Below are 55,585 nucleotides of genomic sequence, written 5' to 3' on the forward strand. Positions count from 1 at the left end.
CATCGCCCGGTGGCGCTGCGCTTACCGGGCCTACGAGGTATGAGCCTGTGAGAGGGAACTGTAGGCCGGGTAAGGCGTAGCCGCCACCCGGCACAAAATCGGCTCCGTGCCCGCAGTGCTTGCCCGGAGGCGCGGCGCTTTCCAGACCTACAGCTACGTGTATTTATTTGATATATAAGTGTTATCTGGTAAAGGTGAGTGTAGCGCCACCTGAAAAACACGTGGCGCAGCAGGTAGCCCGGATAAGGCGCAAGCCGCTATCCGGGGGAAGATTAACTGAACAGGGCGGTGATGGAGGCGCTGGCGAGGGAATGGAAATGGACGTTAAAGCCGACCATTGCGCCGCTGGCCTCGGCATCCACCTCAATTTTCTCAACGTCCAGGGCGTGGACGGTAAAGATATAGCGGTGGGTCTCGCCCTTCGGCGGCGCCGCGCCGCCGTATCCCGCCTTGCCAAAATCGGTACGGGTCTGAACGGCCTCTTCCGGCAGCTCCGCCTGACCGGAACCGGCCCCCTGCGGCAGGACACGCGTATCCGCAGGCAGGTTAGCCACCACCCAGTGCCACCAGCCGGAGCCGGTCGGTGCATCCGGATCGTAGCAGGTCACCACAAAGCTTTTGGTTCCTGCGGGCACATCATCCCACATCAGATGCGGCGAAATATTGTCGCCATCGTAGCCCATGCCGTTGAAGACGTGACGATTAGGCAGCTTACCGCCGTCCTGGAGATCGTGACTGATCAGTTTCATGCTTCATCCTCATTGATAATGCGCTGATTAACCAGGAAGTGTAGCCTGCACCACGACGCAATTCCGCTATTTATTCGCTAAAAAATGTTTCGTCCTGCACCGCCAGGTTAACGGCGCGGGTCAGGCGGGACAGCTGTTCAGGCGTGATGATATACGGCGGCATCAGGTAGATCAGGTGGCCAAACGGTCGGATCCACACCCCCTGCTCGACGAAAAAGCGCTGCAGGGCAGCCATATTGACCGGGCGACAGGTTTCAACCACGCCAATAGCGCCCAGCACGCGGACGTCGGCGACCAGGGCGGATCCCCGCGCCGGAGCCAGCTCGGTCTGCAGCTGGGCTTCAATCGCCGCCACCTGCCGCTGCCATTCGCCGCTCTCCAGCAGGCGCAGGCTTTCGCTGGCCACCGCGCAGGCCAGCGGGTTGCCCATAAAGGTTGGGCCGTGCATAAAGCAGCCGGCTTCACCGTTGCTGATGGTTTCCGCCACCTCGCGGGTGGTCAGCGCGGCGGAGAGGGTCATGGTGCCGCCGGTCAGCGCCTTGCCCAGACACAGAATATCGGCGGCGATACCGGCGTGCTCGCAGGCGAACAGCTTGCCGGTGCGGCCAAAGCCGGTGGCAATCTCATCGGCGATCAGCAGTATTCCTTCCCGGTCGCACATTTTACGCACCCGCTTCAGCCACTCCGGATGGTACATCCGCATCCCGCCCGCGCCCTGGACGATCGGTTCGAGGATCACCGCGGCGATGTCGTGACGGTGCGCGGCCATCAGGCGGGCAAAGGGCACCATATCCATTTCATCCCACTCGCCGTCAAAGCGGCTCTGCGGCGCGGGGGCGAACAGGTTATCCGGCAGATAGCCCTGCCACAGGCTGTGCATCGAGTTCTGCGGATCGCAGACTGACATCGCGCCGAAGGTATCGCCGTGATAGCCGTTGCGGAAGGTCATGAAACGACGACGCGGTTGGCCTTTCGCCTGCCAGTACTGCAGGGCCATTTTCATCGCCACCTCAACCGCTACCGAACCGGAGTCGGCGAGGAAAACGCACTCCAGCGATTGCGGGGTCATTGCCACCAGCTGACGACACAGCGCCACCGCCGAGGGGTGAGTGATCCCGCCGAACATCACGTGCGACATCTGGTCGATTTGCGCTTTCATCGCCGCATTAAGACGCGGGTGATTGTAGCCGTGGATCGCCGCCCACCAGGAGGACATACCGTCAATCAGCTGTTCGCCGCCGGCGAGGGACAGCTCGCAACCGTGGGCGGAAACCACCGGGTAGACCGGCAGGGGGGAAGTCATAGAGGTGTAGGGGTGCCAGATATGGCGCCGATCGAAGGCGAGATCGTCCAGGGTCATAAGCGACTTGTAAACCATTTTGAAAACATTTAGGTTTACAAGTCTACACTGAACTGACTTACAATGAAACGTACACAAAATATTTCGCGCAGCATCGAGGCGGCAAGCGAGAACATCCCCAGCAGCATAGTTCACTATCTGACAGGGGTGTGCGAGTGCAGCCAACAAAGAGGCTGTGTGAAACAGGTAGTGTACGACCTTTGGAGAGGAAAATGGCTCACCACCCCCGCTGGACAATGTCGCAAGTTACGGAATTATTTAATAAACCGCTGATCGACCTGCTATTCGAAGCGCAGCAAATCCATCGTCAACACTTTGATCCGCGCCAGGTGCAGGTCAGCACCCTGCTGTCGATCAAGACCGGCGCCTGCCCGGAAGATTGTAAATATTGTCCGCAGAGCGCGCGCTATAAAACGGGTCTCGAAACCGAGCGCCTGATGGAGGTCGAGCAGGTTCTGGAGTCCGCCCGTCAGGCAAAAAACGCCGGCTCCACGCGTTTTTGCATGGGAGCGGCGTGGAAAAACCCCCACGATCGCGATATGCCCTATCTGGAGCAGATGGTGAAAGGGGTGAAGGCTCTGGGGCTGGAGTCGTGCATGACGCTCGGCACTCTGACCGACAGCCAGGCGCAGCGCCTGGCCGAGGCGGGCCTCGATTACTACAACCACAACCTTGATACCTCGCCGGAATTTTACGGCAACATCATCACCACCCGCACCTACCAGGAGCGCCTGGATACCCTGGACAAAGTGCGTGACGCCGGGATCAAAGTCTGCTCCGGCGGTATCGTCGGGCTGGGGGAGACCGTGAAAGACCGCGCCGGCCTGCTGCTGCAGTTGGCCAACCTGCCCACGCCGCCGGAAAGCGTGCCCATCAACATGCTGGTAAAAGTCAAAGGTACGCCGCTGGCGGATAACGACGACGTCGACGCTTTCGATTTTATTCGCACTATCGCCATCGCGCGCATCATGATGCCCACCTCTTACGTGCGTCTCTCCGCCGGCCGCGAGCAGATGAACGAGCAGACCCAGGCGATGTGCTTTATGGCCGGGGCGAACTCCATTTTCTACGGCTGCAAGCTGTTGACCACGCCGAACCCGGAAGAGGACAACGATCTGCAGCTGTTCCGCAAGCTGGGGATCAACCCGCAACAGACGGCGGTGCTGGAAGGCGACAATGAGCAGCAGCAGCGTCTGGAGCAGGCCTTACTCACCCCGGACACTGAGGAATATTACAACGCGGCGGCGCTATGACCTGGCAGCAGCGAATCGATCGGGCGCTGGACGAGCGACGGGCGGCGGATGCCCTTCGCCGCCGCCTGCCGGTGACGCACGGCGCCGGGCGCTGGCTGGAGCGGGAAGGGGAGCGCTGGCTTAACTTCTCCAGTAATGACTATCTCGGCCTGAGCCAGCATCCGGCGATTATCGCCGCCTGGCAGCAGGGGGCGGAACGTTATGGCGTCGGTTCCGGGGGCTCGGGACACGTAAGCGGCTATAGCGAGGCCCACCGCGCGCTGGAAGAGGAACTTGCCGACTGGCTGGGCTACCCGCGCGCATTGCTGTTTATCTCCGGCTTTGCCGCCAATCAGGCGCTGATCGCCGCCCTGGCGGATAAAGAGGATCGGATTGTGGCCGACCGCCTGAGCCACGCCTCCCTGCTGGAGGCGGCCAGTCTGAGCCCGGCGCAGCTACGCCGTTTCGGCCACAACGATCCGCAACAGCTCGCTCAACTGCTGGCTAAGCCGCTGGCGGGCGAACAGTTGGCGGTCACCGAAGGCATTTTCAGCATGGACGGCGACAGCGCGCCGCTGGCGGCCATTTACGCCGCGGCGCAGGCCGCCGGGGCGCTATTGCTGGTGGATGATGCCCACGGCGTCGGCGTGGTCGGCGACGAAGGACGCGGGAGCTGCGCCGCGCAGGCGGTGCGCCCTGAGCTGCTGGTGGTTACCTTCGGCAAGGCGTTCGGCGTCAGCGGCGCGGCGGTGCTGTGCGATGACGCGCTGGCCGATTATCTGCTGCAGTTTGCCCGCCATCTGATCTACAGCACCGCGATGCCGCCCGCCCAGGCGGTGGCGCTGAGCGCCGCGCTGCAGGTGATACGCAGCGATGAAGGCCAGCGCCGTCGCGACACCCTGGCCGCCCGTATCCGTCAGTTCCGCGCGGGGATGGGCGAGACGTCGCTGGGTTTGACCGACTCCGTCAGCGCGATCCAGCCGCTGATCGTCGGCGATAACGGGCGGGCGCTGAGCCTGGCCAGCCGTCTGCGCGACGCGGGCTGCTGGGCAACGGCGATCCGTCCACCGACGGTGCCGGTCGGCAGCGCTCGTCTGCGCCTGACCCTGACCGCCGCCCATCAGGCTGAGGACATTAACCGTTTACTGGAGGTGCTGCATGGCCACGGTGAATAAGCAGGCGGTCGCCGCGGCGTTTGGCCGGGCGGCCAGCGGCTATTCGCAACATGATGAACTGCAGCGGCGCAGCGCGGAACTGCTGCTGCGCCAGCTGGCGCGTCGCGATTTTCCCCGGGTGCTGGATGCCGGCTGCGGCCCAGGCAGCATGAGCCGCCGCTGGCGTGAGGCGGGCAGCGTGGTGACCGCGCTGGATCTCTCCCCCGGGATGCTGGCCCAGGCGCAGCGTAACGACGCCGCCCAGCATTACCTGCTGGGCGACATTGAGGCGCTGCCGCTGCCCGACGCCTGCGTCGATCTGGCGTGGAGCAATCTGGCGGTGCAGTGGTGCGACGATCTGCGCGCAGCCCTTGGCGAGCTGTACCGGGTGGTACGTCCCGGCGGCAGCGTGGCGTTTAGCACGCTGCTGGCCGACTCGCTGCCGGAGCTCAATCAGGCGTGGCAGGCCATCGACGACCGGCCGCATGCCAACCGTTTTCTCAGCGAAGCGGCGGTGCGCGAGGCGCTGAGCGGCCTGCGGGCGTCCGGCGAGGTGCATCAGATTAGCCTGCCGTTCGTCGATGCGCTGAGCGCCATGCGATCGCTGAAGGGCATCGGCGCCACCCATTTGCACCAGGGGCGGGCATCGGCCCCGCTTAGCCGCGGCAAACTGCGCGAGCTACAGCTGGCCTGGCCGCAGCGGCAGGGCGTCTGCCCGCTGACGTATTCTCTTTTTACAGGAGTCATTGAGCGTGACTAAACGTTTTTTTGTCACCGGGACCGATACTGAAGTCGGGAAAACCATCGCCAGCAGCGCCCTGCTGCAGGCGGCGAATCAGCTGGGTTTTCACACCGCCGGCTACAAGCCGGTGGCTTCCGGCAGCGAGCTTACCGCCGCCGGGCTGCGTAATGAAGACGCGCTGGCGCTGCAGCGTCATAGTCGGGTCGCGCTGCGCTATGAGCAGGTTAACCCGTATACCTTCGCCGAGCCGACCTCACCGCATATCATCAGCGCCGACGAAGGACGGCCGATCGCCGCGGCGAGGCTCTCCAGCGGGCTGCGCGAGTTAGAACGCCTCGCCGACTGGGTGCTGGTGGAAGGGGCCGGCGGCTGGTTTACGCCGCTTTCGGAAACCCTGACCTTCGCCGACTGGGCGCAGGTGGAGCAGCTGCCGGTGATTCTGGTGGTGGGCGTCAAGCTCGGCTGCATCAACCACGCGATGCTTACCGCCCAGGCGGTACGCCAGGCGGGGCTGCCGCTCGCGGGGTGGATCGCCAATGACGTGCTGCCGCCGGGCAAGCGCCACGCCGAGTATCTGGCGACCCTGAAAAACCGGCTGGCCGCGCCGTTCCTCGGTGAAATACCGTGGCTTGCCGATATCGCGCAGCGCGACGATCTCGGCCAGTATCTGGACCTCAGGGCGCTGGATCCGGCGTCATCCACTGCGCCAGCAGCGGTTCATCCAGCGCCATAATATCGCCTTCGGCGACGTTACGGCCCCGGTGCAAAACACAGAAACGATCCGCCACCCGGCGGATAAAGGGCAGGTGCTGCTCGGCGAGCAGCACCGTCAGGCCGATATCGCGATTCAACCGCAGCAGCAGATCCGCCAGCTTTTGCAGACAGCGCGGCCCTCTGCCGCGCGAGGGTTCATCAAGGATCAGCAGCCGCGGCTGGACAATCAGCGCCCTGGCCAGCGCCAGCTGGTACTGATCGTCGTCGCTCAGCGAGGCGCCTTTGCGCTGCCGTAGGGCATAGAGTTCGGGAAAATGTTCATAGATTTCGCCGCCGCTGGCGTTAGCCCCGGGTTTCCCGGCCGCGAGGGCAATATGTAGATTCTCTTCCACGCTGAGCTGGGAGAAGATGCGTTTATCCTGCGGCACATAGCCGATACCGATGGCACTGCGCGACTGGGCCGACAGGGGGGTGAGATCCTGCGGCGGGGCGCCAATGTCATGCCAGGTCATCCGGCCGCTGGCCACCGGCAGATGCCCGGCAATGCAGTTAACCAGGGTGGTTTTTCCCATGCCCTCGCGTCCCAGTACGCCAATGCACTCCCCCGGGCGTAGTTCAAGATCGACATTCCACAGCGAATGCTGGTTGCCGTAAAAGTGATTTACTGCCTGTAAATTCAACATGGACGTTTTCTCCTTATCCTGGCGTCAGGGCGACAGAAAGATGCTGCAAAACTCTTGCCAGGAAAAAGAACGCTCGGAAAAAAACGCTAAACGCCGATACCATCAGGCACAGCCAGCGCCGGGGCTGCACTTTTCCGGTGCCCGACGCTAAAGGGTGGTGCAAAAAGCAGCAAAAATCGAGCGGCTTTAAGCGGATAGTTATCAAAAATAGTTCGATAAAAATTTTTCGCCGCGCGATTTAGGCCGCCAGACGATTTGCGCCGGGCGGCGGCGGTCTTGGGCTGCAGACAGTTATCCACTATTCCTGTGGATAACCTTGTGTATTAGAGTTAGAAAACCTGCGGTAAGCTAGAGCGTACGCGGCTTGCGGCTGAATTGGCGCGAAAGGCATCTTTTCTTTAAAAGCATTAAATATCAGCTTGTTAGATAAAATCAATGGGTGTAAGAAAAGCGTCATCTTCTGCCATAAAACTTTCACCCGTCCGCTTGACAAATGTTAAAAGGTAAAAATTTCTGGGGATAACCCTGACGGCCGGAGGATTATTCCGCCCGGCGCGCGTTTTATATCCCGGTTGCCGGCAAAAAAGGCCAAATCGTGGCGCTATCATAATCACGTACTGTTTAAATATCCAGTATATTTTGTTGGCAAAAAACGGCCCGAGGGGTAGAATTAAACACCGGCCGCTAAATCTTTTTCAGGTTCTGATTGATGAGTAAATCGTTTGTTCTGCATTCCGCGTTTCGCCCCTCCGGAGACCAACCGGAAGCCATCCGCCGCCTGGAAGAGGGGCTGGAGGATGGGCTCGCGCATCAAACGCTGCTGGGGGTCACCGGCTCCGGTAAAACCTTTACCATCGCCAACGTGATTGCCGATCTGCAGCGGCCGACGATGGTGCTGGCGCCAAACAAAACCCTGGCGGCCCAGCTCTACGGCGAGATGAAAGAATTTTTCCCCGAGAATGCCGTCGAGTATTTCGTCTCCTACTACGATTACTACCAGCCGGAAGCTTACGTCCCCAGCTCAGATACCTTCATTGAGAAGGACGCCTCGGTAAACGAACATATCGAGCAGATGCGCCTGTCGGCCACTAAAGCGCTGCTTGAGCGGCGCGATGTGGTGGTGGTGGCCTCGGTCTCGGCTATCTACGGCCTCGGCGACCCGGACCTGTATCTGAAAATGATGTTGCATCTGACGGTGGGGATGCTGATTGACCAGCGGGCGATCCTGCGCCGCCTGGCCGAGCTGCAGTATACCCGCAACGATCAGGCCTTCCAGCGCGGCACCTTCCGCGTGCGCGGCGAGGTGATCGACGTCTTCCCGGCGGAATCCGACGATATCGCCCTGCGCATTGAGCTGTTTGACGAAGAAGTTGAGCGCCTGTCGCTGTTCGACCCGCTTACCGGCCATGTGGAATCGACGGTGCCGCGCTACACCATTTATCCCAAGACGCACTACGTGACGCCGCGGGAACGCATCGTCCAGGCGATGGAAGAGATTAAGCTGGAGCTGGCGGAGCGGCGCAAGGTGCTGCTGGCCAACAACAAGCTGCTGGAAGAGCAGCGCTTAACCCAGCGCACCCAGTTCGACCTCGAAATGATGAACGAGCTGGGCTACTGCTCGGGCATTGAAAACTACTCGCGCTTCCTCTCCGGGCGCGGGCCAGGCGAGCCGCCGCCCACCCTGTTCGACTACCTGCCGGCAGACGGCCTGCTGGTGATCGACGAATCCCACGTCACGGTGCCGCAGATCGGCGGCATGTACCGCGGCGACCGGGCGCGCAAAGAGACGCTGGTGGAGTACGGCTTCCGCCTGCCGTCGGCGCTGGATAACCGGCCGATGAAGTTTGAAGAATTCGAAGCGCTGGCGCCGCAAACCATCTACGTGTCGGCGACCCCCGGCGCCTACGAGCTGGATAAATCCGGCGGCGAGGTGGTGGATCAGGTGGTGCGTCCGACCGGTCTGCTGGACCCGATCATCGAAGTGCGGCCGGTGGCCACCCAGGTCGACGACCTGCTGTCGGAGATCCGCCTGCGCACGGCCATCAACGAGCGCGTGCTGGTCACCACCCTCACCAAGCGGATGGCGGAAGACTTAACCGAGTACCTTGAGGAGCACGGCGAGCGGGTGCGCTATCTGCACTCGGATATCGACACCGTCGAACGTATGGAGATTATTCGCGACCTGCGTCTTGGCGAGTTTGACGTGCTGGTGGGGATCAACCTGCTGCGTGAGGGGCTGGATATGCCGGAGGTGTCGCTGGTGGCGATCCTCGATGCGGACAAAGAGGGCTTCCTGCGCTCCGAACGCTCGCTGATCCAGACCATCGGCCGCGCGGCGCGCAACGTCAACGGCAAGGCTATTCTGTACGGCGATAAGATCACTCCCTCGATGGCGAAAGCCATCGGCGAGACGGAGCGGCGACGGGAGAAACAGCAGCGCTACAACGAAGAGCATGGCATCGTGCCGCAGGGGCTGAACAAGAAAGTGGTGGATATCCTGCAGCTGGGCCAGAGCCTGGCGAAAACCAAAGCCAAAGGGCGCGGTAAAGCGAAGGCCGTCGAGCCTGCCGGGCTCAGCGGCGTGGATATGACGCCAAAAGCGCTGCAGCAGAAAATCCACGAGCTGGAAGGGCAGATGATGCAGCACGCGCAGAACCTCGAGTTCGAAGAGGCGGCGCAAATTCGCGACCAGCTGCATCAGCTGCGCGAACTGTTTATCGCCGCCTCCTGAGTGTTGGCGCATACCGCCGAACGGGGATAGGCGAGGGGGCAGTGAAGGTACGGCGCTGCGCTGACCGTTCCGCAGCCAGATAACCCACGGCGGAGAAGAAAAAAGGCCGCAAAGCGGCCTTCTTAATGTTTGCTTAATCTCGCCAGGCGACACTATCCTCAACCTGATGAGGATAGTGCCCATGCAAAAAATCAACTTCCGTGAATATCTGGCGGTCGCCACCGCCCTGGTCATTATTGTTGCCTTCTTCCATCAGTGGGTGCTGACGTTCTGACCCGCGCGCCGCGGGAATAACACCCACGCGCGGACCCCTGGCCCCGGCTGGCGGTTATGCAAAAAGAACTGGGCGTCATGCAGCTGAGCGATGCGCGTGACGATGCTCAGTCCGAGCCCTATGCCGCCGTAGCGACTGTCCATGCGTACAAAGGCCTTACTGAGTTCGCCGCTTTTCGCCTCATCAATTCCCGGTCCTTCATCTTCCACTGCCATCACCGGCATCAGACCCGCTTTCACCGACACGCGGATCGTCGACCCTTGCGGGCTGTAGCGATGGGCATTCTCCACCAGATTGCGCAGAATGACGCGGATGAGCGTCGCGTCGCCAGAGACGACGGCCTCGCTTTCGACATCCGTCAGCAGCAGCCGTTGCTGGCGCTCGGCCAGCATGGTCTCCAGCTCATCCTGCAGCGGTTTGACCACGTCATCCAGCAGCAGCACCTGCTGATAGCTGCCGGCGGAAAAGGACTGACCGACGCGCGCCAGCTGCAGCAGCTGCGAAATGCTGGTGGTCATCTGGTCGAGGCGCTGGATCAGCGGGTCGACGCCCATGCCATGCACTTTCGCCAGCAGCTCAAGGTGCAGCCGCAGCCCGGCCAGCGGGGTGCGCAACTCGTGCGCCACGTCGGCGGTAAACAGCCGTTCGCGGTCAAGGGTCAGATTGAGGCGGGAAACCAGCTGATTCAGGGCGGTGGTCACCGCCGTCACTTCGGGTACCGATTCGCTGAGCACGATGGGGGTGAGGTTGTCCGGCGTGCGACTCTCCAGCTCGCTTTGCAGACGTGAAAGCGGGCGGGTGATTTTGCGTACCGCCAGCATGCTGATGTACAGCGCCAGACCCACGATCAACAGGCTCGGCACCAGCAGGCTGGCGACCGCTTCCCTTACCTCATGCTCCACATGCTTCTGATTGTTGTGCCCTTCGATGGCGCTGGCCACCAGCAACTGGATCTGCTCTTTGCTCTCATGCCATAGCCAGAAGACGCTGATCAGCTGACAGACCACCAGAATGGCGCCGATGGTCAACAGCAGCCGGTGGCGCATGGTCCAGTTTTCGGTTGCAAACAGAGCCATGGTCTATTCCGTCTCGTTGTGGTTAGCCAGCATATAGCCGAAGCCCCTGACGGTGCGGATCCGCGATTTGCCAATCTTATCGCGCAGGTTGTGGATATGCACTTCCAGGGTATTGGTCGCTGGCTCATTGTCCCAGCTGTAGATATCGTTGTAGAGGATCTCGCGATGTACCGGGCTGCCGGCTTTCATCATTAGTCGCGATAGCAGGGCATACTCCTTCGGCGTCAGATCCAGCGCCGTCTCACCGAGCCACACCTGGCGACGGGTGACGTTGAGGCGCAGGTCGCCGACGCTGATTTCGTTATCGCCCTGATTATTATGCCGACGGAGCAGGGCGCGAATGCGCGCGTTCAGCTCTTCCAGGGCAAAGGGTTTCACCAGATAGTCATCCGCGCCGGTGTCGAGACCGCTAATGCGATCCTCAAGGGTATCGCGGGCGGTGAGGATCAGCACCGGCTGGGTCATTTTCTCCCGTCGCATGCGGGCGAGAAAATGCAGGCCGTCTTCGTCCGGCAGGCCAAGATCGAGCACGATCAGGCTATAGTGATTGCTGGCCAGCGACAGCGCCGCTTCGTGCGCTGTGGAGACGCCGTCGCACACGTATCCTTCACTTTGCATCGCCAGGATTAACCCCTGCAACAGCAGCGCATCGTCTTCAATGACTAAGATTTTCATCAACCAGCCTCTCTACATGGCGTTAAAATATCATCTGCCGCCTGGTACTCGTGGGTGCTGACGCCGAGCAGGCCGAGCAGGGTGGAGAACAGATTATCCTGCGAGTAATTCTCTTTTTTCGCTCGCTGCTGCAGACACTGCGCGGAAATGCCGTAGCGTTGCTGGTAGTCGGCAGAGAGCCACATCACCATCGGCACGTGTTTCTGCGTATCCGGCGCGATAGAGTACGGCAGACCATGCAAATAGACCCCATCTTCCCCTAACGACTCGCCGTGGTCGGAAAGATACACCAGGCTGGTAGTGAATTTGTCCTGTTTCGCCTGCAGGAGTTTTATCGCTTTATCCACCACGTGGTCGACGTACAGGATGGTGTTGTCATACGTGTTGGTCAACTGCTCCCGGGTACAGCCCTGGATCTCATTGGTGTCGCAGGTTGGGGTGAATTTTTTGAATTCAGCCGGATAGCGATTGTAGTACGTCGGCCCATGGCTGCCGATGGTATGCAGCACAATAATGCCATCCTGTTGCAGGTTATCGATATAGCTGTCGAGATGATGGAACAGCACGTCATCGTAGCACTCGCCGTCGATGCACTGCCCGGTTAGCTTCAGATCGGTCACGTTCTGGTGCGGTACCCGATCGCAGGCCCCCTTGCAGCCGCCATCGTTGTCGTTCCACAGCACCTGAATGCCGGCGCGCTGCAGAATATCCAGCACCCCTTCCTGATGGTGGGCCAGCTCTTCGTCATAGTGCGCGCGCGGCATATTGGAGAACATGCACGGCACCGAGACCGCCGTGGCGGTTCCGCAGGAGGTGGTGTGCGGGAAGTAGATCACCCCGTCCTGTTGCATCAGCGGGTTGGTGTCGCGCGGATATCCGCTCAGCGAGAAGTTGTCCGCCCGGGAAGTTTCGCCCAGCACCACAATCGTCAGGTTCTTACGGGGACCGTTATGCATCACCGGTTTCTGTTTGGCATCTTCGCCAATCTTCACCAGCGGCAGGTTGTCCATGCGATGGTGCGCATACCAGGAGTTCACCGCCACAATGCTGTTGGAGGGGCTCAGGGATTTCACCAGCTCCTTGTTGTTGCGAAACAGCGAGGCATAGTCTTTATAAAAGAGGACGGCAATCAGGACGATCAGCAGCGCGGAGGCCACCATATTCACCAGGCGCCAGGCCACGCCGCGCCATAGCGTGGCCGGTTTACGAATTTTAACCCACCAGGCGACCAGCACCGCCAGCACCCCGGAGAGTCCAAGGACAACGATCATTTCGCCGGAGAGCAGGGCAAAGCTCTCCGCTGGGGTGGTGTCGAGGATGTTGGTGATCATGCTGCGGTCGATCACCACGCCGAAGCTCCAGATGAAGTACTGCGCCGATGCGCTGAGCAGAATAAAAAGGCTAATCACCAGCCGGTCAAGCTTGAGGAACGAGGCGAGGGTGGTGAGGATATTCATCACGCTGAATGCCACCAGCGGCATACTCAGAAACACCAGCGCGGTGTGCAGGTTGTTCACCGGCAGCAGCGTATACGCCTGGCGGTAGAAGGCGAGGTTAAGAAAAAGCCCGATATAGACCGCGAAAATAATCAGATAAGTCGTGCGGCTGACGATCGGCCGACGCAGAGGCAATAACGACATAGTACATACCCACAGGAAGAGATAAGGGTATAGTGCCAGCTCTGTTTTAAGACAACCTTAAGATTTTAAGGTGCGCCGAAAGCCGAGCCTTCGGCGCGCAGGATCAGCCCGGCAGCTGGAGCGCTTTCTCCAGCGCCCCGCGAAGCAGCGCCCGGTCATGGCGATAGGGCACGTCGCTGGCTTCCAGCGGCGTCTGGATCACCAGCCGGTCGTCGATGCCGCTGATATCGGCTTTTGGGCCGGCGATGACTGCATCCACCACCCGCTTGCCCACGTAGCGCTCCATAATCGCGATGCGCTCCGCCAGCGACAGCCTCGCGGCCGGGCTGTGCTCTTTGCCGAGGTTATCAATAAACACCATCGGCGCCGGAGTGCGGCGCAGCGCCTGGGCCATCTCGTCAAGCAGCAGGATCGGCAGCAGGCTGGTATAGAAACTGCCCGGGCCGATGAGGATCAGATCGGCTTCGGCGATGGCCTCTACCGCCTCGCGGGTGGCCGGTACCGGCGGGGTGAGCATCAGCTCCTGCGGCACGCTATCCAGCTGATCGATATTCACTTCACCGTATACTTCATGGCCTTCATGATCGAGCGCCATCAAATCCACCGGTTGTTCCGACATCGGAATAAGAAAAGCGTCCACTTTGAGCAGGTTTCTGATCAAATTGATCGCTTCTAACGGCCGCACGCTGAGGTGATCCAGCGCCTTTAACATCAGATTTCCCAGGTTATGGCCGGAAAGCTCGCCATTGCCGCTAAAACGGTACTCAAACATCGCCGACGCCACGCTCGGCTCGGCGATTAACTGATTGATGCAGTTGCGCATATCGCCCCAGGCAATGCCGCCTTCCGAGCGGCGGATCCGCCCGGTGGATCCCCCGTTGTCGGTGGTGGTCACAATGCCGGTCAGCCGTGAGCCCAGCGAGGAGAGGGAGGACATCACCCGACCCAGACCATGCCCGCCGCCGAGCGCCACCACCCGATCCAGGTCAGCGAATGTACGATTGCGCATAGAAATTCCTTATTTCACATAAACGGCCACACACTACCCGATCTACCCCTAAAAGACGATGGGAGGAGCCCGACAAACTGACCGATATCAAGGCAAAAAGATGATTTATGGCTATTCTGTAACGAAAATGCACGAAGGTAGCGATATATACAAGAATATATAGCGAAATCGCAAATGGCGAAACCGCCTGGAACGCGCTACTATCGGCATAACCTGTTAACACTCTAGCCTCTTCGCCTGTGTCAAAAGATATGGCGGTTTGGCCGCGACGCCGCCGGTTGTCGCCAGGGCGTGGGAAGAAATGACCGCGTCTCCCGTATTTGGAAAGGTGTATATGGCCTCACAGCTTACCGATGCATTCGCGCGTAAGTTTTATTACCTGCGTCTGTCGATTACCGATGTGTGCAATTTCCGTTGCACCTACTGCCTGCCGGATGGTTACAAGCCCGGCGCCGTCAATAACAACGGCTTTCTCAGCGTAGACGAAGTGCGCCGGGTTACGCGCGCTTTCTCCGCGCTGGGCACTGAAAAAGTTCGCCTCACCGGTGGGGAACCCTCCCTGCGCCGTGACTTCACCGAGATCATCGCCGCCGTGCGTGAAAACCCGGCGATCCGTCAGATTGCCGTCACCACCAACGGTTACCGCCTGGCGCGCGATGTCGAACGCTGGCGCGATGCCGGGCTGACGGCGATCAACGTCAGCGTCGATAGCCTCGACGCCCGCCAGTTCCATGCCATCACGGGTCAGGACAAATTCCACCAGGTGATGGACGGGATTGACGCCGCTTTCGCCGCGGGCTTTGACAAGGTGAAGGTGAATACCGTGCTGATGCGCGATGTTAACCATCACCAGCTTGATACCTTCCTCGCATGGATCCAGCCGCGTCGAATTCAGCTGCGGTTTATTGAGCTGATGGAAACCGGCGAGGGCAGCGACCTGTTCCGCCGTCACCATCTCTCCGGCATGGTGCTGCGCGACGAGCTGCTGCGCCGCGGCTGGATCCACCAGATCCGCCAGCGCAGCGATGGTCCGGCGCAGGTCTTTTGTCATCCGGACTACGCCGGCGAGATCGGCCTCATCATGCCGTACGAAAAAGACTTCTGCGCCACCTGCAACCGTCTGCGCGTCTCCTCCGTCGGCAAACTGCACCTGTGCCTGTTTGGCGAAGGCGGCGTCGACCTGCGCGACCTGATGGCCGATGATCGGCAGCAGGCGGCGCTGGAAGCGCGGATCGCCGAAGCCTTAACCCACAAAAAGCAGACCCATTTCCTGCATCAGGGCAACACCGGCATTACGCAGAACCTGTCCTATATTGGCGGATAATCGTATTCGAAAGGAGCATTCAGATGAGCCAGGCTAGCGCTGAGTTTATTCCGACCCGTATTGCTATTCTTACCGTTTCCAGTCGTCGCGGCGAAGAGGACGACACTTCCGGCCACTGGCTGCGTGAGGCGGCGCAGGAGGCGGGGCACCATGTCGTCGATAAGGCGATAGTCAAAGAGAACCGCTACGCCATCCGCGCCCAGGTATCGGTGTGGATCGCCAGCGATGAGGTGCAGGTGGTGTTGATCACCGGCGGGACCGGGTTCACCGAAGGGGACCAGGCGCCGGAAGCGCTGCTGCCGCTGTTTGACCGTGAGGTGGAAGGTTTTGGCGAAGTGTTCCGCATGCTGTCGTTCGAAGAGATCGGTACCTCGACGCTGCAGTCCCGGGCGGTGGCCGGCGTCGCCAACCACACGCTGATCTTCGCCATGCCGGGCTCGACGAAAGCCTGCCGCACCGCGTGGGACAACATTATTGCCCCGCAGCTGGATGCCCGCACCCGTCCTTGTAATTTTATTCCTCACCTGAAGAAATAATTTATGTCACAACTGACCCATATTAACGCCGCGGGCGAAGCCCATATGGTGGATGTCTCCGGCAAAGCGGAAACGGTGCGCGAAGCGCGCGCTGAGGCTTATGTCGAGATGCAGGCGACGACCCTGGCGATGATTATCGACGGCAGCCACCATAAAGGCGACGTTTTCGCCACTGCGCGTATCGCCGGGATCCAGGCGGCCAAGCGCACCTGGGAGCTGATCCCGCTGTGCCATCCGCTGATGCTCAGCAAAGTGGAAGTCAATCTGCAGGCGCAGCCGGAACATAACCGGGTGCGCATCGAATCGCTCTGCCGCCTGACCGGCAAAACCGGCGTCGAGATGGAAGCCCTTACCGCCGCCTCGGTTGCCGCGCTGACCATTTACGATATGTGCAAAGCGGTGCAGAAGGATATGGTGATTGGCCCGGTGCGTCTGCTGGCGAAAAGCGGCGGCAAGTCCGGCGATTTTAAGGTGGACGAACGCCATGATTAAGGTTCTGTTTTTTGCCCAGGTGCGCGAGCTGGTGGGTACTGATTCGCTGACTCTCGACGCCAGCGACCTGGCCACCGTTGAGGCTGTGCGTCAGCAGCTTGCCGCTCGCGGCGATCGCTGGGCGCTGGCCCTGGAGGAGGGCAAACTGCTGGCGGCGGTTAACCAGACGCTGACCGCCTTTGACCATCCTGTCGCCAGCGGGGATGAAGTGGCGTTCTTCCCGCCGGTTACCGGAGGCTGACATGACGCAAACTCGTATCGTCGTTAGCCCAGCGCGCTTTAGCGTCGGCGAGGAGTATCCCTGGCTGGCCGAACGCGATGAAGACGGCGCGGTGGTCACCTTCACCGGCAAAGTGCGCAATCACAACCTCGGCGACAGCGTGAAAGCGCTGACCCTCGAGCACTATCCGGGGATGACCGAGAAATCGCTGGCGGAGATCGTCGACCAGGCGCGCGAGCGCTGGCCGCTGGGCCGGGTGACCATTATCCATCGCATCGGCGAAATGTGGCCGGGGGAAGAGATTGTGTTTGTCGGCGTCACCAGCGCCCACCGCGGCAGCGCCTTCGCCGCCGGCGAGTTTATGATGGACTACCTGAAAACCCGCGCGCCGTTCTGGAAACGCGAGGCGACGCCGGAGGGCGAGCGCTGGGTCGACGCCCGCGACAGCGATCGCCAGGCGGCAGAGCGCTGGTAGTGTGATACGCTTACAGAGTGAAACTTTGTTAATCAGGAGAGAGTCATGGACAGATATCCGCGTTCCGATTCAATAGTGCAGGGCCGCAGCGGCCTGCAGACTTATATGGCGCAGGTGTACGGCTGGATGACGGTTGGCCTGCTGCTGACGGCGTTTATCGCGTGGTTTGCGGCTAACACCCCGGCGGTGATGATGTTCGTCTTTTCGAGCAAAATCACCTTCTTCGGGCTGATCATCGCCCAGCTGGCGCTGGTGTTTGTGCTGTCGGGGATGGTACAGCGGCTGAGCGCCGGGATGGCGACCACCCTGTTTATGCTCTATTCGGCGCTCACCGGGCTGACGCTGTCGAGCATTTTTATCGCCTATACCTACTCCTCTATCGCCAGCACCTTTGTGGTCACTGGCGGGATGTTCGGGGCGATGAGCCTTTACGGCTACACCACTAAACGCGACCTGAGCGGCTTCGGCAGCATGCTGTTTATGGGGCTGATTGGCATCGTGCTGGCGTCGCTGGTAAACCTGTGGCTGAAGAGCGAGGCGCTGATGTGGGCCGTGACCTACATTGGGGTGGTGCTGTTTGTCGGCTTGACCGCCTACGACACCCAGAAGCTGAAAAATATCGGCGAGCAGATTGATATCCGCGACAGCGCCACGCTGCGTAAATACTCGATCCTCGGCGCCTTAACGCTGTATCTGGATTTCATCAACCTGTTCCTGATGCTGCTGCGTATTATGGGCAATCGCCGCTAACCTCTTTATATCAAGGGGTTGCATCTCAGAACGCCCGGCAAGCGTAACGCCGCCGGGCAAGCATTGATTACCTTCCAGGCAACCCTCTTGCGCCGTTTTTTTGCCGGGTGGCGGCTGCGCCTGACCCGGCCTACAGGGTTCGTGCGACCTGTCGTTGATTTACCCACTTGTGCGACTGAAACTGCCGGTGCTGACGGCCTCAAAATCGCTGAGACGTTCCCGGAAGGCCGGGGCAGCCCGCATGTTCAGGCCCATGCAAGCGCAGCGCCGCCGGGCGAGACGCCAGGCGCAGTACCCGTGAAGTTGCCGGATGACGGCTGTGCCTTACCCGGCCTGGAGGACCCTCTCACAGGCTCACACCTCGTAGGCCCGCGCAAGCGCAGCGCCGCCGGGCGATTTCACTCGCGGGCCAGCTTGCGCTGGTTCTTTTGCCGCAGCTTTTTCGCCCGACTCTCCAGCAGCAGATAGGCCACCGTCGCCAGCAGCAGCGGCAGGAAATAATAGAGCGCGCGCCAGGCGAGGAGGGCGGCGATGATCGCCCCCTTCGAAATCTCTTCCCCGGAGAGCATGGCGATAAACACCGCCTCCAGCACGCCAATCCCGGCCGGGATGTGGATAATCACCCCGGCGATACTGCTCACCAGCAGTACTCCCAATACCAGGAAATAGTTAATCTCGCTGCCCAACAGCAGCCAGATGATCGCCCCCATCGCCATCCAGTTCGCCGCCGAGACCCCCATCTGCAGCAGCGCGAATCGCCAGGAGGGCAGCACCAGCCGCTGGCCTTTGATCGTCAGGTGACGGCGTTTGGCGAACGCGCAGCCGAAGAGATAGCACAGCGTGAGAAATAGCATCGCTCCGCCGATAATCCGCAGGGTGGTCTGGCTGATGTACCAGTGCGACGGCAGCTTCACCAGATCCGCCGTAAAGATCACCCCACCGAGCAGGATATAGCCCAGCCAGTTGGTGGTGATGCTTAAGGAAAAAATACGGGTGATGGTGCTATTGTTCAGCCCCAGCCGGGAGTACAGTCGGTAGCGCATGCCGATGCCGCCGACCCAGGTGCTGAGGGTCAGGTTGAAGGCATAGCAGATAAACGACACCAGCATTACCTGGCGTTTCGCCAGCTTGTGTCCGCACCAGGCGCGGCCAAGCAGATCGTAGCAGCCGTAGATCAGATAGCTGACGATGACCAGCGCAATGGCGCTGAACAAGGCCAGCCGATCGTAGCCGCGGATCACCTTCCACACTTCCTGCCAGTCGACCTTCTGCGCGTAAATCACCAGCAGGACGATCACGGCGATAAAAAAGAGCACGGTCAGCACTCTTTTTGCCATCCGCCAGCGCGGGTGCGATTTGCTCATAGTGGATTATCCCTGGTAGGTGACTCGACGCGATCCTGCGTTTCAATTTCCGGTTGCACCGGCGGGCTAACCCTGGCCAGCCGCGGAGTATGGGCCGGCAGCCAGCCGACCCACGCCGGAAAGTGGCGCAGAAAGTGGAAGGCCATCACGCTCACCCCCAGCCGCCACCAGTTGCGTTTCGGCAGCATTGCTTTATCGATCCGCTGGCAATCCCGGGCGATAAGCCCGTTAAGGTTATCGCGCAGCGTCTGGTTAAACACCCTGTCGTGGATGATCAGATTGGCTTCCAGATTCAGCGACAGGCTGAGCGGGTCCAGGTTGCTCGACCCGACGGTGGCCCAGTGGTCGTCCGCCAGGGCGACTTTGCCATGCAGCGGACGGCGGCGATATTCGTAGATCTGCACGCCGCCTTTGACGAGGTAGTGATAGAGCAGGTGGGCGCCAAATTTCACAATTGGAATATCCGGTTCGCCCTGGACGATCAGCTTCACCCGCACCCCGCGCCGCGCGGCATTGCGCATCGCATGCAGCAGACGATAGCCGGGGAAAAAATAGGCGTTCGCGATTATCACCTCCCGGCGGGCGCTGGTCAGCATCTTCAGGTAGTGGCGTTCGATATCGTCGCGGTGATCCTGATTATCGCGCCAGACGAACAGCGCCTGCGCCTCGCCGGGGGTCTGGTTGATCTCCGGCTGATGGCGACGACGGCGCCACCAGCGGCGGGCGGTTTCGCTGTTGGGCAGATTCTCCAGTTCGAACTGCAGAATATCGAGCACCACCGGCCCCTCGACCTGCACCGTGTAATCCTGCTTCGCCTCCGGGCCATAGTCGCTCATATGTTCTGCGGAGTAGTTGATGCCGCCGACAAAGGCGGTGGTGTCGTCGATCACCACGATTTTACGGTGCATGCGACGGAACAGGTTAGTGCGCATTCCCATCAGCTTAGGGCGCGGGTCGTAATAGCGGAAAATCACCCCGGCGGCGGTCAGTTCACCGACAAACTCATCGCTAAGATCCGGCGAGCCGTAGCCGTCAAGCAGCACTTCCACCTGGATGCCGCGGCGGGCGGCCTTCAGCAGAACCGCGTGCAGCCGCCGGCCGACCTCATCTTCAAACCAGATAAAGGATTCGAGGATCACCCGCCGGCTGGCGCGACCGATGGCCGCAAACAGCGCCGGATAGTACTGGTCGCCGTTCTCCAGTAGCGTAATGCGGTTGCCTTCCTGCCAACGACATTTCACAAATGAATCTCCACGCTAAGGGGTGCATGATCGGACAGATGCCGCCACTGTTTGAGGGCCAGCGCCTTCGGGCGGCTGGCGTGGGCGTTCTTGACGTAAATGCGATCGAGGCGCAGCAGCGGAAAACTAACCGGAAAGGTGCGCGCCGGGCGTCCGCGGGCGCGGGTAAAAATCTCTTCCAGCCCCGCCTGGGCTTTTAACGGCTGGTTAGCCTGCTGACGCCAGTCGTTAAAATCCCCGGCCACCACCACCGGCTCGCCGGCGGGCAGGGTGTTGACCCATTCCGTCAGCATCCCCAGCTGCGCCTGCCGCTGGTCGGCACGCAGTCCGAGATGAACGCAAATGACGTGAATCGTGACGCCGCTCTGAGGCGGCACGATGCGGCAGTACAGCAGGCCGCGTTTCTCCCCGTTGCCGACCGAGATATCGCGATTCTCATAGTATTCAATCGGGAAGCGCGACAGCACGGCATTGCCATGGTGACCTTCCGGATAGACCGCGTTGCGCCCATAGGCGTAGTCGCTCCACATGGTGTCGGCGAGAAATTCGTAATGGGTCGTATCTGGCCAGTTTTCGATATGCAGCGGGTGAACTTCGTGAGCGCCCATCACTTCCTGCAGGCAAACTATGTCAGCGCTGACGCTGCGAACGGCTTCACGCAGCTCGGGCAAAATAAAACGCCGATTAAACGCCGTAAAGCCTTTATGGGTGTTAATTGTCAGCACGTTCAACGAAAATCCCGACGTTGGCTCAGCCATAATTCTCCAGTAAATGTCACTTTCCTGAATAAAATAGTGTAGTAGACGTCACAAAAAGATGCGGTGTTACGGAATTTTCCGTAAAGTGCGGTACTCTGAGTAGCAGAGAAAAATCCTTCAGGAGAGAAGCCATGAAGTGGCAACAACGTGTACGCGTCGCAACAGGTCTTAGTTGCTGGCAGATTATGTTGCATCTACTGGTCGTGGCAGTGCTGGTGATGGGATGGATGAGCGGCGCGCTGGTGCGCGTCGGATTAGGGCTGTGCGTCCTCTACAGCGTCACGCTGCTGGCGATGCTGTTTCTGCAGCGTCATCACGAGGCGCGCTGGCGCGATGTGGGAGACTTCCTTGAGGAGCTCACCACCACCTGGTACTTCGGCGCCGCCATGATAGCGCTGTGGCTGCTGTCGCGCGTGCTGCACAACAACCTGCTGCTGGCCCTCGCCGGGCTGGTGATACTGGCAGGCCCGGCGGTGGTCTCGCTGCTGGCGAAAGATAAAAAATTACGCAATCTTTCTTCGGAACATCGCATACGCCGCTGAGCCGGTGGTGGCCGCTATGACCAGTAGCGGCCACAAACTTCCCCACACAATCTCCAGACTCGCATCCTTCAGATAAATTTGCTTGGTGATATCGGTAAAGTGGCGGATCGGGTTTATCCACGTCAGATCCTGCAGCCACTGCGGCATGTTTTCCACCGGTGAAACGTAGCCGGAGAGAAGAATCGCCGGCATCATAAAGACGAACACGCCGATAAACGCCTGCTGCTGCGTGGCGCACAGCGATGAGATTAATAAGCCAAAGCCCACCAGCGATAGACCGTAAATCACCATGGTGAAATAGAACAGCAGCAGCGAGCCGGCAAACGGGATCTGATAGGCCCAGATACCAATCGCCAGCACGATAGTCGCCTGCAGGGTGGCGACGATCAGCGCCGGCACCGCTTTACCGACAAAGATTTGCCAGGTGGCGAGAGGCGAGACCAGCAGCTGATCGAGGGTGCCCTGCTCGCGCTCGCGGGCCACCGACAGCGAGGTGACGATCATCACCCCGATGGTGGTGATCATGGCGATGAGCGACGGCACCACGAACCACTTGTAGTCGAGATTCGGGTTATACCAGTTGCGCACCACCAGTTCGCTATTGTTCGGCTTCGCTTTGTCCTCCAGCAGTTCCTGCTGGTAATTTTTCACGACCTGCTGCAGATAGTTGGCGGCGATTTGCGCACTGTTGGAGTTGCGTCCGTCGAGCAGGAGCTGCAGCGGGGCGGTTTGATAGTTGTCGAGGTTGCGTGAGAAATCCGCCGGGAAGCGCACCACCAGCAGGGCTTTTTGTTCATCGATGGTCGGCTGGATCGCCTGCGGGCTTTTCAGCAGCAGGACGTGGGTAAAGGCTTTGGCGCGGGCAAAGCGCTGAGTGAGTTCCACCGCGTGGCGACCGCTGTCCTCGTTATAGATGGCGATGGTGGCGTTGGTCACCTCCAGCGTCGCGGCAAAGGGAAACAGCAGCACCTGAATCAGCACCGGCATGATTAAAATCGCCCGCGTCTGCGGTTCGCGCAGCAGCGACTGCAGCTCTTTGCGGATCAATGTCCATAAACGGTGAAACATAATAGCTCCTTTGGCCCATTCAACAACGCCGGGCGGCACTGCGTTTGCCCGGCCTACGGGTTCGGCGAACCGTATAATCGATGTTGGTTAAACCCTAGGCCCGGTCAGCGCAGCGCCACCGGGCAAAACCTAATCCAGACGCCGTTTGGTTTTCAGCCACGTCAGGCCGATAAACATCACCGCCGAAGCAATCAAAAACAGCACATTCACCAGCAGCACCACCGGAATATTGCCCGCCAGAAACAGGCTTTGCAGGGTGTTGACGAAATAGCGCGCCGGGATCACATAGGTCACCGCGCGGATCACCGCCGGCATGCTGTCTATCTGGAAAATAAACCCGGACAGCATTATCGACGGTAAAAAGGCGGCGTTCAGCGCCACCTGCGCGGCGTTAAACTGGTTGCGGGTGATCGTCGAGATCAGCAGTCCCATCCCCAGGGTGCTGAGCAAAAACAGACTGGTGATGACAAACAGGATCGGCAGCGAACCGCGATAGGGCACGCCGAGAATAAACACCGACACCAGCATACACAGCAGCATCGCCAGCATGCCGAGGAAGTAGTAGGGGATGAGCTTGCACAGCAGCAGTTCAGCGCGGGTGATCTCTGTCGACAGCAGCGCCTCCATGGTGCCGCGCTCCCATTCGCGGGCCACCACCAGCGAGGTCAATATGGCGCCGACCACGGTCATGATAATGGTGATCGCTCCGGGGATAATAAAGTGCTGGCTGATGGCCGCCGGGTTAAACCAGTAGCGCATCTGCACGTCGATCAGCGGTTCAAAGGTCTCGCCGCGGTCTTCCGCCCGCTGCTGCTGCCAGATCTGCCAGATACCCTCCACGTAGCCCTGGGCGAAGTTAGCGGTATTGGGCTCGCTGCCGTCGGTGATGAGCTGGAGCGGCGCAGTGGCGCCGGGGCGGGCCATCTGGCGGTCGAAGTCCACCGGAATGACCACCATCGCGCGGATGCGACCGGCCTGCATCAGCTCAATTAGCCGCTGGCGATTGTCACTGATGGTGGCGTCGATATAGGGCGAGCCGGTCATGGTATGGACGAAGTCCAGCGCCTCTTCGCTCTGCTGCTCCAGCAGAACCCCCACCCGCAGCTTGCTGGAGTCGAGGTTAATGCCGTAGCCGAAGATAAACAGCAGCAGCAGAGGGATCACCACCGCAATCAGCCAGCTGCTGGGATCGCGGACGATCTGCCGGGTCTCTTTGACGCACAGGGCGCGGACCCGCCGCCAGGAGAGGAGATTACTGCTCATGGCCATTCTCCTTATCCCAACGGTTAATCAGGGTAATAAACGCCTGCTCCATGGTCGGGTCCGTCTGGTTGTCATCCGCCGCCTGAGCCTTCAGCGCGTCCGGGGTGCCGCTGGCGATAAGCTTGCCGTGATAGACCAGCCCAATGCGGTCGCAATACTCCGCTTCATCCATAAAGTGAGTGGTGACCATCACCGTCACCCCTTTATCCACCATGCTATTGATATGCAGCCAGAACTCGCGACGGGTGAGGGGATCGACCCCGGAGGTGGGTTCGTCGAGAAAAAGAATGTCGGGTTCATGCATCAAGGAGCAGGCCAGCGCCAGCCGCTGCTTATAGCCGAGCGGCAGCTCGTCGGCGGCGTGGCGGGCGATGCTGTTCAGACCGAAGGCAGCGCTCATGCGGGCAATTTTGTCATTTTGCGCCCGGCCGCGCAGGCCGTAGACCCCGGAGAAAAAGCGCAGGTTCTGCTCGACGCTGAGGTTGCCGTACAGCGAAAATTTTTGCGCCATATAGCCCAGATGCTGACGCGCTTTGCCGGAGCTGACCTTGAGATCCATCCCCAGCACCAGTGCTTTGCCGGAGGTGGGCACCAGCAGGCCGCACATCATTTTGAAGGTGGTGGATTTCCCAGCGCCGTTGGGGCCGAGCAGGCCGAAGATCTCGCCGCGCTTGACCTGGAAATCGACGTGGTCGGTGGCGGCGAAATCGCCAAATTTTTTAGTCAGCGACTGCGCCTCAATCACCGTTTCGTCTTTGCTGCCGTCAACGCGATGGATAATCGCACCCAGCGGCGATTCGGCGGTCCCGGCGCCGCCGAGCAGGTCGATAAAGGCGTCTTCAAAGCGCGGCGCGGTGTCGGTCACCTGCAGCGACGGCATATCGTCATGTTGCTGAACCTCATCGATGCGCGCCTCCTTTTTCAGGATCAGACGCACCGATTTGCCCTGAATCACGCCGTCGCTAACCTGCGGCAGCTTCAGCGCCCGCTGCAGCAGGCGGCGGTTGTTCTCCTGCGGGCTGGAGACCAGAAAGCTGCGCCCGGCCATGGTTTGCGTCAGGGCCGTCGGCTCCCCTTGATAGAGCAGTTTGCCTTCGTTCATCAGCAGCACATCGCGACACTGCTCGGCTTCATCGAGATAAGAGGTGCTCCACAGGATCAGCATGCCGTCGCCGGCCAGCTCGTGCACCATCTGCCATAGCTCGCGGCGGGAGATCGGGTCGACGCCGACGCCGGGCTCATCCAGCAGCAGCACCTTCGGGTCACCCACCAGGGTACAGGCGAGCCCCAGCTTTTGCTTCATGCCCCCGGAGAGCTTGCCCGCCAGCCGCCCGGTGAACGGGCCAAGGGCGGTGAATTCCAGCAGGCGGTCGAAAATTTTTTTCCGCGCCTCGCCGGTGACGCTGCGCAGATCGGCGTACAGGGTGAGGTTTTCCATCACCGTCAGATCTTCATACAGGCCGAACTTCTGCGGCATATAGCCGAGCACCGCGTGCAGAGCGCTGTCATCTTTCAGCGGGTCAAAGCCAATCACACTGGCGCTGCCTTCATCAGGCTTGAGCAACCCGGCGAGCATCCGCATCAGAGTGGTTTTCCCTGCGCCGTCGGGGCCTACCAGTCCCGTGACGTAGCCGGCGCGGATCGTACAGGTCAGCGGGGCCACCGCTGGCCTGTCCATCCCGGGGAAACGGCGGCTCAGGCCGTTTAAGGCGATGACGGCCTCACTCATGTCCGTTCCCGTTGTCAAAGGAGACGGTCACCGGCATCCCCTGGCGCAGCGCGCCGTCGGCGTCGTTTACCACGATGCGCAGACGGTAGACCAGATCGGTGCGCAGGTCCGGCGTCTCGACAGTCTTCGGCGTGAACTCAGCGCTCGGCGAGACAAAGCCGATTTTGCCGTGATAGGGCTTATCCGGCCGGCTGTCGGTATAGAGCAGCACTGCTTGTCCCGGCTGCGCCTGGCCGAGGTTTTTCTCGTCAACGTAGGCGCGGACCCATACTGGATGGGTCAGGGAGAGGGTTAGCACGGTGCCGCCGGCGTTGAGCATGGTGCCGGGCTCGACGGCGCGGGTCATCAGCGTGCCGTCGGAAGGGGCGGTCAGCACGGTATCGTGCAGGTCCAGTTTAGCCTGGGCCAGCGCCGCCTGCGCCTGTTCGAGGCTGGCTTTGGCCTGGGCTATCTCCTGCGGACGATTGCCGGCGCGGTATTGACGCAGTTTATCCTGCGCTGACTTCAGCGTTGCCTGCGCCTGGTCGCGCGAGGAGCGGGCGTTCTCCAGATCGTTGGCGGAAATGGCGCTGCTGGCGCGTAAACCCAGCTGGCGCTGATAAAAGTTTTGCGCGTAGTCGTAAGCGGCCTGCGCCTGATTCACTGCCGCCGCGGCCTGGGCAATCTCTTCCGAGCGGTAGCCGGCCATCATCAGGTCATACTGTGCCTGGGCGGTGGAGACGTTGGCCTGCGCCTGCAGCAGGGCGTTTTCATAGGGGGCACGGTCAAGCTCGCCGAGGGTTTGCCCGGCGCGGATGCTGTCGCCTTCGTCGACGGTCAGCGAGGCCAGTCTGCCGCCGACGCGGAAACTCATATTGACGGTGCGGATATCGACATTGCCATACAGAGTCAGCGGCTGCTGCCGGCTGCTCTGGTACCACCACCAGCCGCCGCCCAGCGCGGCGAGAAGAATCACGATCAGCAGAATGACAACGACGGGTTTTTTCATCAGCCCAAACTCCTTTGCGATAACCCATGCAGGATGAAATCGATATGACAGGTAATGACCTCAAAAATCTGTTCGGTTTTTTGCGCGTCAAACTGCGTCCAGCCGGTGCGCAGCAGGATGGTTTCACGCCCGAGACGGAAAGCGAGCACCTCGCCCAGCAGGGCGTGGGTATGGAGGATCATTTGCGTATCACCGGCATCGCGACCCGTCCAGGCGGCGATCAGCCGGGTGAGATAGTGGTGCAGGGGGGCGATCACCTGCTGGTGGATCAGATGGTACGCGGCGGTGGGCGCCAGCTGTTCCCGGGAAATAAATTTGCTCAAGTTGACCGTATCATCCTGGGTCAGCAGCAGGATCATGTTATGGCAGGCGCTGAGGATGAGGGCGCGGATCGCCTGGCGATCCGGCGACTCTCCGGCGAGCAGGGCCTCCGCCGCTTCGGCGTGTGGGCGAAAATTGTCTCCGATAAAATCGGCGATCCACTGGCCGCAGGCGAGATACAGGTCGTCTTTCGAGCCAAAATAGTAGGTGATAGCCGCGATATTCTGCCCGGCCTGGGCGGCGATATCGCGGGTGGTGGCATGCTGGCCGTACTCGCCAAACTGGGCGATAGCGGCCGCGATAAGCTGGCTTTTTGCCTGTTCCCCTTTACTGGTCATCGCGCTCTGAAAAAATTAATCAATCGATTGATTAACTTTAGGCGCCGACTGGCGGTTTGTCCACCTGCCAGGACTAAATATGAAAACCGTCTTCCTGTAGCTCCCCGGCGACCCAGGCGAAGAAGCGCTGGACCTTTTCCTTCTGTTCATTGGCGTGGGGAAGGACGAAGTGGTGCGCGCCGACCGGCATACTCCGCTCGTCGGCAAACACCGGCGTCAGCTGCCCCTGACGCACGTGGCCGCCGGCCAGCAGATTGCTTTCCAGGATCACCCCCATCCCCATCCGGGCCGCCTCGATGCTCATGTACGACCGGTCGAAATTAAAGATAAAGTTTTTGTGCCAGCCGCGGACCTTGTGCCACGACAGCCAGTTGCTCCAGTTAATTAAGGTGCTGTCGGAATGGATCAGATCGCAGGCCAGCAGATCTTCCGGGGCGCGAACCGCCTGGCGGGCTAAATAAGAGGAGGCGCTGTAGGGCAGGACGCACTCATTTTTAATGGTCCTGACCAGCAGCGTCGGCCACTGCGACAGCCCGTGGCGAATATCGATATCAATATTATCCCGGGAGAACTGAATGCTTTCGTAAGAGCAGGTCAGGCTAATTTTTAGCTCCGGCCATGCCTGACGGAATTTATCCAGCCGCGGCATCAGCCACAGCAGGCCGAAGCTCGGCGCTGAGTGAATGCGTAAATAATCCTGATGAATATCGTTGATCACCTGGCTGGTGGCCTGGCCAATCATATTCAGCGCTCCGGAGACCTCTTTGAGATATTTTTCTCCCACTGCGGTTAACATCACGCCTTTGCTGCTGCGGGAGAACAGTTTTTTTCCCAGCAAGTGCTCCAGACTGGCTATCTGGTGGCTGACCGCCGAGGCGGTAATGTTGAGGTTCTCTGCGGCCAGGTTGAGGCTGCCGGTTGCGGCGACTTCAATAAAAGCCTGGATATTGCGTAAAGAGGGCATCGGCAGATTTTTATTGGGCAGCGGTTGACTCATGGCGGCATCCTGCGCGGGGCGCGAATAAAAGAAAATGGCGAACAGCGTGGCGCAGCCGTGATGAACAGCATAGGGAAAAGCGAAAATAACCTTTTAATTTGTGATGGGCTTAACAATTTATCTCGTTAAAATCGCCCCTCTCAGTAAACGCTAAAATTTGCGGGGAGTCACTAACTCAATTTTTCTCAATCATAATTGAGCTTTTTTGAATACCTTTTCATTTTTGGGTTGTTATATTCCCCTCACAGGCCTGATCACAAACTGCGATGCGCTTGGGTCGCAATAATAAAACACCTAACCACCTGTTTCGCTGTGCGAAAAGACATGTCTCTCTTGTTGCGCCAGGGCGCGTGAAACGCGGCGAACCCAGGCGGCAACCTACGGCGAAGTGGATGAGGTATAAGATGAGGAAACCCTATGTCACGTATAGATACGCTGGTCTGTACTGACGCCAGGAAAACAAAATATCGTTTTGTAGTTTTGACGATGATTTTCCTGGTGTATGCCATCAATTACGCCGACAGAACGAATATCGGCGCGGTACTGCCGTTTATCATTGATGAATTCCATATCAATAATTTTGAGGCCGGAGCGATTGCCAGTATGTTTTTCCTCGGCTATGCGGTCAGCCAGATCCCGGCCGGCTTTTTCATCGCCAGACGCGGCACTCGAGGGCTGGTTTCGCTATCTATTTTCGGCTTCTCCGCTTTTACCTGGCTGATGGGCACGGTGAGCTCCGTATTTGGCCTGAAGCTGGTGCGGCTGGGCTTGGGACTAAGCGAAGGTCCCTGCCCGGTGGGGCTGGCGTCGACGATAAACAACTGGTTTCCGCCGAAAGAGAAAGCCACGGCAACCGGCGTTTACATCGCGGCGACCATGTTTGCCCCGATTATCGTACCGCCGCTGGCGGTGTGGATTGCGGTGACCTGGGGGTGGCGGTGGGTCTTTTTCTCCTTTGCTATTCCCGGGATCGTAGCAGCGATAGCGTGGTACCTGTTGGTGAAGTCAAAGCCCGCGGAAAGCGGATTCGTATCTCCAAGCGAACTGGCAGAGATTAATGCCGGGCGGGACAGCCATCATAATGACGGTGTACGTGAAAATATATTAATCGCCGATCGCTTCACCTGGCTGGATAAAATTATCCGGGTGAAAAAAATGCCGCCTGTGGATACGGCGAAGGGATTATTCACCTCAAAAAATATTCTCGGAGACTGCCTCGCATATTTTATGATGGTCAGCGTGTTATATGGATTATTAACCTGGATCCCGCTGTATTTAGTGAAAGAGCGCGGTTTCGATGTGATGAGTATGGGGTTCGTGGCCAGTATGCCGTGCATCGGCGGCTTTATTGGCGCGATTGGCGGCGGATGGATTTCGGATAAATTATTAGGCCGCCGGCGTAAACCAACCATGATATTCACAGCGGTATCAACCGTAGTCATGATGTTAATTATGCTGAATATACCGGCAAGCACCCTGGCGGTCTGTATTGGTTTATTCTTTGTCGGTTTCTGTTTGAATATCGGCTGGCCGGCTTTTACCGCCTACGGTATGGCCGTTTCGGACAGCAAAACCTATCCGATCGCCTCTTCCATTATTAATAGCGGCGGCAACCTCGGCGGATTTGTGGCGCCGATGGTGGCCGGTTTCTTACTGGATAAAACGGGGAGCTTTAATTCTGTCTTTACCTATTTTGGTATCTGCGCCGCAATCGGTTTGGTGGTGATTCTTTTCCTCGATGAGCCACAATAACGAAAATAGATCCTGTTAATTAATATGACGTAATGTCATGGAGTGAAACTATGTTATTAAAAGATAAAGTCGCCATTATTACTGGCGCGGCCTCCGCACGCGGTTTGGGTTTTGCGACCGCGAAATTATTCGCCGAAAACGGCGCGAAAGTGGTCATTATCGATCTCAATGGCGAAGCCAGTAAAACCGCGGCGGCGGCGCTGGGCGAAGGCCATCTCGGCCTGGCGGCGAACGTCGCCGACGAAGTGCAGGTGCAGGCGGCCATCGAACAGATTCTGGCGAAATACGGCCGGGTCGATGTGCTGGTCAATAACGCCGGGATCACCCAGCCGCTGAAGCTAATGGACATCAAGCGCGCCAACTATGACGCGGTGCTCGATGTCAGCCTGCGCGGCACGCTGCTGATGTCACAGGCGGTGATCCCCACGATGCGGTCGCAAAAATCCGGCAGCATCGTCTGCATCTCGTCCGTTTCCGCCCAGCGCGGCGGCGGTATCTTCGGCGGTCCGCACTACAGCGCGGCAAAAGCCGGCGTGCTCGGCCTGGCGCGGGCGATGGCGCGCGAGCTTGGCCCGGACAACGTTCGCGTTAACTGCATCACCCCGGGGCTCATTCAGACCGACATTACCGCCGGCAAGCTGACGGACGACATGACGGCCAATATTCTTGCCGGCATTCCGATGAACCGCCTCGGCGACGCGGTGGACATCGCCCGCGCCGCGCTGTTCCTCGGCAGCGACCTCTCTTCCTACTCCACCGGGATCACCCTGGACGTTAACGGCGGCATGTTAATTCACTAAGCGAGGCACAGAGATGAACATCACCGAATCACAAAAAGTCGCCGCGGCGGCGTGGCGTATCCGCCGCTATGCCCTGCAAATGGGAGAAGTTCAGGGGCAGGGCTATATTGGCCAGGCGCTGGGGTATGCCGATGTGCTGGCTACCGCCTTCAGTTACGCCATGACCTATCGCCCGGAAGATCCTGAGTGGGAGGGGCGCGATCGCTTCCTGCTTTCTCATGGCCATTACGCTATCGCTTATTATGCCGCGTTGCTGGAGGCGGGCATTATTCCGGAAGCGGAACTGGAAACCTACGGCTCCGACGACAGCCGCCTGCCGATGTCCGGCATGGCGACCTACACCCCGGGGATGGAGATGTCCGGCGGCTCGCTGGGGCAGGGGCTGTCTATCGCCGTCGGCATGGTGCTCGGACTGCGGCAGAAACAGAGCAAGGCCTGGGTCTATAACTCGATGTCCGATGGGGAGCTGGATGAAGGTTCGACCTGGGAAGCGGCGATGTCGGCGACTCACTATGGCCTGACCAACCTGATTAACCTTGTCGACGTCAACAAACAGCAGGCCGACGGCGATTCACGCAAAATCCTCGGCTTTGAGCCGCTGCAGGATAAATGGGCCGCCTTCGGCTGGTACGTGCAGCGCGTGGACGGTAACGATCTGTCGGCGGTGATGGCCGCCTTTGACAACGCGAAAAGTTATTCCGGCAACCAGCCGCGGGTCATTTTATGCGACACGCTGATGGGCAAAGGGGTGCCGTTCCTCGAAACCCGCGATAAGAACCATTTTATTCGCGTCGATGCCGACGAATGGCAAAAAGCGATTGCGGTGCTGGACGCTAACAAACCGGAAGGAGTGCTGTAATGAGCCAGAGTAAACCTCGTTTAAAAACGTCGGCGATGATCGCCTCGATTGCCGATGAAGGCCAGGTCACCGTCTCTGCGCCCTTCGGCGTCGCGCTGTCGAAACTCGCGGCGGAGCGCCCGGCGATCGTCGGTATGACAGCGGACCTGTCAAAATATACTGACCTGCATATTTTCGCCCAGGCCTTCCCGGATCGCTTTTTCCAGATGGGAATGGCGGAGCAACTGCTGATGGCGGCGGCGGGAGGCATGGCGAAGGAGGGATTTATTCCCTTCGCCACCACCTATGCCGCCTTTGCGACCCGTCGCGCCTATGATTTTATTCATCAGGTGATCGCTGAAGAGCATCTGAACGTCAAGATTTGCGCGGCGCTACCGGGCCTGACGACCGGCTATGGCCCCAGTCATCAGGCCACCGAAGATCTGGCGATCATGCGTGGTATCCCCGGAATGGTCATCGTCGATCCCTGCGATGCGCTGGAGATTGAGCAGGCGGTACCGGCCATTGCCGATCACCATGGCCCGGTTTATATGCGCCTGCTGCGCGGGAAAGTGCCGCTGGTGCTGGATAAATACGACTATCAGTTCGAACTGGGCAAAGCGAAGCTGCTGGAGGACGGCAACGACGTGTTGATTATCTCCTCCGGGCTAATGACCATGCGCGCGCTGGAGGCGGTTGAAAGGCTGCGGGACGATAATATCAGCGTGGCGGTCCTGCACGTGCCGACCATCAAACCGCTGGATGAACAAGCGATTATTGAACAGGCGTCGAAGCCGGGTCGCCTGGTGGTCACCGCCGAAAACCACACCGCGGTCGGCGGGTTAGGAGAGGCGGTGGCCGCCCTGCTGATGCGCAAAGGGGTTCGCTGCGAGCTGGATACCGTAGGGCTGCCTGACGCGTTCCTGTTAGCCGGCGCGCTGCCGACCCTCCACGATCGCTACGGCATCTCCCCCGCGAAGATCGTTGAAAAAATTAAGTATCGTCTGCGTTAACCGCGCTGCGGCGACCCGCCTGGCCGCTGAGCGCCCTCAGCGGCCTTCTTCCTCCCGCCAGCCAGGGGCGGCATTCTTTTGCAGATTTTATGCGGCCTGTCACAAAATCTGCTAGACTGCGCCTCTTCATGGCATTGTGGTTTTTGCCATCTCTTATCGCAATAATCTCCCTGAAAACTACGCCCTTCACCGGGCCGGGGCGGTTCGGAGTTGTTATGTCTTTTGATTCCCTTGGCCTGAATCCCGATATCCTGCGCGCTGTCGCTGAGCAGGGCTACGTTGAGCCGACCCCTATCCAGCAGCAGGCGATCCCGGCGGTACTGCAGGGCCGCGACCTGATGGCCAGCGCCCAGACCGGCACCGGTAAAACGGCGGGCTTTACTCTGCCGCTGCTGCAGCGCCTGATCCAGAACGAGCCGCACGCGAAGGGTCGTCGCCCGGTGCGCGCGCTGATCCTGACCCCGACCCGCGAGCTGGCGGCGCAGGTGGGCGAGAACGTGCGGGATTACAGCAAATATCTGAATGTTCGCTCGCTGGTGGTGTTCGGCGGCGTGAGCATCAACCCGCAGATGATGAAGCTGCGCGGCGGCGTCGATATCCTCGTCGCCACCCCGGGCCGTCTGCTGGACCTGGAACACCAGAACGCCGTCAGCCTCGATAAAGTGGAAATCCTCGTACTGGATGAAGCGGACCGCATGCTGGATATGGGCTTTATCCATGACATCCGCCGCGTACTGGCTAAACTGCCGCCGCGTCGGCAGAACTTGCTGTTCTCGGCGACCTTCTCCGACGAGATCAAAGGCCTGGCTGAGAAACTGCTGCACAACCCGCTGGAAGTGGAAGTGGCGCGTCGCAACACGGCCTCCGAGCAGATCACCCAGCACGTCCATTTTGTTGACAAAAAACGTAAGCGCGAGCTGCTGTCGCAGCTTATCGGCGAAGGCAACTGGCAGCAGGTGCTGGTCTTTACCCGCACCAAGCATGGCGCCAACCACCTCGCGGAGCAGCTCAACAAAGACGGCATCCGCAGCGCGGCGATCCATGGCAACAAGAGCCAGGGGGCGCGTACCCGCGCGCTGGCCGACTTTAAATCCGGCGGCATTCGCGTGCTGGTGGCGACCGATATCGCCGCCCGCGGTCTGGATATCGAAGAGCTGCCGCACGTAGTGAACTACGAGCTGCCGAACGTGCCGGAAGATTATGTCCACCGTATCGGCCGTACCGGTCGCGCCGCGGCCACTGGCGAAGCCTTGTCGCTGGTGTGCGTGGATGAGCACAAGCTGCTGCGCGATATCGAGCGCCTGCTGAAGAAAGAGATCCCGCGCATCGCGATTGCCGGCTATGAGCCGGATCCGTCCATTAAAGCCGAACCTATCCAGAACGGTCGCCAGCAGCGCGGCGGCGGTCGTGGTCAGGGACGCGGCGGCCAGGGCCAGGGGCGCAGCGGACAGCCGCGCAGCCAGAGCAGCGCCCCGCGTCGTCAGGACGGCGAGGCGCCGAAAGCGCGCACTCAGGACGGCAAACCGCCGCGCCGCCGTCGCCCGCGTAAACCGGCTGGCGAATAACAGGCTGATGCCCGGACCGCGAGAATGCGGTTAAGCACGGCTCAGGCCCGTCTGTCCGCTACGCGGCGGCGGGCCTTTTTCTTTCCATTACACTATTTGTCGAGCACGCTTCCACACTGAGCAGAAAGCAATACCTCCGGGCGGGCAAAAATGGCACAATAGTGGCTGTTTATACAGTATTCAGGTTTTCTCATGGCTTTGACCGCTGCGCTGAAAGCGCAAATCGCCGCCTGGTATAAGGCGCTTCAGGAACAGATCCCGGACTTTATTCCCCGCCCCCCGCAGCGGCAGATGATCGCTGATGTGGCGAAAACCCTCGCCGGGGATGAGGGCCGGCATCTGGCTATCGAAGCGCCGACCGGCGTGGGTAAAACGCTGTCATATCTGATCCCCGGCATTGCCATCGCTCGTGAGGAACAAAAAACGCTGGTGGTCAGCACCGCCAACGTCGCCCTGCAGGATCAAATCTACAGTAAAGACCTGCCGCTGCTGCGCAAGATCATCCCCGACCTGCGCTTCACCGCCGCCTTCGGTCGCGGACGCTACGTCTGCCCGCGCAATCTGACGGCGCTGGCCAGCACCGAGCCGACGCAGCAGGATCTGCTGGCCTTCCTCGACGACGATCTCACCCCGAACAACCAGGCCGAGCAGAAGCTGTGCGCGACGCTGAAGCAGGATCTCGACAGCTACCGCTGGGACGGCCTGCGCGACCATACCGACAAAGCCATCGACGATGGGCTGTGGAGCCGGCTGAGCACCGATAAGGCCAGCTGCCTGAACCGCAACTGCCACTACTATCGGGAGTGTCCGTTCTTTGTGGCGCGGCGGGAAATTCAGGAGGCGGAAGTGGTGGTGGCCAACCATGCGCTGGTGATGGCGGCGATGGAGAGCGAGGCGGTGCTGCCGGAGCCGAAAAACCTGCTGCTGGTCCTCGATGAAGGCCATCATCTGCCGGACGTCGCCCGCGACGCGCTGGAGATGAGCGCCGAGATTACCGCCCCCTGGTTTCGCCTGCAGCTGGATCTGTTCTGCAAGCTGGTGGCTACCTGCATGGAGCAGTTCCGCCCGAAAACCACGCCGCCGCTGGCCAATGCGGAGCGGCTCGCCGGCCATTGCGAAGAGCTGTTCGAGCTGATTGCGTCGTTGAATAATATTCTCAATATCTATATGCCCGCCAGTCAGGACGCGGAGCATCGCTTCCCGATGGGCGAACTGCCGCAGGAGGTGATGGAGATCTGCCAGCGGCTGGCGAAGCTCACCGAGACGCTGCGCGGGCTGGCGGAGCTGTTCCTTAACGATCTCAGCGAAAAGACCGGCAGCCATGACGTGGTGCGCCTGCATCGGGTACTGCTGCAGATGAACCGCGCCCTCGGCATGTTTGAAAGCCAAAGCAAGCTGTGGCGTCTGGCGTCGCTGGCGCAGTCCTCTGGCGCGCCGGTGACCAAATGGGCGACGCGGGTGGTGCGGGACGGCCAGATCCACGTCTGGTTCCACTGCGTCGGCATCCGCGTCAGCGATCAGCTTGAACGACTGCTGTGGCGCAGCGTGCCGCATATCGTGGTGACGTCAGCGACGCTGCGCTCTCTAAACAGCTTCTCGCGCCTGCAGGAGATGAGCGGCCTGAAGGAGAAAGCGGGCGACCGCTTCGTGGCGCTGGATTCGCCGTTCAACCACGTAGAGCAGGGGAAAATTATTATTCCTCAAATGCGCTATGAACCGCTGATGGATAACGAAGAGCAGCACATCGCCGAGATGGCGGCCTATTTTCGCCAGCAGGTGGAGAGCAAGAAACATCTCGGGATGCTGGTGCTGTTCGCCAGCGGGCGAGCGATGAATCGCTTCCTGGAGCATGTGACCGATCTGCGCCTGATGCTGCTGGTGCAGGGCGACCAGCCGCGCTACCGGCTGGTGGAGCTGCATCGCAAACGGGTGGAAAGCGGCGAGCGCAGCGTGCTGGTGGGCCTGCAGTCCTTTGCCGAAGGTCTCGATTTAAAAGGCGATCTGTTAAGCCAGGTGCATATCCATAAAATCGCCTTTCCGCCCATCGACAGCCCGGTAGTGATCACCGAAGGCGAATGGCTGAAAAGCCTCAATCGTTATCCCTTCGAGGTACAGAGTTTGCCCAGCGCCTCCTTTAATCTTATTCAGCAGGTGGGGCGTCTGATCCGTAGCCATCACTGCTGGGGAGAGGTGGTGATTTACGATAAGCGTCTGTTGACCAAAAACTACGGCGCGCGTCTACTGAACGCGTTACCTGTTTTTCCCATAGAGCAGCCGGGCGTCCCGGAGGTTATAGTAAAACGTAAAGCAAAACAGACAGCAAAACAGACAGGCCGCAAACGTCGTTGACGCCGGCGCGTGACGCAACAGGGGGAGCCATGGAGTACAGCAAAATTATAAAAGAGGTGGGCCGCGGTAAGAATCATGCCCGCGACCTGGATGAAGAGACCGCCCGTGCGCTCTACGCGCGGATGCTGAACGGCGAGGTGCCGGAGCTGGAGCTGGGGGGAATATTAATCGCCCTGCGCATCAAAGGCGAAGGCGAAGCGGAGATGAAAGGCTTTTACGCCGCGATGCAGCAGCATACTCTGCGCCTGACCCCGCCGGCAGGCAAGCCGATGCCGATCGTTATCCCCAGCTACAACGGCGCGCGCAAGCAGGCGAACCTGACGCCGCTGCTGGCGATGCTCCTGCACAAGCTGGGGTTTCCGGTCGTGGTTCACGGCGTCAGTCACGATCCGACCCGGGTGCTGACCGAGACCATTTTTACCCTGCTGGACATTCCGGCTACCCGGCATGCCGGCCAGGCTCAGGCGCAGCTGGAGGGGCATGAACCGGTATATATCCCGGTGGGGGCCTTCTGCCCGCCGCTGGAGAAACAGCTGGCGATGCGCTGGCGGATGGGCGTGCGCAACAGCGCCCATACGTTGGCCAAACTGGCCACGCCGTTTGGCGAAGGGGAGGCGTTACGTCTCTCCAGCGTATCGCATCCGGAATATGTTCCCAGGGTGGCGAGCTTCTTTCGCGAGACCGGTGGCCGCGCGCTGCTGATGCACGGTACCGAAGGCGAAGTGTACGCCAACCCGCAGCGCTGCCCGCAGATCAGCCTGATCGATGACCAGGGCGTGCGGGCGCTGTGCGATCGTCAGACCGAGGCCGCGGCGGAGGAAGTCATTCTGCCGGCCTCGAAAGATCCCGAAGTGACCGCGCGCTGGATCGAGCGCTGCGTCGCCGGCGTCGAACCGGTACCCCACTCGCTGAAGATCCAGCTTGCCTGCTGTCTGCTGGCCTGCGGGGAGGTCTCAACCCTGGAGCAGGGGCTCAGCCGCGTCAACGACTGCTGGTGATTGGCTCGGCAGAATAAAAAAAAGCCCGTCCGGTGGCTCGGACGGGCAAGGCAAGGGTATTAAAGGTCTTTTCAGGGTTAATTCAGTGGCTTACAGGGTTGAGCTGCGATTATTTATAGATAACCGCGGTACCGCTCAGTTTGTTGTTGGTGTTAGCGGAAGTGATGCTATAGCCGGTTGCGCCAGCGGCTTCGGCTTTAGCAGCCAGTTTCGCTTCCAGACCATCTAACGTGGTTGCGCCTTGCGCAGACACCACGCCGATCTTATTCATGCTTTCAGCCTGAGCGGGGGTAACCGGCTCGGCGGCAAAGGCGCCGAAGGAAAGGGCGGTCAAAGCGATGGCAGCGGCAGCATATTTGATGTTTTTCATAGTTAATCTCTCGCAGGTTGTTCTGTTCAGGGGACGATGTTCCGTCGATGTGATAAGTATCACGCTTTTTTGCGGGAGATAAAATCGAAGGAAATTCACAGTCTTCATCTAATTTTTTGAATGATTAATAATTTACTGATTATTAATAAATTATTTCTCATTCTTTTTGTCTGATGGCGGAGCGAGGGAGACCGGCACGCTTAAGGGCACATATTGCGACATTTATCGCCAAAAAGTGTGCGCGAAAAGATAATGCGAAAGGCTGTCATGAACGGTAAAGGAAAGTCAGCGTAGCTGGCTATCCTTAGAACCGCGACGATTATATCCTGAAAATGTATTGTTATGTAAATCTTTATCCTGCTGGCACTTCACGCAGTATCTCACCCCGGGTATCGCCTGTCGGCGCGCCTCCGGAATCGGCTCTCCGCATTCATCACAAAATTTGTTGCTTTCGCCGTGCGGAAGCTCGCGGCGGGCGCGAGCCACCGCATCGTCAATGGTGCTGTCGATCTGATCCTGTACGGCGCCGTCGCCTGCCCAACCTGATGCCATTGTCTGCCTCCTGTAAAAAGGTTATTGATAAATTATAGCTGAACCGTACAGCCGGTTACCGCTGCTGGCGGCATTGACCCGCCAGGCTATCGCCCCACGACGGTGGGCCTTATCCGCGAGGGCGGCCACCAGGTCGTCAAGGGTGCGGGCCCCGGAGGCGGAGACGGTGCCGACAGGACGCAGCGGCCCGTCATAGGGCAGTACGGGGGGCGGCGGCAGGGAAGAGGCCGCGTCGGCCTGAGCGGCAAGCGCAGCGGCGAACAGCAGCGAGGTGATTTTCATCAGCATATCCTCATAAACAGCATGGGACATAGCTTAAGTGTAGGCCTTTCCAGCCCGCGCGGTAGGGAATTTTTTATGCAAAAACAAGGCGTTTCGCCCGCAACCGGCGCAGGGTAGCGGTCCCCGCGCCAGGGATATTATTTAGCGGGCATCCGGGCGGATCATGTCAAAACGCAGGCTGTCATCAATACTGTAATAGGCGCTCGGCCCCCCGGCACGCAGGATCGGCTGAGCGCGGGCGGTTTGATAGATGCCGTTCTCCAGCAGTGATTCATCGATATGCACGGCGACCACTTCGCCGAGCACCAGCCATGTATCGACAAGGTTGCCGTCGGCGGTGGTGAGCTGAATACATTGCGACAGGCGGCACTCAAAGTTCACCGGGCTCTCCGCCACCCGGGGGGCCTTGACCAGGCGGCTGGCGGCGGCGGTGAGTCCGGCGCGCACGAATTCATCCTCATGGTGCGGGATCGAGGCGGAGGTTTCGTTCATCGCGGCGGCCAGCGGGCGCGTCGCCAGGTTCCAGACGAACTCCTTCGTTTCGACGATATTTCGCACGCTGTCTTTCCAGCCGCTGCTGGCGAAACCAATGATCGGCGGGCGATAGTTAAAGCAGTTAAAAAAGCTGTATGGCGCCAGATTACGCTGGCCCTCGGCGTCCTGCGAGGCGATCCAGCCTATCGGGCGAGGCCCGATTATTGCGTTGAGCGGGTCATGCGGCAGGCCGTGGCCCTGCGAAGGTTGATAAAAGTACATGCTGCACCTGTCACGGATAAAGGAGATATCCAGACTCCCTTATTTACCGAGCGGCCGTCAACGGGTATCTTACGCGGCTGTTCAAAGGAGATTGTCATGAAAGCCCAGAAACCGGGGTTACACCCGCGTAACCGCCACCATCAACGCTACGACCTGCCCGCGCTCTGCCAGGCGCATCCTGACCTGCAGGCATACATTACGCTCAATCCGCTGGGTGAGCAGACCATTGATTTTGCCAATCCGCAGGCGGTAAAGGCGTTGAATAAAGCGCTGCTGGCGCATTTCTACGCGGTCAAACACTGGGACATTCCTGATGGTTTTCTCTGTCCGCCGGTGCCCGGGCGGGCCGATTATATTCATCATCTGGCGGATCTGCTGGCCGGGGACAGCGGCGAAGTGCCGAAGCAAGCCACGATCCTTGATATTGGCACCGGCGCCAACCTCATTTATCCCCTGATCGGCGTTCACGAGTACGGCTGGCGCTTTACCGGCAGCGAAATCAGTCCGGAAGCCTTCGCCAGCGCGCAGGCGATTGTCAATGGCAACCCGGGGTTGACCCGGCAGATCCGTCTGCGTCGGCAAAAAGAGCGCCAGGCTATCTTCCACGGCGTGATCCACAAAAACGAGACCTATGACGCCACGCTGTGTAATCCGCCGTTCCATGACTCCGCAGAGAGCGCCCGGGCGGGCGGTGAGCGCAAGCGCCGCAATCTCGGACTCGGCGCCGACAGCGGGCTTAACTTTGGCGGTCAGCAGCAGGAGCTGTGGTGCGAAGGGGGCGAAGTGGCCTTTATCTCGCAGATGATCCGCGAAAGTCAGGCCTTCGCCCGCCAGGTGAAATGGTTTACCTCGCTGGTGTCGCGCGGCGACAATCTGCCGCCGCTCTACCGCTTGCTGACCGAGGTCGGGGCAGTGAAAGTGGTGAAAAAAGAGATGGCCCAGGGGCAAAAGCAGAGCCGCTTTATTGCCTGGAGCTTTATGGACGACGCCAAACGCCGCCGTCCGTTCTAACTACTCCGCGGCCGGGCTGTCGGCGCCCGGCATCGGCAGCTGCTGCCAGGTTTGTACCGGGGCGCGAACCCCGGCGCGGTCGAAGTGCTTTTTCACCTGGGTGTCGAGGGCAAAACGCACCGTCCACTGCTTCAGCGGCAGGGTGGTGAAGCTGACGCGTAGCGTAAAGGCGGTATTGCTCAGCCCCACCAGCCCGGCGAACGACGGTTCGCCAATGATCAGGCCGCGGATCTCCTCCTGGGCCAGCAGATCGTCCACCGCCGCCTTCAGCGCCTGACTGGCTTTATCCAGATCCTCATGGCGGTCGACGTCATAGTTGGCCACCACCGAGCCAATGCCGCGCACGAAGTTGGCAAAGGTGGTGATCGAGGACCAGGGGATAATGTGATAAGCGCCGGTATCCTGGCGCACCCCCACTGAGCGAATCGACATCCGTTCCACCGTGCCGGTCAAGGGACCGATGGTGACCAGATCGCCGGTATTCATCCCGTTCTCAAACTGGATAAAAATGCCGGTGATAATGTCTTTGACCAGGGTTTGCGCGCCAAACGAGATGGCCAGCCCCAACGCCCCGGCGCCGGCCAGCAGCGGCGCGATATTGACCCCAATCTCCGAGAGCAAAATCATCACCGTGATGGTGCTGATCACCACCGCCAGCGCGTTGCGAAACAGCGTCAGCAGCGTCCTGGCCCGCGCGCTGGGCAGCGGGCGGCCATGGATATCCGAGGCCAGCCGGTTTTCGATCAGGCTGGCCAGCACCGTCCAGCCGATAGCGGAGAAGAAGAGGATAAGGGCGATACGGATCAGCACATCCACCGTTTTTTGCCCGGCATCGTTGTGCAGCCATTCGCGGAAGTCAAACAGCCCCCAGGCGCTCAGGAGCAGCATGATGGCGACGCAGACGGTGAGAATACGCGCTGCCTTCAGCGACGCGGAGATCCAGCCGTTCAACCGCTTTTGCAGCTCAGGATAGTTGCGCTGAGTGGCAGGGGAGAGGGTGATGGTTTTGGCTATCCAGCGCGACAGAATGCCGGACACCAGCGCCGCGCCGCCGATAATCGCCAGGCTGCGCAGGGTGGCGCCCATCATAAATTTCAGGCTGTTGCCTGGGTCGAACAGGGAAAAGAAAAAGAGCACCACAAAGTAGGCGCAGGCCAGCCAGTGCCAGATCAGGGCGAAGGCGCGGATAAACAGGCTAAAGAAGGAGAGCGAGCGGTCAGCCAGATGGATCAGCCCCTGCGTAATCACCGCTTTGTTATGGAAAATCAGATACAGCGCCCACAGCGTAATGCACAGCATGATGACGACGTTAGCCAGCGCGCCGACCTGAACATTCACCTGGTTGGAGATAATCGGCACCGCGACGATCAGGCCGTAGCCGATCAGGCTGCTGAGGGCGCTCAGGCGCAGGCTCCAGTAGGAGGCGGCCTCGTCGCTGAGGTTAAAGGGCCTGAGCGCCGGGATGCGCGGGCAGAAAATGAGCCGCAGGATGGCTTTAAAGAATTCGATCAGCGCGAAGGCGTTGAGGAAAAGGCTCTGCTGGAAGGCGATAGTAGGGTTGTCGCCATTCAGGCGATCGCTCAACAGCTGACCGACAAACAGGGTCAGCGCCAGCAGCAGCAGATCGATGATAAACGCCCCGGCGATGGTCAACGGCAGCTGGAGCCAGTTTCCGCGATCGCGGTTTTTATGCCGTCCCCATTCGCCCATTTTACGATACAGCGGCAGCGCCGCGAGGCGTACCAGCCACCAGAAGGCAAACACCAGCCCGGCCAGCAGTAAAAAATGCCAGGCGGCGTTGGTAAAGGTTTGCGGATTAAAGGGCTTATGCGGCGAGCCGGTAATATTGCGCCACAGCTGGGAGAAGCGCGATGAGAGCGCATCGCCATATTCCCGGCTGATCTGCGTGACGTTCTCCAGCACCGTGGTCTCTTCTTTCACCGCCGGCGGCGTTAGCGTCGGGGTGCTGTCGGGCGGCGGCGTGGCGGCCGCTTTACGCAGCTGGTCAATGAGCTCCTGGCGGGCGGAGTCGTTGGCCAGCACGTCGGCCAGCGCGGCATAGGCCGCTCTTTTCTGTTCTACATCGGGTTCGCTGGCGCTGGTTTTATCGGCATTAGCGGTCGGCACGCCGGGCAGGGCGGCGGCGGAAAGCGGGGGAATAAACAGCGCAGCGAGCAAAAGCAGGATCCACGGCATGGGCACCTCCGTTGCAACGTAAACGGGTAAGTATAGAAGCCGATGGCGGAAGAGGAGGGAAGAGGAATCTGGAAAGCGGCTCTCTCCGCGACGGAGAGAGCCGTTGTGGGTCAGGCGACGTGCTGCAGGAATTCCCGCAGACGCGGGCTTGGCGGGTTGTTCACCAGCTCCTGTGGGTTGCCGTCTTCGGCAATTCGTCCCTTGTCGATAAAGATCAGGCGCGAGGCCACTTTTTCGGCAAAGCCGATTTCGTGGGTCACAATCACCATCGTCATGCCCTCTTCCGCCAGATCCTGCATCACCTTGAGCACTTCATGACGCAGTTCCGGGTCGAGCGCGGAGGTGGGCTCATCAAACAGCATCATCTTCGGCTTCACCGCCAGCGCGCGGGCGATGGCCACACGCTGCTGCTGGCCACCGGAGAGTTCAGACGGATAGTGATGCGCGCGCTCTGCCAGACCGACTTTCGCCAGCAGATCTTTCGCCAGCTTCTCCGCCGCCTGCTTGCTGGCGCCGCGTACCCGTAGCGGGCCAAACATCACGTTTTCCAGCGCTGTGAGGTGCGGGAACAGGTAAAACTGCTGGAACACCATCCCGGCTTCCTGACGAATCAGACGTTCGTCCACCTTCGGATCGTTGACCTTCAGGCCATCGACAATCAGATCGCCGCTGGTGATCTCTTCCAGTTTATTGATGCAGCGCAGCATCGTCGATTTACCGGAGCCGGACGGGCCGATAATGACCACCACTTCACCCTGATTGATTTTCAGAGAGATATCGTGCAGCACCTGGGTCGGGCCAAAGTGCTTGGAGACGTTTTTAAATTCAATCACAGGATTTTCATCCTTCTTTCAAGACGACGCAGAATAAAGCTCAGGACCAGGGTGATGATCAGGTAGATCACGGCAACGGCGCTCCAGATTTCCAGCGCGCGGAAGTTGCCGGCGATGATCTCCTGTCCCTGACGGGTCAGTTCGGCGACGCCGATGACGATGAACAGCGAGGTGTCCTTGATGCTGATGATCCACTGGTTGCCCAGCGGCGGCAGCATGCGGCGCAGCGCCAGCGGCAGGATCACGTGGCGAATGGTTTCGCGACGCGACAGGCCCAGCGCCAGGCCCGCTTCGCGGAAGCCTTTATGAATGGAGAGCACCGCGCCGCGGGTAATTTCCGCGATATAGGCGCCCGAGTTAATCATGATGGTCACTACCGCTGCGGAGAAGGGGTCGATGCGCAGGTCGCTAAAGGCCATCGGCAGCGCAAAGTAGATGAACATAACCTGCACCACAATCGGGGTGCCGCGAATGATTTCAATAAACACCAGCGCGATGTGGTTGGCGATCCAGCCGCCGAAACAGCGGGCGAAACCGGCCACCAGACCGATGATCAGGCCGCCGGCCAGGCCGAGGACGGAAATCCACAGCGTCATTTTGGCGCCTTCCAACAAAATCGGAATGGCGGGCCAGATGGCACTCCAGTCAAACTGCATAATACGTTCCTGTTACCGTGTCGAGAGCAGAGGAAAGCCTCCGCCAAAATACTGTCTCCCGCAACGTCTGTGCCGGAAGACCGTTGTGAAGTCGCCGGGACTGCGCCCGGCGATGTACGTTTTTATTATTTTGGTTCAGTGCCGAACCATTTTTTATAAATTTCGTTGTAGGTGCCGTTCTCGCGCAGCGTTTTCAGCGCACCGTTCACTTTCTCACGCAGCTCGTCGCTGCCTTTCGGGAAGGCGATACCGTAGTTTTGCGCTTCCAGTGATTCACCTACCGCTTTGAATTTGCCGTTGCCCGCGGTTTTGATGAAGTAGAGGATGTTCGGCGTATCGTGCAGGACGGCATCCGCGCGGCCGGTACCCAGCTCCATGTAGGCGTTATCGATATTCGGGAACTGACGCAGATCTTTGGTTTTGATATTGGCTTTCGCGTAGTCAACGGAGCCGGTGCCGCTCTTCACCGCGACCACTTTGCCGTTCAGATCTTTCACATCTTTGATGTCGTTATTATTGGCGTTGACCATCACCAGCAGGCCGCTCTTGTAGTAGCCGTCAGAGAAGTCGATGGCTTTTTTACGCTCGTCGGTAATGGTGATCCCCGCCAGCGCCAGATCGATATTTTTGGTTTGCAGCGCCGGGATAATGCCGCTGAAGTCCATTGGCTTCAGGGTGTAGTCGAGCTTCAGCTCTTTGGCGATGGCCGCCCACAGGTCAACGTCAAAACCCACATACTTATCGCCTTGCTTAAATTCGAACGGGACGAACGCCGTATCGGTGGCGACAACCAGGGTCTTATTGGCGGCATGGGAAGAAACCGCAAAAGCCAGGGTCAGTGCAGCCAGTGAAACTTTAAATACAGACTTCATAGCATTTCCTTTTATATCCACGGGACGATCCCCTGCGAGAACGACTAGCCTAATGAAAAAATCGTGCCACTTTTACAAGCTGTTGTTTTTCAACAAACGAAGCGGTAGCCGTTGCACAATATCGATCGTTTCAGGCAAAGAGTGCACCATAACGGGGCGTTATTTTGGTGCATCCTGAGGTCGCTGAATTACGAGCCCATTTTTAGCGCAAACCCTGATGGGAAAACAATCTCGCCGTAACGATTGTGTGAGGTGATTATTACAATTGTTTTACTTTTGTGCGCATTTTCATCAATTTGACGCCCTGAAATGGTGCAAGGCCAGCGGGTGAGGGAAAAAGGAGGAGGGGAAAACAACAAGGGCTGGGTAGAAAAAGCAAAGGCGCCGTCGACCGCGCTGCGGCCGACGGCAAAGCCTTACTCGATATTCGCTTCAATAAACCACAGGAATTTATCCAGGTCGCGGGAAGCGGCGGTGAAGATATCTGCAGTATCTTCGTCTTTAGCTTCGCCGATCGCTTTGCGCACATCGTTAGCCACTACCGCGTAGCGGTCAGCCAGCGCTTTCAGGTGATCCTGAACATGATGGATATCCAGTGGGTAGCTCTGCAGCGGGGTTTTGCTGTTGATCACCTGAGTGGTGCCCAGGGCGACGCCGCCCAGCTGCACGGCGCGCTCCGCCATGGTATCCAGATGCTCAGTGAGCGCAGTACGGAAACCGTCCAGCATTTCGTGCACGGCGATAAAGTTCGCACCGCGCATATTCCAGTGTGCCTGCTTGGTGATAAGGGACAGGTCAATGAACTGGATCACCTGGCGATTCAACAGCTCAATGGTCGCTTTCTTTTCGCTGTCAGCGACATCGTTGCGGGTATAGACCAGATTAGATGCTTTTGATTTAACCAGTTTAGCGGTACTCATCGTTTCATATCCTCTTGATATTGATGCTCGTCACACTTCAAAACTGAATGATGTGGAGCGTTGTCCCAGGTAACTTCGGGACTAAGTATAGCAAGGGTTTTAAAGTATGAGGCATCGGCAGGCCATATCACTCCGATAGCGCAAAATGGTTGGCTATTTGAAAAAACAAGTCCAATCAGAAGGTTAGCGAAGGCTGGCAGACCCGCAACTGGCGCGGGCCGCCGCCGTAACAGAATGTTAATTGATATCGACTTGCTTGATTTTGCTCTGCCGCTGCATGGTCAGCGTGGCGCCCATTGAGGCGATGATAATGGCGCCCAGCGCCAGGGTCTGGGAGAGGTTCAGGGTTTCGCCAAGGAAGATCATACCGGACAGGGCGGCTAGCGCCGGCTCGAGGCTCATCAGCGTACCGAAGGTGCGCGTCGGCAGGCGCGTCAGGGCCATCATCTCCAGGGAGTAGGGGAGAGCGGTGGAGAGAATGGCAATCCCCAACCCCAGGGGCAGCAGCGACCATTGCCACAGCGTATCGGTGGCTTGCGCCATACCTAACGGGACAAAGACCAGCGAGGCGATAAGCGACCCCATCGCCACCGTGGCTGGACCATGCTCCTCGCCCGCGCGCTGGCCGGTCAGAATATAGACCGCCCAACAGGCCCCGGCGCCGAGAGCGAACAGCGCGCCGGTTAAATCCACCTGCGCCACGTTCTGCCCCAGCGGCAGGAGATACCACAGCCCGAGGATCGCCAGCGCCACCCAGACAAAATCCAGGGGGCGGCGCGAGCCGAAAAGCGCCACCGCCAGCGGGCCGGTAAACTCGAGGGCCACCGCCACGCCGAGCGGAATACGCTGCAGGGATAAATAAAACAGATAGTTCATCGCCCCGAGCGCCAGGCCGTACAGCAGCAGCGGCACGCGCTGCGCCGGAGAGAAACGTAGCCGCCAGGGCTTGAACACCACCACCAGGATCAGCGTCCCGAGCGCCAGGCGCAGGGCGGTAACCCCCGGGGCGCCGACCACCGGGAACAGCGATTTGGCGAGCGATGCGCCGCTCTGAATCGAGGTCATAGCGATTAAAATCACCACTATCGGCAACCATGCCGCCGCTTTTCGGGATGGACCGGGCATCCTTTCTCCTGTCAATTTTTGTCAAAAGGGGTAAAAGTTCCAGTGTACTGGAATTAGCTGCTGGCGGTTGAGCTAATGTTGAAAAAAACAGGGGCAAAAACAGTACAATGGCGAAAGTTGCTGAGAAATTCACCAGGTGATTAGGATTAATCTGGATGCTTGCGAATTTCTTAATGAGCGTTAAACTGTAAGTTAACGCCAAAAACTCTTGTTTTCCATATTGTTATAGAAATATGGAAACTTTTGGTTACATGAAAAAGTATGTTAGACAATGTAAACTCCAAAGAGTTTCCCAAAAGTTTTTGATATATTTAAGGCTTAGGACTTATTAGAAACACATTTGAGGTGGTTATGAATAAAATTGCACGTCTTTCAGCACTGGCCGTTGTTCTGGCTGCATCCGTAGGTACTACTGCATTTGCTGCAACTTCTACCGTAACCGGCGGTTACGCGCAGAGCGACATGCAGGGTAAAGCGAACAAAGCTGGCGGTTTCAACCTGAAATACCGTTACGAGCAAGATAACAACCCGCTGGGCGTTATCGGTTCCTTCACCTACACCGAAAAGGATAATAACAGCAACGGTACTTACAACAAAGGTCAGTACTACGGCATCACCGCTGGTCCGGCTTACCGTCTGAACGACTGGGCAAGCATCTACGGCGTAGTGGGTGTTGGTTACGGTAAATTCCAGAACAACAACTTCCCTAATAAATCCGATATGAGCGACTACGGTTTCTCCTACGGTGCTGGTCTGCAGTTCAACCCGATCGAAAACGTTGCCCTGGACTTCTCCTACGAGCAGTCTCGTATTCGTAACGTTGACGTCGGCACCTGGATCGCTGGCGTGGGTTACCGCTTCTAATCACTCCGGTGATATAAAAAATCCGCCTCCTGGGGCGGATTTTTTTTGCCTGCTGACCGCCAGCCCGGCCGGTTGGCCGGCGCTGACCGCGTCGTTTTAGTTGATGGTGAACTCATCGCTGCCGAGGTGTGAATAGTCCACCTTCTGCAGCTGGAAGTTGGTGATATACACCGGGCCGGCCTTCTGCTCAGAGATAAACCGATAGCGCGGGGCGATTTCCGCCGCCTTGATGCCGGTCCATTGCGAGAAGAAGCTGAGGAAATCATTCGCCGAGCGCTGCGCCTTAATGACTTTATGCGCTTTGTCATCGCTGGAGAGCACCATAAACGGCACCTGGAAGTTCTGCTGGAACTTATCGTCGTGCGCCAGATACTGCACCTCTTTGCCTCGCTCCTTGAACGCCAGACCATGATCGGAAAAGTAGGTCAGGGAAAAGGTGTCGCCGGAATTTTGCAACTGGCTGTAGAGCTTAGCCAGCAGGGTATCGGTTTGCGTCATGCTGTAGAGATAGCAGGAGGTCTCTTTCGACTGGACGAACACCGTATATTTGCCTTTGGTCCGGTCGCAGGCCTGCGGGTGCGAGCCCATCAGATGCAGAACAATCAGCTGCGGCTGGGTGCGCTGGGTGGAGAGCACCTGCTCGGTCAGCTTCAGTAACTGCTCGTCCTGGGTGTTTTTATTGGCTTCGAAATCGCCGTTTTTCAGGAACTGCACTTCATCCGCCCGTTTGGCGATACTGGCGATAGCGGTGTCGTACTCGCCGATCTGCCCCTGGTTGGAGAACCACCAGGTCTGGAAACCGGCGCGGTTGGCGAGGGTGACAAAGTTATCCTGAAACTGCGGTTTGCCATCGACCACCCGGTTAAGGGTCAGGCCGAGGGATTTTTGCGTCGAGCCGCTGGCGGCGACGTAGTTGTTAAACAGATACCCGTTCACCGAGCTGGCAAACGGCGTGTTGTCCCAGTGGCCACCGAAGGCGCCGAGGGCGTCGCGGCGGGCGCTTTCACCGATCACCACCACATAGAGATGGTACTTCGGCTTCACCGCCAGCACGTGCCAGCTATCTTTCATGCCGGCCAGCTGCGCCATCCGCGCCTGCTCGTCCAGCACCTCGTTATTATTCACCACCACGTCTTTGACAAAACGGAAGGCCGGGTAACCAGTATCGATTACCTTGAATACACCGCCCCAGGCGAGATTTTGCACCGGCTGGAGAAAAAAGATCCCGATGCTGAACAGCAGGCCCAGGGTCTCCATTTTTCCCCAGCGGGTCTGCTCGACGATCCTGCGGCGGACCGCGATGATCCCCAGCGCGAAGATAAATACCGCCAGCAGATAGTTGTACCACGGGAAAATGGTGAGGATTTCCGTGGACTCTTCCACGTTGGTGGCGTGCAGCGCCAGCAAGGTATTGAAGTTGGGCGCGCCGTAAGCCTGGCCAAACGGGTAGTAGAGGGCCGCCAGCAGAGAATAAGCGCCGACCACTCCTTTCTGCACGCGCGGAAAGGCACGCCACAGAAGATGTAACACGCAGGTAAATGCCACGGTATAGAGCAGGCTAAATTCATAGCCCAGCGCCAGGTTAATCAACAGCGATTGTAAAAAGTAGAATCCTGTCCATGGGTTCAGTGCCAGTCGGCGGGCGACCAGCGTATCTTTCAGGGTGGTGACATTCATAGTAAACAATCAAAAAGAGGCCATGCGCATCCCCTGGCTTCAAGGGGTAAAACCTGCTGGACAGTGCGTGAAGAGGGTCTCTGCGAGCCGCGAATGTGGCAGGGCTGTGCAAAGATAGGGCTTGTAAATGGTAAGGTCAACCAGACATAACAGATTGTTTTGCGAGGACGCTTACAAAACTTGAAAAAAGGTTGGGGAAACGGGATAAACCGGTCAGTTTAGCGGCAGATGATGACGGAAAAATGAAGCGGCGTACCGCGACGCCGGCTTAGCGATGGGGTTTGTCCTGCTGCGGTTTACCGTTGATCATCTCGCACAGCATACCGAGCAGCATTAAGCGTACTTTAAAGGGTGAATGGCTGAACACGTTTAAGCACCTCTTGAATTCGTTCATCTGCTCTCCTCCTGCCTGTTCGCTCCATCACTCCCTGATGGATGTTTGCATTATATACAGATATAGCACAGGCTATATTTTATAGCTATGGCTAAAACGTTAAATTTTTGTGCTCTTGGCGCAATCCATTACAATGTGGATCTTTTTATATGATGCTTGACGCGTCACACGAATGAGGAAGCACAATGAACCGTCGCGCAGGTAAGCCAATAACAAAAAAAGTGACGCAGTTAGTAAATGTTGAAGAGCACGTTGAAGGGTTCCGCCAGGTGCGGGAAGCGCATCGGCGCGAGCTGATTGACGACTATGTTGAACTGATTTCCGACCTCATCCGCGAGGTGGGCGAGGCGCGTCAGGTGGATATGGCCGCGCGGCTGGGGGTCTCGCAGCCCACCGTCGCCAAGATGCTCAAACGGCTGGCCAGCGTCGGCCTTATCGAACAGATCCCGTGGCGCGGCATATTCTTAACCGCGGAGGGTGAGAAGCTGGCCCAGGAGAGCCGCGAGCGCCATCAAATCGTGGAGAACTTCCTGCTGGCGATCGGCGTCAGTCCGGAGATCGCCCGTCGTGATGCCGAAGGGATGGAGCATCACGTGAGCGAAGAGACGCTGGCGATGTTCCTGAAATTTACCCAAACACAGGGATCTCAGGAAGCATGACTCTTCCCTTCGTCCAGTCGCTGCTGCGCGATCGTTTTCTCCATCTGCTGCTGATTATCGCCTGCGTGCTCAGCGTGATGGTGCCGTTTGTCCCGGCAAGCTGGCCGGCGGCCATTGACTGGCATACCATCATCACCCTCAGCGGCCTGATGCTGTTGACCAAGGGGATTGAACTGAGCGGCTATTTTGACGTGCTGGGGCGTAAAATGGCCCGCCGCTTTGTCACCGAGCGTCAGCTGGCTATGTTTATGGTGCTGGCGGCGGCGCTGCTGTCCACCTTCCTCACCAACGACGTCGCGCTGTTTATTGTGGTGCCCCTGACCCTGACCCTGAAGAAGTGGTGCGCCATCCCGGTAAACCGGCTGATTATTTTCGAAGCGCTGGCGGTGAACGCCGGGTCGCTGCTGACGCCGATCGGCAACCCGCAGAACATCTTGCTGTGGGGACGCTCCGGTCTCTCTTTCCCTGGGTTTATCGGCCAGATGCTGCCCCTGGCGGCGGCAATGATGCTGACCCTGCTGGCGCTGTGCTGGTTTTGTTTCCCGGCAAAGCGGCTTACCTACCAGAGCAGCGATATGGCGCCATCGTGGCAGCCTAAGCTCGTCTGGAGCTGTCTGGGGCTCTATCTGGTGTTCCTGACGGCGCTGGAGATGGATCAGGCGCTGTGGGGACTGGCGCTGGTGCTGCTGGGCTTTCTGGCGCTGGCCCGGGCGGTGATCGTCCATGTTGACTGGTCGCTGCTGCTGGTGTTTATGGTGATGTTTATCGACGTCCATCTGCTGACCCAGCTTCCGGCGCTGCACCAGGTGCTGAGCGGGGTCGGGACGCTCTCCGGCGGTGGGCTGTGGCTGACCGCCATCGGCCTGTCGCAGGTGATCAGCAATGTGCCCTCGACTATTCTGCTGCTCAACTATGTCCCACCGTCGATCCTGCTCGCCTGGGCGGTTAACGTGGGGGGCTTTGGTCTGCTGCCTGGCTCGCTGGCCAATATCATCGCCCTGCGCATGGCTGGCGATCGGCGGATCTGGTGGCGTTTCCACCTCTACTCCATTCCCATGCTGCTGTGGGCGGCCCTCACCGGCTATTGGCTCTTCAAACTCTGCGCCTGATTTCCGCCGCAGTCCGCCGCCCTCCACGTCGTTCGACAGGATCGCCCCCCGGGGCGATCTTTTTTTTGCCCGGCTCACAGAAAACGATCCCTGGCTTTGCGCATCCGTTCGCTTTTCGATATATGACTAGTCATGAAATTTAAATGACTAGTCATATATCGAGGCGCAGGATGAACAACAGACTACCGGCAGATTTCTTATGGGGTAATTCCGTCTCCAGCATGCAGACGGAGGGGGCGTGGAACGAGGGCGGCAAGGGGATGTCGGTGTACGATATCCGGCAACCGGTAGAATTCGCTTCCGACTGGAAGGTGGCGACCGACTCCTATCATCGCTTTAGGGAAGATTTCGATCTGATGCAGGATCTGGGCATGAACTGCTACCGTTTTCAGATCGCCTGGAGCCGGGTGTGCCCTGAGGGAGACGGCGAGTTCAATGAAGAGGGTATCGCCTTCTACCATCAGTTTATTGATGAACTGATCGCCCGCGGCATCGAGCCGATGATCTGCCTGTACCACTTCGATATGCCGCTCTCGCTGGCGGAGCGCTACAACGGATTTACCGACCGCCGGGTGATGGACGCCTTTATTCGCTATGGCCAGAAGATGATCGCCTGCTATGGCGACAAGGTGAAATACTGGCTCACCTTTAATGAACAGAATCTGTACCATTCGCCGGAAGCGTTTCTGATTTCCGGCTACCTGCAGGGGGAGAAGACCCTGCGCGAGCTGTACCTGATCCAGCATCATGTGATGATGGCGCACGTCCATCTGACCGATCACCTGCATCAGACGAAGCCGCAGTGTCTGATGGGCGGGATGCTGGCCCACGCCCTGGTTTATCCGGCGACCTGCAAACCACGCGATATCCTGTGCGCCCAGCAGCTGGACGAGTTTTTAAACCAGAACCTGCTGCGGGCTTACGCCGGGGAGGGCTACAGCCCGGAAGTGATGCATTTTGTCGCCACCGAAGGGTTCGATGATATCTATCGTCCGGAGGATCTCGCGCTGATGGCGACGGTGAAGGTCGATTATCTGGCGTTCAGCTATTACGCCAGCCGGACGCTGAACAGCGACGCGATCCCGCCGGGAACGGCGGTCAACAACTATATGCTGTTTGGCAATCAGGATAACCCGTTCCTGAACGCGACAGAATGGAACTGGCAGATCGATCCGCTGGGCTTCCGGACCATCATCACCCGCTATTATAACGACTGGCGCCTGCCGGTTTTCCCGATTGAAAACGGCATCGGGGTGATTGAGTCGTGGGACGGTGAACATCCGGTTGCCGACGATTACCGCATCGCCTACCATCGCGACCATATCAACGCCATGAAAGCGGCCATGTTTGAGGATGGGGCGCAGGTGATCGGCTATCTCGGCTGGGGATTAATCGACATCCTCAGCTCACAGGGCGATATGCGTAAGCGCTACGGCGTGGTCTACGTCAATCGCGAGAACCATGATCTCAAGGATCTGCGGCGGGTGCCGAAGAAGAGCTATGCGTGGCTGAAGCAGGTGATCCACAGCAATGGCGACGTGATGTAATGGTGTTCTGGCGGTCAGGCTGTGGATCCTGCCCGCCAGCCACTCACTGAATGTATAAGGACCGGGGAATGACGGCGAAGTATCTGCAAATCGCGCGGGAAATAAAAAAACGGATCATCAGCCAGCAGTATCCTGCCAGCGCGCCGTTACCTGACCAGTTTGCGCTGGCGGCAGAGTTCAGCACCAGCCGGATGACCATCCAGCAGGCGATGCGCCAGTTAATCGTCGAAGGGCTGATCTATACCCGCAAAGGGCAGGGCACCTTTGTGCGGAAAAATTTCCTTCAGCTGTCGCAGTGGGAGCTGCCCGGCAGCGACTATTTCGGCGCCACCAAAACCTGGGAGCATCTTGGCGAGGTACAAAGCGAAGTGGTGCGCTTTGAGGTGCGTTTTCCCACTGACAAGGAGCAGAGTTCGCTGCTGATCGACGCTGATGCCCCGGTGTATGACTTTGTTCGCCTGCGGTTGCTCAACGGGGAACCGGTGTCGCTGGATCTGACGGTCATGCCGGTGGGGCTGGTGCCGGGGCTCAATAAAAGCCATCTGGAAAGCTCGGTGTTTCGCTATATCCAGGAGACGCTGGGGCTGAAGCTGATGGGATCTTACCGCGTGGTGCGGGCGATGAAGCCGGATGAACTGGATAAACAGCATCTTCACTGCGAGCCCACCGATCCGGTGCTGGAGGTGGAGCAGGTTATCTATCTGGAAGACGGCACGCCGCTGGAGTACGCCCACTGCCACTATCGCTACGACCACGGCGGGATTATTCTGGTGAATAACGGCTAGACCGGGGGCCCCGGTTGGCGCAGCGCTTAGCAGGGCCAGGGTGTTGTCAGGTTCAGTCGCCAGGCAAGGCGTCAGCCGCAGCCCGGCACAACACCGATAAAAAAACGGCGGGCATCAGGCCCGCCGTTTTTCTTGTCATGCAGAACTTAGTTCAGACGCACCGGCATACCGGAGCGGTTCTGGATAGCCTGCTCGACCACGTTCTGATCGACATCAGACTGGCTGGTGATCGCCTGTACCGGCTGAGTCAGGGTGATCGGCACGATCTCGCCGCCCTGGAACTGCGCTTCGGTGGTCGACAGCGGGTTGTGAACCTCGATGTAACGGCTGCCGTCCGGCTCGGTGGTGGCTTTTACCGGCTCATCGATAAACTGCACGCGGGTGCCGACCGGCACGTTCTCAAACAGGAATTTGATGTCATCGTTGCGCAGACGTACGCAGCCATGGCTCACGCGCAGGCCGATACCGAAGTTAGCGTTGGTACCGTGGATGGCGTACAGACGGCCGATATACAGCGCGTACAGGCCCATCGGGTTATCCGGACCGGCCGGTACGACGGCTGGCAGCGGGTTGCCGGCGGCAGCGTATTCCGCATGCATCTTGGCGGTCGGCGTCCAGGTCGGGCCAGCCTTCTTACGTTCGACTTTGGTGGTCCAGTTGATTGGCGTGTCTTTGCCTAACTGGCCGATACCGATCGGCAGAACAATCACGGTGTTAGTGCCTTTCGGGTAGTAGTACAGACGCATTTCGGCGCTGTTGATGATGATCCCTTCATGGACGGTATCCGGCAGGATCAGCTGCTGAGGGATGTTCAGGACGCTACCGCCCTTCGGCAGATAGGTATCCACCCCCGGGTTGGCTTCCAGCATGTTGGAAAGCCCCATCTGATATTTCGCCGCGAAGTATTCCAGCGGCTGCTTGTTATCATCCGGAATGGTGATGACCTGGTTCTGACCAACCAAACGGCTGCCATCGGTTGGCAAAGGATAGGTGACAGCAGACGCTGTATTGCAAAAGCCTACGATGGCGAAGGCTGCCGCTAAGAGTGTAGATAATTTCATAGTTTTTAATGTCGTGTGCGAAATCAACGCCACACAGGCCTTTGTTAATGATTGAGACAGTAGATGGGAGCGCATTATATGTGCATTCCGCTGAACAGGTAAATCAGATGTGTACGAAATCACATTTTTTTCCCTGTCGCCTCGGCTGCCGCGCCC

Annotated in this window: 56 protein-coding genes and 1 riboswitch; of the genes, 26 read left to right on the forward strand and 30 right to left on the reverse strand. The window is 59.0% G+C overall.

Translation table 11 applies throughout. The features are described 5' to 3' along the window. Window positions 1-272 precede the first annotated feature (272 nt). Entirely contained in the window at window positions 273-749 is a 477-nt protein-coding gene (locus tag ABLX76_RS16145; protein WP_002895575.1) for a kinase inhibitor, read from the reverse strand. Between the two features lie 70 nt (window positions 750-819). Then, complete coding sequence (gene bioA, locus ABLX76_RS16150; protein WP_348874901.1) at window positions 820-2,109, reverse strand: adenosylmethionine--8-amino-7-oxononanoate transaminase; 1,290 nt, start codon at window positions 2,107-2,109, stop codon at window positions 820-822. 212 nt (window positions 2,110-2,321) lie between these two features. Here bioA and bioB point away from each other — a divergent pair, with 212 nt between their 5' ends. Genes bioB through bioD form a run of 4 tightly spaced genes read left to right on the forward strand, consistent with a single transcriptional unit; the run spans window position 2,322 to window position 5,970 of the window. Then, on the forward strand, window positions 2,322-3,362 hold the full coding sequence (bioB, locus tag ABLX76_RS16155) for a biotin synthase BioB (RefSeq protein WP_065881927.1): 1,041 nt from the start codon (window positions 2,322-2,324) through the stop codon (window positions 3,360-3,362). Further along, entirely contained in the window at window positions 3,359-4,516 is a 1,158-nt protein-coding gene (bioF, locus tag ABLX76_RS16160; RefSeq protein WP_348874869.1) for an 8-amino-7-oxononanoate synthase, read from the forward strand. The genes bioB and bioF overlap by 4 nt, the downstream gene beginning before the upstream one ends. Next, entirely contained in the window at window positions 4,500-5,255 is a 756-nt protein-coding gene (gene bioC / locus ABLX76_RS16165; RefSeq protein ID WP_048297102.1) for a malonyl-ACP O-methyltransferase BioC, read from the forward strand. Before bioF ends, bioC begins: the two co-directional genes overlap by 17 nt. Continuing rightward, window positions 5,248-5,970, forward strand: coding sequence for a dethiobiotin synthase (gene bioD / locus ABLX76_RS16170; protein ID WP_348874871.1), 723 nt, complete (start codon window positions 5,248-5,250; stop codon window positions 5,968-5,970). Before bioC ends, bioD begins: the two co-directional genes overlap by 8 nt. Here bioD and ABLX76_RS16175 read toward each other — a convergent pair. Both ABLX76_RS16175 and ABLX76_RS16180 read right to left on the reverse strand, forming a co-directional pair. Beyond that, window positions 5,912-6,634: an ATP-binding cassette domain-containing protein gene (locus tag ABLX76_RS16175; protein WP_017900923.1), complete on the reverse strand. Its 723-nt coding sequence runs from the start codon at window positions 6,632-6,634 to the stop codon at window positions 5,912-5,914. The two genes, bioD and ABLX76_RS16175, sit on opposite strands and share 59 nt — an antisense overlap. 86 nt (window positions 6,635-6,720) lie before the next feature. After that, on the reverse strand, window positions 6,721-6,933 hold the full coding sequence (locus ABLX76_RS16180) for a hypothetical protein (RefSeq protein WP_032428688.1): 213 nt from the start codon (window positions 6,931-6,933) through the stop codon (window positions 6,721-6,723). A 410-nt stretch (window positions 6,934-7,343) separates the two neighbouring features. Here ABLX76_RS16180 and uvrB point away from each other — a divergent pair, with 410 nt between their 5' ends. Then, the gene (uvrB, locus tag ABLX76_RS16185) at window positions 7,344-9,365 is read left to right on the forward strand and encodes an excinuclease ABC subunit UvrB (protein ID WP_004886127.1); all 2,022 of its coding nucleotides are present in this window, start codon (window positions 7,344-7,346) and stop codon (window positions 9,363-9,365) included. Window positions 9,366-9,617: 252 nt separating this feature from the next. Here the strand turns inward: uvrB and pmrB are convergent, their stop codons facing one another. The 4 genes from pmrB to yvcK all read right to left on the reverse strand — a co-directional run bounded on the left by pmrB (window position 9,618) and on the right by yvcK (window position 14,039). Then, window positions 9,618-10,715 (reverse strand): two-component system sensor histidine kinase PmrB, encoded by a 1,098-nt coding sequence (gene pmrB, locus ABLX76_RS16190; protein ID WP_023288917.1) that lies wholly within the window; start codon window positions 10,713-10,715, stop codon window positions 9,618-9,620. Between the two features lie 3 nt (window positions 10,716-10,718). After that, complete coding sequence (gene pmrA / locus ABLX76_RS16195; protein WP_023288918.1) at window positions 10,719-11,390, reverse strand: two-component system response regulator PmrA; 672 nt, start codon at window positions 11,388-11,390, stop codon at window positions 10,719-10,721. Then, window positions 11,390-13,030: a phosphoethanolamine transferase EptA gene (gene eptA / locus ABLX76_RS16200; protein ID WP_348874873.1), complete on the reverse strand. Its 1,641-nt coding sequence runs from the start codon at window positions 13,028-13,030 to the stop codon at window positions 11,390-11,392. Before eptA ends, pmrA begins: the two co-directional genes overlap by 1 nt. 103 nt (window positions 13,031-13,133) lie before the next feature. Beyond that, window positions 13,134-14,039 (reverse strand): uridine diphosphate-N-acetylglucosamine-binding protein YvcK, encoded by a 906-nt coding sequence (gene yvcK / locus ABLX76_RS16205; RefSeq protein WP_023288920.1) that lies wholly within the window; start codon window positions 14,037-14,039, stop codon window positions 13,134-13,136. A gap of 208 nt (window positions 14,040-14,247) precedes the next feature. Further along, window positions 14,248-14,386: riboswitch (molybdenum cofactor riboswitch) on the forward strand. Here yvcK and moaA point away from each other — a divergent pair. The 6 genes from moaA to ABLX76_RS16235 all read left to right on the forward strand — a co-directional run bounded on the left by moaA (window position 14,374) and on the right by ABLX76_RS16235 (window position 17,836). Beyond that, complete coding sequence (gene moaA / locus ABLX76_RS16210; RefSeq protein ID WP_017900173.1) at window positions 14,374-15,363, forward strand: GTP 3',8-cyclase MoaA; 990 nt, start codon at window positions 14,374-14,376, stop codon at window positions 15,361-15,363. Its footprint overlaps the riboswitch before it by 13 nt. A gap of 23 nt (window positions 15,364-15,386) precedes the next feature. Beyond that, window positions 15,387-15,899, forward strand: coding sequence for a molybdenum cofactor biosynthesis protein B (gene moaB, locus ABLX76_RS16215; RefSeq protein WP_065881914.1), 513 nt, complete (start codon window positions 15,387-15,389; stop codon window positions 15,897-15,899). Window positions 15,900-15,902: 3 nt separating this feature from the next. Beyond that, entirely contained in the window at window positions 15,903-16,391 is a 489-nt protein-coding gene (gene moaC, locus ABLX76_RS16220) for a cyclic pyranopterin monophosphate synthase MoaC (protein ID WP_004886142.1), read from the forward strand. Next, window positions 16,384-16,632 (forward strand): molybdopterin synthase sulfur carrier subunit, encoded by a 249-nt coding sequence (moaD, locus tag ABLX76_RS16225; protein ID WP_023288922.1) that lies wholly within the window; start codon window positions 16,384-16,386, stop codon window positions 16,630-16,632. Before moaC ends, moaD begins: the two co-directional genes overlap by 8 nt. Before the next feature lies 1 nt (window position 16,633). Beyond that, entirely contained in the window at window positions 16,634-17,086 is a 453-nt protein-coding gene (moaE, locus tag ABLX76_RS16230; RefSeq protein ID WP_023288923.1) for a molybdopterin synthase catalytic subunit MoaE, read from the forward strand. Window positions 17,087-17,131: 45 nt separating this feature from the next. Continuing rightward, window positions 17,132-17,836, forward strand: a complete 705-nt coding sequence (locus ABLX76_RS16235) for a Bax inhibitor-1/YccA family protein (protein ID WP_023288924.1) — start codon at window positions 17,132-17,134, stop codon at window positions 17,834-17,836. A gap of 398 nt (window positions 17,837-18,234) precedes the next feature. Here ABLX76_RS16235 and ABLX76_RS16240 read toward each other — a convergent pair whose 3' ends face one another. The 3 genes from ABLX76_RS16240 to ABLX76_RS16250 are packed head-to-tail and all read right to left on the reverse strand — an operon-like array spanning window position 18,235 to window position 21,199. Beyond that, a complete protein-coding gene (locus ABLX76_RS16240) occupies window positions 18,235-19,200 on the reverse strand; it encodes a lysylphosphatidylglycerol synthase domain-containing protein (RefSeq protein WP_023288925.1) in 966 nt (321 codons plus the stop codon). Then, on the reverse strand, window positions 19,197-20,441 hold the full coding sequence (gene clsB / locus ABLX76_RS16245) for a cardiolipin synthase ClsB (RefSeq protein WP_048334482.1): 1,245 nt from the start codon (window positions 20,439-20,441) through the stop codon (window positions 19,197-19,199). Before clsB ends, ABLX76_RS16240 begins: the two co-directional genes overlap by 4 nt. Next, window positions 20,438-21,199 (reverse strand): endonuclease/exonuclease/phosphatase family protein, encoded by a 762-nt coding sequence (locus tag ABLX76_RS16250; protein WP_023288927.1) that lies wholly within the window; start codon window positions 21,197-21,199, stop codon window positions 20,438-20,440. Before ABLX76_RS16250 ends, clsB begins: the two co-directional genes overlap by 4 nt. 131 nt (window positions 21,200-21,330) lie before the next feature. On the opposite strand from ABLX76_RS16250, the gene ABLX76_RS16255 reads away from it, so the two are divergent. Beyond that, window positions 21,331-21,741 (forward strand): YbhQ family protein, encoded by a 411-nt coding sequence (locus ABLX76_RS16255; RefSeq protein ID WP_012542390.1) that lies wholly within the window; start codon window positions 21,331-21,333, stop codon window positions 21,739-21,741. Here the strand turns inward: ABLX76_RS16255 and ABLX76_RS16260 are convergent. From ABLX76_RS16260 to ABLX76_RS16285, 6 genes are all read right to left on the reverse strand, one after another. Next, entirely contained in the window at window positions 21,703-22,809 is a 1,107-nt protein-coding gene (locus ABLX76_RS16260) for an ABC transporter permease (protein WP_023288928.1), read from the reverse strand. The genes ABLX76_RS16255 and ABLX76_RS16260 overlap by 39 nt on opposite strands. A 129-nt stretch (window positions 22,810-22,938) precedes the next feature. Further along, on the reverse strand, window positions 22,939-24,072 hold the full coding sequence (locus ABLX76_RS16265) for an ABC transporter permease (protein WP_065804724.1): 1,134 nt from the start codon (window positions 24,070-24,072) through the stop codon (window positions 22,939-22,941). Next, window positions 24,062-25,801 (reverse strand): ATP-binding cassette domain-containing protein, encoded by a 1,740-nt coding sequence (locus ABLX76_RS16270; RefSeq protein WP_348874877.1) that lies wholly within the window; start codon window positions 25,799-25,801, stop codon window positions 24,062-24,064. Before ABLX76_RS16270 ends, ABLX76_RS16265 begins: the two co-directional genes overlap by 11 nt. Beyond that, window positions 25,794-26,789, reverse strand: coding sequence for a secretion protein HlyD (gene hlyD / locus ABLX76_RS16275; protein ID WP_072421342.1), 996 nt, complete (start codon window positions 26,787-26,789; stop codon window positions 25,794-25,796). The genes ABLX76_RS16270 and hlyD overlap by 8 nt, the downstream gene beginning before the upstream one ends. Further along, the gene (gene cecR, locus ABLX76_RS16280; RefSeq protein WP_023288932.1) at window positions 26,789-27,448 is read right to left on the reverse strand and encodes a transcriptional regulator CecR; all 660 of its coding nucleotides are present in this window, start codon (window positions 27,446-27,448) and stop codon (window positions 26,789-26,791) included. The genes hlyD and cecR overlap by 1 nt, the downstream gene beginning before the upstream one ends. A 73-nt stretch (window positions 27,449-27,521) precedes the next feature. Next, entirely contained in the window at window positions 27,522-28,445 is a 924-nt protein-coding gene (locus ABLX76_RS16285; RefSeq protein WP_262962927.1) for a LysR substrate-binding domain-containing protein, read from the reverse strand. Between ABLX76_RS16285 and ABLX76_RS16290 the strand changes: the two genes are divergently transcribed. From ABLX76_RS16290 to ybiB, 8 genes are all read left to right on the forward strand, one after another. Continuing rightward, complete coding sequence (locus ABLX76_RS16290; RefSeq protein ID WP_032428692.1) at window positions 28,437-28,574, forward strand: hypothetical protein; 138 nt, start codon at window positions 28,437-28,439, stop codon at window positions 28,572-28,574. The genes ABLX76_RS16285 and ABLX76_RS16290 overlap by 9 nt on opposite strands. A 288-nt stretch (window positions 28,575-28,862) precedes the next feature. Then, window positions 28,863-30,197, forward strand: coding sequence for an MFS transporter (locus ABLX76_RS16295; RefSeq protein ID WP_048297113.1), 1,335 nt, complete (start codon window positions 28,863-28,865; stop codon window positions 30,195-30,197). A 50-nt stretch (window positions 30,198-30,247) separates the two neighbouring features. Beyond that, a complete protein-coding gene (locus ABLX76_RS16300) occupies window positions 30,248-30,997 on the forward strand; it encodes a glucose 1-dehydrogenase (RefSeq protein ID WP_072421942.1) in 750 nt (249 codons plus the stop codon). A gap of 13 nt (window positions 30,998-31,010) precedes the next feature. Next, entirely contained in the window at window positions 31,011-31,856 is an 846-nt protein-coding gene (locus ABLX76_RS16305) for a transketolase (protein ID WP_348874880.1), read from the forward strand. Further along, window positions 31,856-32,848 (forward strand): transketolase family protein, encoded by a 993-nt coding sequence (locus ABLX76_RS16310; protein ID WP_348874883.1) that lies wholly within the window; start codon window positions 31,856-31,858, stop codon window positions 32,846-32,848. Before ABLX76_RS16305 ends, ABLX76_RS16310 begins: the two co-directional genes overlap by 1 nt. Before the next feature lie 215 nt (window positions 32,849-33,063). Beyond that, window positions 33,064-34,413: an ATP-dependent RNA helicase RhlE gene (gene rhlE / locus ABLX76_RS16315; protein ID WP_348874884.1), complete on the forward strand. Its 1,350-nt coding sequence runs from the start codon at window positions 33,064-33,066 to the stop codon at window positions 34,411-34,413. A 192-nt stretch (window positions 34,414-34,605) separates the two neighbouring features. Further along, a complete protein-coding gene (gene dinG / locus ABLX76_RS16320) occupies window positions 34,606-36,762 on the forward strand; it encodes an ATP-dependent DNA helicase DinG (RefSeq protein ID WP_086075805.1) in 2,157 nt (718 codons plus the stop codon). A 29-nt stretch (window positions 36,763-36,791) separates the two neighbouring features. Then, entirely contained in the window at window positions 36,792-37,760 is a 969-nt protein-coding gene (gene ybiB / locus ABLX76_RS16325; RefSeq protein WP_032455217.1) for a DNA-binding protein YbiB, read from the forward strand. A gap of 109 nt (window positions 37,761-37,869) precedes the next feature. On the opposite strand, the gene ybiJ is transcribed toward ybiB, so the two are convergent. From ybiJ to ABLX76_RS16345, 4 genes are all read right to left on the reverse strand, one after another. Beyond that, the gene (gene ybiJ, locus ABLX76_RS16330) at window positions 37,870-38,130 is read right to left on the reverse strand and encodes a DUF1471 family protein YbiJ (RefSeq protein ID WP_004176772.1); all 261 of its coding nucleotides are present in this window, start codon (window positions 38,128-38,130) and stop codon (window positions 37,870-37,872) included. A gap of 285 nt (window positions 38,131-38,415) precedes the next feature. Then, entirely contained in the window at window positions 38,416-38,682 is a 267-nt protein-coding gene (locus tag ABLX76_RS16335) for a DksA/TraR family C4-type zinc finger protein (RefSeq protein WP_085550622.1), read from the reverse strand. 21 nt (window positions 38,683-38,703) lie between these two features. After that, window positions 38,704-38,964: a DUF1471 domain-containing protein gene (locus tag ABLX76_RS16340; protein WP_032455234.1), complete on the reverse strand. Its 261-nt coding sequence runs from the start codon at window positions 38,962-38,964 to the stop codon at window positions 38,704-38,706. Between the two features lie 141 nt (window positions 38,965-39,105). Next, complete coding sequence (locus ABLX76_RS16345; protein WP_023288943.1) at window positions 39,106-39,720, reverse strand: flavin reductase family protein; 615 nt, start codon at window positions 39,718-39,720, stop codon at window positions 39,106-39,108. Window positions 39,721-39,816: 96 nt separating this feature from the next. On the opposite strand from ABLX76_RS16345, the gene rlmF reads away from it, so the two are divergent. Beyond that, complete coding sequence (rlmF, locus tag ABLX76_RS16350) at window positions 39,817-40,731, forward strand: 23S rRNA (adenine(1618)-N(6))-methyltransferase RlmF (protein ID WP_261901616.1); 915 nt, start codon at window positions 39,817-39,819, stop codon at window positions 40,729-40,731. Here the strand turns inward: rlmF and ybiO are convergent, their stop codons facing one another. The 6 genes from ybiO to rhtA form a co-directional block, all read right to left on the reverse strand. After that, window positions 40,732-42,927, reverse strand: a complete 2,196-nt coding sequence (gene ybiO / locus ABLX76_RS16355) for a mechanosensitive channel protein (protein WP_348874886.1) — start codon at window positions 42,925-42,927, stop codon at window positions 40,732-40,734. A gap of 110 nt (window positions 42,928-43,037) precedes the next feature. Further along, window positions 43,038-43,760: a glutamine ABC transporter ATP-binding protein GlnQ gene (gene glnQ, locus ABLX76_RS16360; RefSeq protein WP_004212183.1), complete on the reverse strand. Its 723-nt coding sequence runs from the start codon at window positions 43,758-43,760 to the stop codon at window positions 43,038-43,040. Further along, a complete protein-coding gene (glnP, locus tag ABLX76_RS16365; protein WP_002895837.1) occupies window positions 43,757-44,416 on the reverse strand; it encodes a glutamine ABC transporter permease GlnP in 660 nt (219 codons plus the stop codon). The genes glnQ and glnP overlap by 4 nt, the downstream gene beginning before the upstream one ends. 125 nt (window positions 44,417-44,541) lie before the next feature. Further along, complete coding sequence (gene glnH, locus ABLX76_RS16370; RefSeq protein ID WP_004886198.1) at window positions 44,542-45,288, reverse strand: glutamine ABC transporter substrate-binding protein GlnH; 747 nt, start codon at window positions 45,286-45,288, stop codon at window positions 44,542-44,544. A 416-nt stretch (window positions 45,289-45,704) separates the two neighbouring features. Then, window positions 45,705-46,208 carry a DNA starvation/stationary phase protection protein Dps gene (gene dps / locus ABLX76_RS16375; RefSeq protein ID WP_004886200.1) on the reverse strand — a complete coding sequence of 168 codons (504 nt, stop codon included), beginning with the start codon at window positions 46,206-46,208 and terminating at the stop codon, window positions 45,705-45,707. Between the two features lie 237 nt (window positions 46,209-46,445). After that, complete coding sequence (gene rhtA / locus ABLX76_RS16380) at window positions 46,446-47,333, reverse strand: threonine/homoserine exporter RhtA (protein WP_023288946.1); 888 nt, start codon at window positions 47,331-47,333, stop codon at window positions 46,446-46,448. 351 nt (window positions 47,334-47,684) lie between these two features. Between rhtA and ompX the strand changes: the two genes are divergently transcribed. Next, window positions 47,685-48,197 carry an outer membrane protein OmpX gene (ompX, locus tag ABLX76_RS16385; RefSeq protein ID WP_004886207.1) on the forward strand — a complete coding sequence of 171 codons (513 nt, stop codon included), beginning with the start codon at window positions 47,685-47,687 and terminating at the stop codon, window positions 48,195-48,197. Window positions 48,198-48,293: 96 nt separating this feature from the next. Here the strand turns inward: ompX and ABLX76_RS16390 are convergent, their stop codons facing one another. Together ABLX76_RS16390 and mntS are read right to left on the reverse strand one after the other, a co-directional pair. Then, window positions 48,294-49,874, reverse strand: coding sequence for a phosphoethanolamine transferase (locus ABLX76_RS16390; RefSeq protein ID WP_023288947.1), 1,581 nt, complete (start codon window positions 49,872-49,874; stop codon window positions 48,294-48,296). Window positions 49,875-50,142: 268 nt separating this feature from the next. Next, window positions 50,143-50,268, reverse strand: a complete 126-nt coding sequence (gene mntS, locus ABLX76_RS16395) for a manganase accumulation protein MntS (protein WP_023288948.1) — start codon at window positions 50,266-50,268, stop codon at window positions 50,143-50,145. A 185-nt stretch (window positions 50,269-50,453) separates the two neighbouring features. Here mntS and mntR point away from each other — a divergent pair, with 185 nt between their 5' ends. From mntR to ABLX76_RS16415, 4 genes are all read left to right on the forward strand, one after another. After that, entirely contained in the window at window positions 50,454-50,927 is a 474-nt protein-coding gene (mntR, locus tag ABLX76_RS16400; protein ID WP_004886216.1) for a manganese-binding transcriptional regulator MntR, read from the forward strand. Further along, the gene (locus tag ABLX76_RS16405; RefSeq protein WP_032455222.1) at window positions 50,924-52,036 is read left to right on the forward strand and encodes an anion transporter; all 1,113 of its coding nucleotides are present in this window, start codon (window positions 50,924-50,926) and stop codon (window positions 52,034-52,036) included. The genes mntR and ABLX76_RS16405 overlap by 4 nt, the downstream gene beginning before the upstream one ends. 170 nt (window positions 52,037-52,206) lie before the next feature. After that, window positions 52,207-53,583 carry a glycoside hydrolase family 1 protein gene (locus tag ABLX76_RS16410; RefSeq protein WP_348874888.1) on the forward strand — a complete coding sequence of 459 codons (1,377 nt, stop codon included), beginning with the start codon at window positions 52,207-52,209 and terminating at the stop codon, window positions 53,581-53,583. Window positions 53,584-53,651: 68 nt separating this feature from the next. Further along, window positions 53,652-54,368 (forward strand): GntR family transcriptional regulator, encoded by a 717-nt coding sequence (locus tag ABLX76_RS16415; protein WP_044521840.1) that lies wholly within the window; start codon window positions 53,652-53,654, stop codon window positions 54,366-54,368. Between the two features lie 146 nt (window positions 54,369-54,514). On the opposite strand, the gene ldtB is transcribed toward ABLX76_RS16415, so the two are convergent. Beyond that, on the reverse strand, window positions 54,515-55,429 hold the full coding sequence (gene ldtB, locus ABLX76_RS16420) for a L,D-transpeptidase (protein ID WP_032428696.1): 915 nt from the start codon (window positions 55,427-55,429) through the stop codon (window positions 54,515-54,517). Window positions 55,430-55,585 lie beyond the last annotated feature (156 nt).

It is taken from the genome of Klebsiella sp. JB_Kp004 (assembly GCF_040065795.1).
Classification (GTDB): Bacteria; Pseudomonadota; Gammaproteobacteria; order Enterobacterales; family Enterobacteriaceae; genus Klebsiella; species Klebsiella quasipneumoniae.

What these genes read in the sequence shown, in the direction of transcription:
- ABLX76_RS16145 (WP_002895575.1), bottom strand. Translation starts at nt 749, where the DNA reads ATGAAACTGATCAGTCACGATCTCCAGGACGGCGGTAAGCTGCCTAAT.
- bioA (WP_348874901.1), bottom strand. Translation starts at nt 2,109, where the DNA reads ATGACCCTGGACGATCTCGCCTTCGATCGGCGCCATATCTGGCACCCC.
- bioB (WP_065881927.1), top strand. Translation starts at nt 2,322, where the DNA reads ATGGCTCACCACCCCCGCTGGACAATGTCGCAAGTTACGGAATTATTT.
- bioF (WP_348874869.1), top strand. Translation starts at nt 3,359, where the DNA reads ATGACCTGGCAGCAGCGAATCGATCGGGCGCTGGACGAGCGACGGGCG.
- bioC (WP_048297102.1), top strand. Translation starts at nt 4,500, where the DNA reads ATGGCCACGGTGAATAAGCAGGCGGTCGCCGCGGCGTTTGGCCGGGCG.
- ABLX76_RS16175 (WP_017900923.1), bottom strand. Translation starts at nt 6,634, where the DNA reads ATGTTGAATTTACAGGCAGTAAATCACTTTTACGGCAACCAGCATTCG.
- uvrB (WP_004886127.1), top strand. Translation starts at nt 7,344, where the DNA reads ATGAGTAAATCGTTTGTTCTGCATTCCGCGTTTCGCCCCTCCGGAGAC.
- pmrB (WP_023288917.1), bottom strand. Translation starts at nt 10,715, where the DNA reads ATGGCTCTGTTTGCAACCGAAAACTGGACCATGCGCCACCGGCTGCTG.
- pmrA (WP_023288918.1), bottom strand. Translation starts at nt 11,390, where the DNA reads ATGAAAATCTTAGTCATTGAAGACGATGCGCTGCTGTTGCAGGGGTTA.
- eptA (WP_348874873.1), bottom strand. Translation starts at nt 13,030, where the DNA reads ATGTCGTTATTGCCTCTGCGTCGGCCGATCGTCAGCCGCACGACTTAT.
- yvcK (WP_023288920.1), bottom strand. Translation starts at nt 14,039, where the DNA reads ATGCGCAATCGTACATTCGCTGACCTGGATCGGGTGGTGGCGCTCGGC.
- moaA (WP_017900173.1), top strand. Translation starts at nt 14,374, where the DNA reads ATGGCCTCACAGCTTACCGATGCATTCGCGCGTAAGTTTTATTACCTG.
- moaB (WP_065881914.1), top strand. Translation starts at nt 15,387, where the DNA reads ATGAGCCAGGCTAGCGCTGAGTTTATTCCGACCCGTATTGCTATTCTT.
- moaC (WP_004886142.1), top strand. Translation starts at nt 15,903, where the DNA reads ATGTCACAACTGACCCATATTAACGCCGCGGGCGAAGCCCATATGGTG.
- moaD (WP_023288922.1), top strand. Translation starts at nt 16,384, where the DNA reads ATGATTAAGGTTCTGTTTTTTGCCCAGGTGCGCGAGCTGGTGGGTACT.
- moaE (WP_023288923.1), top strand. Translation starts at nt 16,634, where the DNA reads ATGACGCAAACTCGTATCGTCGTTAGCCCAGCGCGCTTTAGCGTCGGC.
- ABLX76_RS16235 (WP_023288924.1), top strand. Translation starts at nt 17,132, where the DNA reads ATGGACAGATATCCGCGTTCCGATTCAATAGTGCAGGGCCGCAGCGGC.
- ABLX76_RS16240 (WP_023288925.1), bottom strand. Translation starts at nt 19,200, where the DNA reads ATGAGCAAATCGCACCCGCGCTGGCGGATGGCAAAAAGAGTGCTGACC.
- ABLX76_RS16250 (WP_023288927.1), bottom strand. Translation starts at nt 21,199, where the DNA reads ATGGCTGAGCCAACGTCGGGATTTTCGTTGAACGTGCTGACAATTAAC.
- ABLX76_RS16255 (WP_012542390.1), top strand. Translation starts at nt 21,331, where the DNA reads ATGAAGTGGCAACAACGTGTACGCGTCGCAACAGGTCTTAGTTGCTGG.
- ABLX76_RS16260 (WP_023288928.1), bottom strand. Translation starts at nt 22,809, where the DNA reads ATGTTTCACCGTTTATGGACATTGATCCGCAAAGAGCTGCAGTCGCTG.
- ABLX76_RS16265 (WP_065804724.1), bottom strand. Translation starts at nt 24,072, where the DNA reads ATGAGCAGTAATCTCCTCTCCTGGCGGCGGGTCCGCGCCCTGTGCGTC.
- ABLX76_RS16270 (WP_348874877.1), bottom strand. Translation starts at nt 25,801, where the DNA reads ATGAGTGAGGCCGTCATCGCCTTAAACGGCCTGAGCCGCCGTTTCCCC.
- hlyD (WP_072421342.1), bottom strand. Translation starts at nt 26,789, where the DNA reads ATGAAAAAACCCGTCGTTGTCATTCTGCTGATCGTGATTCTTCTCGCC.
- cecR (WP_023288932.1), bottom strand. Translation starts at nt 27,448, where the DNA reads ATGACCAGTAAAGGGGAACAGGCAAAAAGCCAGCTTATCGCGGCCGCT.
- ABLX76_RS16285 (WP_262962927.1), bottom strand. Translation starts at nt 28,445, where the DNA reads ATGAGTCAACCGCTGCCCAATAAAAATCTGCCGATGCCCTCTTTACGC.
- ABLX76_RS16295 (WP_048297113.1), top strand. Translation starts at nt 28,863, where the DNA reads ATGTCACGTATAGATACGCTGGTCTGTACTGACGCCAGGAAAACAAAA.
- ABLX76_RS16300 (WP_072421942.1), top strand. Translation starts at nt 30,248, where the DNA reads ATGTTATTAAAAGATAAAGTCGCCATTATTACTGGCGCGGCCTCCGCA.
- ABLX76_RS16305 (WP_348874880.1), top strand. Translation starts at nt 31,011, where the DNA reads ATGAACATCACCGAATCACAAAAAGTCGCCGCGGCGGCGTGGCGTATC.
- ABLX76_RS16310 (WP_348874883.1), top strand. Translation starts at nt 31,856, where the DNA reads ATGAGCCAGAGTAAACCTCGTTTAAAAACGTCGGCGATGATCGCCTCG.
- rhlE (WP_348874884.1), top strand. Translation starts at nt 33,064, where the DNA reads ATGTCTTTTGATTCCCTTGGCCTGAATCCCGATATCCTGCGCGCTGTC.
- dinG (WP_086075805.1), top strand. Translation starts at nt 34,606, where the DNA reads ATGGCTTTGACCGCTGCGCTGAAAGCGCAAATCGCCGCCTGGTATAAG.
- ybiB (WP_032455217.1), top strand. Translation starts at nt 36,792, where the DNA reads ATGGAGTACAGCAAAATTATAAAAGAGGTGGGCCGCGGTAAGAATCAT.
- ybiJ (WP_004176772.1), bottom strand. Translation starts at nt 38,130, where the DNA reads ATGAAAAACATCAAATATGCTGCCGCTGCCATCGCTTTGACCGCCCTT.
- ABLX76_RS16335 (WP_085550622.1), bottom strand. Translation starts at nt 38,682, where the DNA reads ATGGCATCAGGTTGGGCAGGCGACGGCGCCGTACAGGATCAGATCGAC.
- ABLX76_RS16340 (WP_032455234.1), bottom strand. Translation starts at nt 38,964, where the DNA reads ATGAAAATCACCTCGCTGCTGTTCGCCGCTGCGCTTGCCGCTCAGGCC.
- ABLX76_RS16345 (WP_023288943.1), bottom strand. Translation starts at nt 39,720, where the DNA reads ATGTACTTTTATCAACCTTCGCAGGGCCACGGCCTGCCGCATGACCCG.
- rlmF (WP_261901616.1), top strand. Translation starts at nt 39,817, where the DNA reads ATGAAAGCCCAGAAACCGGGGTTACACCCGCGTAACCGCCACCATCAA.
- ybiO (WP_348874886.1), bottom strand. Translation starts at nt 42,927, where the DNA reads ATGCCGTGGATCCTGCTTTTGCTCGCTGCGCTGTTTATTCCCCCGCTT.
- glnP (WP_002895837.1), bottom strand. Translation starts at nt 44,416, where the DNA reads ATGCAGTTTGACTGGAGTGCCATCTGGCCCGCCATTCCGATTTTGTTG.
- glnH (WP_004886198.1), bottom strand. Translation starts at nt 45,288, where the DNA reads ATGAAGTCTGTATTTAAAGTTTCACTGGCTGCACTGACCCTGGCTTTT.
- dps (WP_004886200.1), bottom strand. Translation starts at nt 46,208, where the DNA reads ATGAGTACCGCTAAACTGGTTAAATCAAAAGCATCTAATCTGGTCTAT.
- rhtA (WP_023288946.1), bottom strand. Translation starts at nt 47,333, where the DNA reads ATGCCCGGTCCATCCCGAAAAGCGGCGGCATGGTTGCCGATAGTGGTG.
- ompX (WP_004886207.1), top strand. Translation starts at nt 47,685, where the DNA reads ATGAATAAAATTGCACGTCTTTCAGCACTGGCCGTTGTTCTGGCTGCA.
- ABLX76_RS16390 (WP_023288947.1), bottom strand. Translation starts at nt 49,874, where the DNA reads ATGAATGTCACCACCCTGAAAGATACGCTGGTCGCCCGCCGACTGGCA.
- mntS (WP_023288948.1), bottom strand. Translation starts at nt 50,268, where the DNA reads ATGAACGAATTCAAGAGGTGCTTAAACGTGTTCAGCCATTCACCCTTT.
- mntR (WP_004886216.1), top strand. Translation starts at nt 50,454, where the DNA reads ATGAACCGTCGCGCAGGTAAGCCAATAACAAAAAAAGTGACGCAGTTA.
- ABLX76_RS16405 (WP_032455222.1), top strand. Translation starts at nt 50,924, where the DNA reads ATGACTCTTCCCTTCGTCCAGTCGCTGCTGCGCGATCGTTTTCTCCAT.
- ABLX76_RS16410 (WP_348874888.1), top strand. Translation starts at nt 52,207, where the DNA reads ATGAACAACAGACTACCGGCAGATTTCTTATGGGGTAATTCCGTCTCC.
- ABLX76_RS16415 (WP_044521840.1), top strand. Translation starts at nt 53,652, where the DNA reads ATGACGGCGAAGTATCTGCAAATCGCGCGGGAAATAAAAAAACGGATC.
- ldtB (WP_032428696.1), bottom strand. Translation starts at nt 55,429, where the DNA reads ATGAAATTATCTACACTCTTAGCGGCAGCCTTCGCCATCGTAGGCTTT.